Here is a 55873-nt window from a genome sequence, read left to right on the forward strand (position 1 = left end):
GGGCGCCTCCCTTTCCCCCCCCCCCCCCCCCTTTCCCACCCCCACAACCCCCACCCCCCCCCCCCACCCCACCCCCCCCCCCCCCCCCCCCCCCCCCCCCCCCCCCCCGCCGTTCTACGTTCGCCCATCCCGTTGCTGTTGCGGCCCTTCGGGTCACCGCCAGGCGGTGACCTCGATCTCGCGGGTGGTGCCGAGGTCGATGGAGGCTTCCGGGGCGACTGTCTCCATCGGCGAGCCCTCCGCGTAGCCGACGCTGATCTCGGTCGCGTTCACGACCTCGCCTTCGTCGGCGGATTCGACCTTGTTGTGCCACAGCATCCCCGCGCTCACCGATGCACCGGGCGCGAGCGTGATCGCCGTGGGCCCGGGGTCTTGGAGCGTGTCCGAGCCGTGCCGGACGGCGACGTCGACGCCGGGGACCTCGATCACCGGGTACCCGTTGATCTCGATGTCCTCGGTGCCGCAGTTGACGAGCTCGATCCCGCTGGAGCGGATGCCCATCGCCGCACTGCCCTGGGTCACGGTGACGTGGAACCCCTCGGGGCAGGCCGGCTCCTCGGGCAGTTCGGTCGCCGGTTCCACGGGTTCGGCGGGCGGCGCCGCCGGTACGCCGGTGAGCTGCCAGGCGCCGAGGTCGAGCACGTGGTCGGCGTCGAGCTCGACCGGTTCGGGGAGCGCCAGCTCGTACCCGGCGTACACCGGGAGTGCGTTGATGAGGAAGCGGTCCACTTCGAGCACGTCGGTGCCGGTCGCGGGCGTCCACGACAGCGGCGCGATCGCGGCCTGCCCGGGATCGACAGTGACGGACTCGGGCGCGTTGTAGTCGCGCGGCGCGACGACGTTCCCGCCGAAGACGCCGACCTGCGGCATGCTGTCGAGCAGCAGCGGCGCCTCGCCGCAGTTGACCAGGCCGATCGCCATGAACGTGCGGTCGCCGACCTCGCCGGTGGCCGTGAGCGACATCTGGATGCCGTGCTCGTCGCACGCGGTCGAGGTCGCCCCCGCCCCGGCTTCGTCGCCACCGCCGCCGAGTCCGCACCCCGAGGCCGCCAGTGCGAGGACGGCGGCGATGAGCGCGAGCGGTCGGGAGGTGCGTGGCATGCGGTGTCCTTCGGTCGTTCCGGGGTTCCACCCTGCCTAACGCGGAGGCCCTATCGCGGGGTTGCACCGGGGGCGTCTGGATGATGAGCACGGTGAGGTCGTCGGTGCGCTCGTAGCCGCCGTTTTGGAAGTCGGCCTTGAGCTTACGGTGGAGGCGGTCGGGGTCGCGGATGCCGGAGGCGATGTGCGCGTTGATGCGCTCGATCACCGGGAAGGTCTCCCCGGCGGCGTTGCGGCCCTCGATGAACCCGTCGGAGAACACGACCACGAGGTCGCCGGGCATGAGCGTGGCCTCGCGGATCTCGGTGCGCTGGAGCCCGAAGTCGGCCAGGCCGAGCGGCGGCATGGGCCGCGCGGACAGCGGTTGGGCCGATCCGCGCACCAGGAGCGGGGCGGGGTGCCCGCACAGGACGACGCGGATGGTGTCGAACCGGGGCGTGATCTCGACGAGCGCGGCGGTCGCGAAGGACTGCTGCCACTCGTCCCGGCCGCGGTTGTGGATGCGGACGCGCCGTTCCATGCGCGCGGCGAGGGTGTGCAGGTCGGGGTCGTCGAGCGAGCGCTCCCGGAAGGTCCCCAGGAGCGCTTCGGTGAGATGCACCGTGGTCAGGCCGTGGCCTTGGACGTCGCCGACGACCGCGCGGATGCCGAAGTCGGTCTCCTGCACCTCGTAGAAGTCGCCGCCGACGAGCCCGGGGCTGCCCTCGTGGGTCCGGTAGGCGACGGCGACGCGCGCGCCGCCGACGTGCGAGGGCAGCTCGGGCAGGATCGCGGTCTGGACGGCCTCGGCCACGAGGGTCATCTCCAGCAGCCGCACGACCATGCGGTTCCTGACCCAGGAGAGCGCGATGCAGAGCAGGCCGATGATGGCGACGGGCGGCACGTCGGCCCAGGACGACTCGGGGTATTTGAAGATGCCGAGGGCGTCCTGCCCGGCGCTGATGATGGCGACGACGAGGAGCGTCGAGCCCGCGGTGGCGACGGGCCCGTTGACCAGGGCGGTGAAGGCGGGCAGGAGGACGACGGTGAAGTCGGCGTACTCGGCGGCGGTGTCGTCGAGGAACGCGATCGGGAGGGTGACGGCGATGAGGATGAACGGCATGAGCCGCAGGATCAGGACCGATCCGGCCTGTCCGGCGGCGACGCGGTTCCAGGGGCTCTTGGGCAGCACATAGGACCGGAAATAGCTCTGCATCTCGGTGCCGTCGCTGGTCCTCTTCACGGGGAAAGCGTATGCGGGCGACCGGGAATCTGCGTCTTGAACAGCGAAAACGGGCCCTGGAGACGGCGGAGGCGGACGGGGGCCGCTCCCGTCCGCCTCCGCTTCGCCTCAGCCGCGCGCGGCCTTGGCGGCGTCGATGTGCTCGCGCAGGCGCTCTTCCTCCTCGGAGGAGAGGTTCGTCGACAGGAGCTTGCCGTCGTACTTGCCGCCGAGCTCTTCGAGGACCTTGTCCTCGGTGGCGGAGCGGACGAGGAGCACGAGCGCGGCGGTGCCGGGGCTGAGCTCCTTGCCGAGGTCCTTCATGAACGTGTCGTCCACGCCGATGTCGGTCATGGCCCCGCCCGCGGCGCCCGCGGCCGCGCCGACGGCCATGCCGAGGAGCGGCGCGAAGAACAGCAGGCCGATGAGGCCGCCCCAGAGCGCGCCGCCGGTCGCGCTGACGCCGACCAGCGAGGTCGACTGGTGGAGTTTGACCTTGCCGTCGTCGCGCCGCTCGACCACGACCGCGTCGTCGAGCTTGATGAGCTCGCGCTTCTGCATGTCGGCGAGTTTGGCGAGGACCGTCTGCGCGGTGGGGACGTCCGGATAGGCCACGGCGATGAGTTGGCTCATGCGTCTTCCTCTCTGCAGGCCGCCCGTCGGCGGCGTCTCGCCCGATTGTGTCCGCCTTTGTGTCTCTGCGCCGGAAAACGCCCGTGAAACCCTCCTTCGCGCGGGCCCCGGTCCACTGCGTGCCCGCGCGTTCCCGATTATCGGGACCGGCGGTTGACGCTGGCCTCTCCACAATCTATATTTCCCATAGATTTGGTAGAGATCATCGCCCGGACATCACTCGGAAGGCCCGCACGTGCGCACCCTCGTCCTTCTCGGCCTCGTAGGCCTGGCCGCCCAGCTCGTCGACGGCAGCCTCGGCATGGCCTACGGCGTCACGTCGACCACGCTCCTGCTCGCCATCGGCGCCAACCCCGCCGCCGCCTCGGCCACCGTCCACCTCGCCGAGATCGGCACCACCCTCGCCTCCGGCGCCTCGCACTGGCGCTTCGGCAACGTCGACTGGAAGGTCGTCCTCAAGATCGGCATCCCCGGCGCCGTCGGCGCCTTCGCGGGCGCCACCGTCCTGTCGCGGCTCTCCACCGAGGTCGCCGCCCCGGTCATGTCGATCATCCTGCTCTCGCTCGGCCTCTACGTCCTCATCCGCTTCACGTTCCGCGGCCTCGACCGCAAGAACCTCGGCAAGCCCCTGCGCAAGCGGTTCCTGACCCCGCTCGGCCTCGTCGGCGGCTTCCTCGACGCGACCGGCGGCGGCGGCTGGGGCCCGGTCGGCACCCCCGCCCTGCTCGCGAGCGGCCGCATCGAGCCCCGCAAGGTCATCGGCTCCATCGACACCTCCGAGTTCCTGGTGGCGGTGGCCGCCTCGGCCGGCTTCATCGTCGGCATCGGCAGCGCCGGCATCGACTTCGCGTGGGTCGGCGTGCTCCTGCTCGGCGGCCTGATCGCCGCGCCGATCGCGGCCTGGCTGGTCCGCCACATCCCGCCGCGCGTGCTCGGCTCGGCCGTCGGCGGCGTCATCGTCCTGACGAACATCCGCACCCTGCTGCGCAGCGACTGGATCGCCGCCCCGGACGCGGCCAGGTTCGCCGCCTACGCCGTCATCGCGATCGTCTGGATCGCGGCGATCGCCTACTCGGTGCGCCGCCACCTCGCCGAGCGCGACGTCGGCGGGCCCGTCCTGGACAAAGCCAACAACCCCACTGCCGACAACCCCGCCGCAGGCGGCTCCGACGGTGCCGAGGCGCCCGCCCGCGTCGACGCGCCGGCCGCCGAGACCGCCTGACCCGGCCCCGATACCGCCGCTCCGGCCCGCACCGAACACGGTGCGGGCCGGTGTCGTTCCCGCCGCGGGAAGGCAACTGTCCCTATTGGATTTGGATGACGACGCGCAAGTGAACGTCAAGTAGCATGTTGCCTCAACGTGGCCGTGAGCTGGACCGTTGGAGGCGCCGTGACGCAGTTCTACCAAGCTTTGCTCCGGGACGCAGGGCCCCGGCTCGGGCCCCGGCTGCGGCGGTGCTTCGCCGCCTGGGCCGGGGTCGAGGACAGCGGCGGTCCGCTCCTCGAACATGCCAAGGGCCGCACGCGGACCGCGTTCGCCGACAACGAGCTCTGCGGCCGCTACACCCATGACGGCCCGACCGGGGACGGTCGGCTGCGCACCACCGCCACCTGGGCGGCGGGCCGCGGGAGCGCGCCCGGCTGGGTCCGAGTCACCGTCGAAGGCGACCTCGACGAGGCCGAGGTGACCGCGCCCGGGTTCATGCCCGCGTTCCTGGCGACCGGCCGCGCCACCGACGGCGCCGTCCCGGTCGAGGCCGGGCCGCTCCTCATCGGACCGGAGGAGGTCAAAGAGCTCACGGGGTGGCTCGCCCGCGCCGACCGGGGCGTGCCCGTCATCGTCCTCACCGTCGACCGCAGCGACCCGAACCTCGTGGCCGCCTGCGCCGACCACCTCGCCGTCCACCTCGCCGGCGTAGCGGTCGTGGCCCGTCTCTACGACTCGCGCACCCAGGACGACCTGAACTCCTGGCTCGGCGGCGATCTCAGCGTGTTCGGCGGCGGCCTGCGCACCTACCTGCCGGGCGTGCGCCCGGGGGAGGAGACCTACGCGATGCGCCACCAGCCGCGCGGCGGCGGCGCGATACGCGACCAGGGCGTGCGCTCGCTCGAAGTGGTCGTCAAAGGCGTCGTCGAGCTCTCGGTGCACCGCCAGCTGCCGACGGACATACGCCAGACCGAGTCCAGGGTCGCCCGCATACTCTCCGGCACGCTGCCGCCGGGCGAACTGCACGCGGCCCCGCCCAGCCCCGCCGCGATAGCCGTCCCGCGCGGGCCCCGCATACCCAGACCCGCCCCGCCCTCCGAACCCGCAGCGCCCGCAGTCGAACCCCCGGCACCCGAACCGGCACTCCAGACACCCGAACCGGAACCGGAACCCGAACTCGCTGCCCCGCAACCCGAAGGCGACACCGGCGGCCTCGCCGACGACATCGCCGCGAAGCTCGCCGACCGCCTCGACGACAGCGTCCTGGAAGCCCTGGTCGACATGGCCCGCGGCGGCGACTCCGAGACCACCGCGCTCATCAGGACCATGTCGGCCCACCTCGACGCCCTCACCCGCGCCGTCGAGTCCACCGGGCTCCTCGCCTCCCGCGACCCTGGCCAGGAGCTCGAACGCCTCCGCAGGCAGTACGACCAGCTCGAACTCGACTACACCGAACTCCAGGAGCACGAGCGCAAAGCCCAGGACCGCATCCGCTGGCTCGAGAGCCGCCTCGCCGAGCACGCCGACCCCGTCTACGGCCTCCAGGACGAGGCCGACCGGGACGGCTGCTGGGAGGCCGAGAGCCTCATGGACGTCGTCCAGCGCGCCCGCAAGCAGCTGCGCCGCCTCGACCTGCCCGACGCCCTCGACACCGAGGTGTCCAAACTCGACGTCATGTACCCGCGCCAGCGCCGCCGCTGGACCGGCCGCACCTGGGACGCCCTGCGCGCCCTCGACGCGTACGCGGCCGCGCGCGCCGAGGCCCGCTTCACCGGCGGCTTCTACGACTGGTGCGCCCGCCCGCTCCCCGGGGCGCCGATCATCACGCCGACGATGGTGTCGATGAAGGAGTCCGACTCGGTCTCGGGCAACCCGAAGTTCTACCGCGCCAGGGTCTTCCGGGTCCCCGTGGAGATCGACCCGTCGGGCCGCGTCTACATGCCCTCGCACATCAAGCTCCAGCAGGTCGGCTCGCCCGCGCCGCGCATGCACTTCCTCGACGACGCGGGCGGGGCGACCGGGAAGGTCTGGATCGGCTACCTCGGCGACCACCTGCCCAACACGCGGACGAACTGAGGCGCGCCCGCTCGGCCCGGCTCCTCCCGTAGGCTCGGAGGAACCCCCGGGAGGAGCCTCGATGGACTTCATGCGCCGCAACGCGAGATGGATCGCCCTGGCGGCCCTGCTCGCGATCCTGGCACCGTTCGTCGCCCAGATGTTCAACGCCCTGTTCGCGGTCGACACGCTGCTGGTGGTGGTGATCCTGCTGGCCGCCATAGTGATCGGCGTGGCGATCCTCGCCCGCGGGTCGCGCGAGGAGGAGTGAGGGCGCCCGCCCGCGGGGCCCACCGCCGGGCGCGGCTTGACTAGTCTCGGAACCGGGGAGCGCCCTCGACGACACGCTCCCGGACGAGAGGACACCCCATGGCACGCCGCAAGCGCCCCCTGTTCGCCCGCTGGTACCCCGACGCCGCCGCCCGCCTGGAGGCGCGCGGCCTCGCCGAGCAGCGGGCCCGCCTCCTCGCCCCGCTCGAAGGACGCGTCCTCGAACTCGGCTGCGGCTTCGGCGCGAACTTCCCGCACTACCCCGATGCGGTCACCGAACTGGTCGCGGTCGAACCCGAGGAGCACTTCCGGGACCTCGCCCGTGCCCGCGCGGACGAACTGGGGCTCAAAGCCACGGTCATCGAAGGCACCGCCGAAGCGCTCCCGGTCGAGTCCGGCTCGTTCGACGCGGTCGTAGCGACGGCCGTGCTCTGCTCGGTCGACGACCAGGCCGCGGCGCTCGCCGAGATCGCCCGCGTCCTCAAACCCGGCGGGGCACTCGTGGGCTTCGAGCACGTCGGCTCGGCCGGGCGCGCCCGGCACGCGGCCGAGCGGGTCCTCGACGCGGTGCTGTGGACCCACCTCAACGGCGGCTGCCACCTCTCCCGCGACACGCTCGGCGCGATCCGCGCGGCCGGGTTCGACACCGCAGACCTGCGTGAGGAGCGGTTCCCGTTCCTGCCGTTCCCGGTCTCGAAGAGCCCGCACCTCGTCGGCACCGCGCGCAAGCCCGCGTAGGCTCGAGGGCAGGAACACCCGCTCAGGGAGGCCCGCATGGCCCGCCGCCGACGCCGCCTGTTCGCCCGCTGGTACCCCGGATTCGCCGCCGCCCTCGAGACGCGCGGCCTGGGGGAGCGGCGCGGGCGCCTCCTGGCCGGACTCTCCGGACGCGTCCTGGAGGTCGGCTGCGGCCACGGCGTCAACTTCCCCCACTACCCCGATGCGGTCACCGAACTGGTCGCGGTCGAGCCCGAGACGCACCTGCGCGACCTCGCCCGCGCCGCAGCCGCGGGCCGGAACGTCACGGTCCTCGACGGCCAGGCCGAGGCCCTGCCCGTCGAAAGCGGTTCGTTCGACGCGGTCGTCACGACGCTCGTCCTGTGCTCGGTCGAGGACCAGGACCGGGCGCTCGCGGAGATCCACAGGGTGCTCAAGCCGGGCGGTGCACTGGTGTGCCTGGAGCACGTGGCCTCGGCGAACCGCATGATCCATGCGGGAGAGCGCGTGTTCGACGCCGTGTTCTGGTCGCACGCGTTCGGCGGCTGCCGCACCGGCCGCGACACAGGTGCGGCGATGCGCCGCGCGGGGTTCGACACGGCGGGCCTTGCCGGGCGGCGGTACCCGGACCTGCCGTTCCCGCTCTCGGTGAGCCCGCATCTCATCGGCTCCGCCCGCAAGCCTGCGAACTAGTACTTTCGGCCAGGAATACTGACCGAAAGCACTATTTACAGAGTGTCATAAATTCTCATGTTGTGGTATGATGTGTCCTGTTCAGGATTGTTTTAGTGTGACACGAGATGCATTGGGACCTGTGTAACCGGTCCGTGCCCACGTGATGCCCGGCGACCCTGCGGCGCCGCTTGCGCGCGGTCACCTGTTGCGAGTTCGGCGTCCCACTTGCCCATCGGCGGCCGAAGGCCGCGAGGACCGCCGCAGACCGCTCATGATTGACATGATCATGCGAAAGATCATATTCGTGGCATTCGCAGTGTTCGCACTGATGTTTGCCGGTACGTCAACCGCGTGGGCCGGGAGCCCACACTTCGTCAAGGTCTCCTACACGGTCTCGGACAACACCCTGACCGTCGAGGGCAAGGAGGCCGGTCTCGGCAATGAGACGCAGGTGCACATCGAGGTCAATGCGACCGCCGAGTGCATCAACCCGGGTGGACACCACCCGAAGGCCGTGAACAAGGCGAGCTTCACCGCTGAAGGCGACTTCCCCGTCCAGAACGGACGGGCGGACTTCTCGCTGACGCTCACTGCCACGTTCCAGCCGGACTGCTCACCGCCCATGACCGTCAAGTTCACCAGCATCACCGTTGAGGACGACGAACACAACGTCTTCAAGCGACTGTTGTGACGTTTGTCGATCGTGCGACTTCGGCCTTGCGCCGGGGTCGCATAACTCTGCCGCGTAACGCTGCCCGAATCCGGTTGCGGCCCTTGCCGGGTCCGCTTACCCTGCACCGCATGGACCTGCCCCGAAACCTGCTGAACGTGGTCGACGTCGAAGCGACCTGCTGGCAGGGCCAGCCGCCGCCAGGTATGAGCAGCGAGATCATCGAGATCGGCCTCACCGTCGTCGACCTCGACCGGCGCGAACGCCTCGGGAAGCACCGCATCCTGGTGCGCCCCAGGCGGTCCACCGTGAGCGGATTCTGCACCGAGCTCACCGGCCTCACCCAGGCGGAGGTCGACACCGGCGTCGGGTTCGCTGAGGCCTGCCGCCTCCTCACCGCCGAGCACCGGTCCGATTCGCGGCCCTGGGCGAGCTGGGGCGACTACGACCGCAACCAGTTCGACCGCCAGTGCCGGGCCACGGGCACCCGCTACCCGTTCGGTTCGCGCCACACCAACGCCAAGCTCCGCTTCACCGAAGCGCGGGGTCTGCGCCGCAGGCCCGGCATGGCGACGGCGCTCGAGATCGCGGGTCTGCCGCTCGCGGGCCGCCACCACAGCGGCGCCGACGACGCCTGGAACATCGCGGCCCTCGTCCTCGACCTGGCCGGGACCGGGGACTGGCCCGACGCCCGCTTATGCGATGCGGCCGTAGGCCTGCAGCGTCGACAGGGTCGCGCGGGTCAGGAAGCCGCCCCACTCGTGGGCGACGGCGGGCGTCCACATCGTGAAGTTCGGCGCCCAGCCGCCTTCGGGCCCCTGTGCTTCGACGAGGTGGTCGAGGTGGCGGCCGATCTCGTCGTCGCTGAACAGGCTGCGGGCCCACGAGTCCGGAGCCGGCGCGAGGTCGAGCGGGGAGTGCGTGTGCCCGGGTTCGCTGGGGTCGAGGGCGGCGGTGGCGCGGAGCGCGGGGCCGAGCCGCGCGAACTCGCTGCGGGCTCGTTCGCGGTCGGGGACGCGTTCGAGGAAGCGGATCACGCACATCGCGTCGTAGGCGCCGACCTCGTCGAGCCCGGCGATCGCCCGCCAGCAGAACTCGGTGGCCGCCTCGATCCAGGGGTGTTTGACGTTGCGGGCGTGGAGGAGCCCGCAGATCGGCGCGGTCGGGTTCAGTGCCGCCGGGGGCTCGTCGCCCTGCGGCTGCCACCAGGGGCCGCGTTCGTCGTCGCGGACACTCGGCAGGACCCACGGCACGCCGCCGTCCGCAGTGGAGTTCACTTCGAGCCAGGCGCAGGCGGCCAGCACGATCGCCTCGTCGAACGCCCCGACCTCGTCGAGGGCCCACAGCGCGACCTCGGCGCCCTGCGGCTGGCTGCCCGATCCGCGCAGGTCCGGCTCGATCGCGTGGCCGAAGCCGCCGTCGGGGTTCTGGTAGGCGCGCACGGCGTGCACGACCGGTCCGGCGGGGCCGCCGTGGAAGCGGTTGGCGAAGCGGGCCCGGTCGATGAGGCGGGCGTTGCGGTCGAGATACCGCTCCGCGGCGGCGAACGCGTCCTTGCTGAGCGTCTTCATCGGTGCCCCTTTCAACAGTGCCCCTTCTGGCGACGGCGGTGCGCACGACCGTACCGGCCGGGTACGACATTCATCCCAGTGCGCGCTCGAAGGCCGCGTAGACCTCGTCGTTGAACAGGACGAAGCGGATGTCGCCCACGTCCGTCGCGGCTTCTTGCACGGCGGCGACGGCGATTTCGGCGGCCGATGCGGCCGGCCAGCCGTATACCCCGGCCGAGACCGCCGGAAACGCGACCGAGTCGGCGCCGAGCCGGTCGGCGACGGCGAGGGACTCCCGGTAGCAGGAGGCGAGGAGTCCGCTGCGGTCCTCGGTGGGGGAGTAGACGGGGCCGACGGTGTGGATGACCCAGTGCGCGTCGAGCCGCCCGGCGGTGGTGGCGACGGCCTGCCCGGTCGGCAGGCCCTTCCCGTAGTGGGAGCGGCGCAGGTCCTGGCATTCGGCGAGAATCGCGGGCCCGCCCGCGCGGTGGATCGCGCCGTCGACGCCGCCGCCGCCCAGGAGCGAGGAGTTCGCGGCGTTGACGATCGCGTCCACATGCTGCTTCGTGATGTCGCCTTTGAGGATCTGGATGCCCATGCCCTCATGCAAGCACGTCCGGGCGGGAGCGGCGCGGGGCCCGCCGTTTCGGCGCCTGGCGGCGGGAGCGGCAGTAACGTTCGAGCTCAGGGGCTTGTTACGAACTCGTGATGCGCGCATGCCCCCACGACGCGTTGACAATGCAACAAGAAACCATGTATAACCAAATAAATCCAAATGAAACTGGGGTGAAACCACATGTTCGCGGAAGAGCGCCAGCAGCGCATCGCCGAACGCGCGCGCACCGAAGGCCGCGTGGACGTCGCGGCCCTGGCGGCCGACTTCGAGGTCACCACCGAGACCATCCGGCGCGACCTCACCGCCCTGGAGCGCCAGGGCGTCGTCAAGAAAGTCCACGGCGGCGCGATCCCCCTGGAGCGCATGGGCTTCGAACCCACCGTCGCCGCCCGCGACACCGTCCAGACCGCCGCGAAGGAGCGCATCGCCGCCGCCGCCCTCGCCGAGGTCCCCGACGAAGGCGCGATCCTCCTCGACGCGGGCACCACCACCGCCCGCATCGCCCAGGCCCTCCCGGCCCGCGAGCTCACCGTCGTCACCAACGACGTCCTCATCGCCTCCCTCCTCGCCGCCAAACCGCTCCTCACCGTCCTCATCGTCGGCGGCAAAGTGCGCGGCCGCACCATGGCCGCCGTCGACGACTGGGCACTGCGCGCCCTCGCCGAGACCTACGTCGACGTCGCTTTCATGGGCGCCAACGGCATCAGCGTCGAACGCGGACTCACCACCCCCGACACCGGCGAGGCCGCCGTCAAACGCGCCATGATCAATGCCGCCCGCAAGACCGTCGTCGTCGCCGACCACACCAAGGCCGGGAACGACTGCCTCGCCCGCTTCGGGACCCTCGACCAGGTCGACGTCCTCGTCACCGACACCGGCCTCGACGACGGCCTCACCGCCGACTTCGAAGCCGCCGACCTGAAAGTGGTGCGCGCATGATCGTCACCGTCACCGCCAACCCGAGCCTCGACCGGACCATCGCGATCGAGCGCCTGCGCCGCGGCGAGGTCCTGCGCGCCACCGGCGCCCGCGTCGACCCCGGCGGCAAGGGCGTCAACGTCTCCCGTGCGCTCGTCGCCAACGGCCACCGCACCCGCGCCGTCGTCACCACCGGCGGGTACGCCGGGAACGAACTGCTCGACCTCCTCGCCGAAGCCGGCGTCCCGGTCCTCGAAGTGCCCGTCTCCCAAGGCGTCCGCTCCAACCTCACCGTCGCCGAGACGGACGGTACCGTCACCAAGCTCAACGAGGCCGGGCCGACGCTCCGCCCCGAAGAGGTCGAAGAGCTCCTCACCGCCGCCATCACGCTCACCCTCGACCGGCCCGCCTCGTGGATCGCCGGATGCGGGAGCCTCCCGCCCGGCGTCGGCCCCGACTTCTACGCCGTCCTCGTCGCCCGCGCCCGCGCGGCCGGGGCCTCCACGGTCGTCGACTCCTCCGGGCCCGCCTTCGAAGCGTGCCTCGCCGCCCGCCCCGACCTCGTCAAACCCAACCTCGACGAACTCGCCGAAGCCGCCCGCAGCAGCATCGCGACGATCGGCGACGCCGTCCGCGCCGCACAGCGGCTCCGCGAAGCCGGAGCCGGAGCCGTCCTCGCCTCGCTCGGCGCCGACGGCGCGGTCCTCGTCGCCGCCGAAGGCGTCTGGCACGCCCGGGCGCCGCTCGCCGGGCCCGTCGCCAGCACCGTCGGCGCGGGCGACGCCGCCCTCGCGGGCTTCCTCGCCGCGGGCGGGCACGGCCCCGAGGCGCTGGCCGCCGCCGTCGCGTGGGGCACCGCCGCAGTGTCGCTGCCCGGCTCGGTCATGCCCGGCCCGAAGGACATCGACCTCGGCGCCGTCGAGATCACCGCGACCCCGGACGCCGACCGGGTCCTGAGCTAAGGAGAACCAGCAATGTCCGATCTCATCACCGCCGATCTGATCGACCTCGACCTCACCGGGGCCGACCGACACGAGGCCACCGCGAAGCTCGCGGGCCTCCTCGCCGCCGCCGGGCGCGTCACCGACACTGACGGTTTCCTCGCCGACGTGCGCGCCCGCGAAGAGCAGATGCCCACCGGCATCGAAGGCGGCATCGGCATCCCGCACGCCCGCAGCGCGCACGTCACCGCCCCCAGCCTCGCCTTCGGGCGCGCGAACGCGGGTATCGACTTCGGGTCCGAGGACGGGCCCGCCGACCTCGTGTTCCTCATCGCCGCACCGGAAGGCGGCGGCTCGGAGCACATGACCATCCTCGCGTCCCTGGCGCGCAAGCTCATCCACGCCGATTTCAAGACCGCCCTGCGCGAGGCCCCCGACGCCGAAGCAGTGGCAGCCCTCATCAAGCAGAACCTGCCCCGGTTAAAACCAGCCCAGTGAACCAGCCCAGTGAAGAAGGTGCACGAACAATGAAGCTCGTAGCCGTAACCTCCTGCCCCACCGGCATCGCCCACACGTACATGGCCGCCGAAGCCCTCGAACAGGCCGCGATCGCGGCCGGGCACGAGATCCACGTCGAGACCCAGGGCGCCGCGGGCGCCGAGGCGCTCGACCCCGCCGTCATCGCCGCAGCCGACGCGGTCATCTTCGCCGCCGATGTGGACGTGCGCGAGAAGGACCGTTTCGCGGGGAAGCCGATCGTCTCCGCGGGCGTCAAGCGCGGCATCAACCACGCCGCCGAGATGGTCGAAGAGGCCGTCGAGAAAGCGAAGGCCGCGCCTGTCTCCGCGGCGGCAGCGGCGGTGCCCGCCGCCCCGGCCGGACCCAAGCTCGGCCCCGGCGCGAAGCTGCGCCTGTGGCTCATGACCGGCGTGTCCTACATGCTGCCGTTCGTCGCCGCGGGCGGTATCCTCATCGCCCTCGCGTTCCTCATCGGCGGAGCCGAGATCGCCAACGTCGTCAACGGCGGCACCTTCGAAGGCGTCACCTACGAGGCCATCACCGACCCGACCCTGATCCTCAACGAGGCCGGGATCGCGGGCCTCATGTTCTACATCGGCGGGCTCGCGTTCTCGATGCTCGTGCCGATCCTCGCCGGGTTCATCGCCTTCGGCATGGCCGACCGCATGGGCATCGCGCCCGGCGTCGTCGGCGGCATCATCGCCGTCGCTGTCGGCGCCGGCTTCCTCGGCGGCCTCGCCGCGGGCCTCCTCGCGGGCGCGGTCGTCATGGCGCTCAAGCTCATCAAGGCCAACCAAGCATTCCAGGGCATCATGCGGATCGTCGTGATCCCGCTCGTGAGCGTCTTCGCAGTCGGCTTCGTCATGCTCGTCGTCGTCGGCAAGCCCATCGCCGAAGCCCAGGCCTGGCTCACCGACTGGCTCGCCGGGCTCTCCGGCGTCAACGCGATCCTGCTCGGCCTGCTGCTCGGCGCGATGATGGGCTTCGACCTCGGCGGACCCGTCAACAAGGTCGCCTACCTGTTCGGCGTCGGCGCCCTCGCCAGCGGCGACTACACCGTCATGGCCGCCGTGATGGCCGCGGGCATGGTCCCGCCGCTGGGCCTCGCCCTCGCCACCGTGGTGCGCGGCAGGCTGTTCACGCAGGCCGAACGCCAGTCCGGCAAGGCCGCGTGGCTCCTCGGCGCCTCCTTCATCACCGAAGGCGCGATCCCGTTCGCCGCCGCCGACCCGCTGCGCGTCATCCCGTCCACCGTGGTCGGCGGGGCCGTCGCCGGTGCGGTCTCGATGGCCTTCGAGGCCACGCTCCGCGCCCCGCACGGCGGCATCTGGGTGCTCCCGCTCATCGGCAACCCGGCCGGGTTCATCGTCGCGCTCCTCGCCGGTACCGCCGCGACCTGCGTGTGCGCCATCGCCCTCAAGACCGTCTGGCAGTCCAAGGCCGTCGCCGACGACGCCGCCATGCCCGTCATCTGATCGAGGAAGGAACCGAGAATGTACGAACGCCGCGTCACCATCGCCTCCACTGTGGGCCTCCACGCCCGCCCGGCCAAGCTGTTCGCGAAGCTCGCCGCCGAGCAGCCCGCGAAGGTCGCCATCGCCAAGGAAGGGCAGGAGCCGGTCGACGCCCGCTCGCTCCTCATGCTCCTCACCCTGGACGCCAAGGGCGGCGACGAGGTCGTCCTCACCGCCGAAGGCGACGGCGCGGAGGCCTCGCTCGACGCGCTCGCCGCCGAACTCGAGACCAACCGCGACGCACCGTAAGGAACCGCTGTGACCGCTGAGATGACCGGCATCGGCGTCAGCCCGGGCGCCGCGCACGCACCCGTCGCCCGCCTCGCGCCCGTGCCCGCGCCGCCCGCCGACACCGGACCCGAGCCCGACCCGGCCGCCGCGCTCGCCCGGGCCCGGACCGCCCTCGAAGCGGTCGCGGCCGACCTCGATGAACGCGCCGAGGCCGCCACCGGGACCACCGCCGACATCCTCGACGCCCAGTCGATGATGCCCCGCGACCCCGCCCTCGCCGACCAGGTCGAGAAGGCGCTCGCGAACGGCCGGTCCACATTGCATGCGGTCATCGACGCGTACGGGTTCTTCCGGTCGGCGCTCGAAGCCGCCGGGGGCTACCTGGCCGAGCGCGCCGCCGACCTCGACGACCTCCGCGACCGGACGGTGGCGGTCCTGATGGGCGTACCGATGCCCGGCCTGCCCGACCCCGGCCACCCGTTCGTCCTGGTGGCCAAGGACCTCGCGCCCGCCGACACCGCCGCGCTCGACCCGGCCGTCGTGGTCGCGATCGTCACCGAGCAGGGCGGGCCGACCAGCCACACGGCGATCCTCGCGAAGTCCATGGGGATACCGGCGGTCGTCGCCTGCCCGGCCGCCGCCGCGCTCCACGACGGCACCGAGGTTCTGGTCGACGGCGGCACGGGCCTCATCGTGCCCGAACCCGAACCCGCCCTGGTGCAGCGCGTGCTCGACGCCGAGGCGCAGCGCACGGCCGCGCTGGCGGCCAGCCGCGGCCCCGGCCGGACCGCCGACGGGCACGCCGTGCAGCTCCTGGTGAACCTCGGCTCGCAGGCGGACCTCGCGGCGGCCGCCGCGGTCGACAGCGAGGGCGTGGGCCTGTTCCGCACCGAGTTCCTGTTCCTCGACCGCGAGACCGCGCCCACTGTGGATGAGCAGGTCGAGGCGTACGGGCAGGTGTTCGCGGCGTTCTCCGGCCGGAAGGTCGTGGTGCGCACCCTCGACGCGGGGGCCGACAAGCCGCTCGCGTTCGTCGACCACGGCGAGGAGCCGAACCCGGCGCTCGGCGTGCGCGGCATCCGCTTGGCCCGCACCGAGACCGGTGGGTCTCTTCTAGACGATCAGCTCACCGCGATCGCCGCCGCAGCCGCCAGGCACGCGGCCGACGTGTGGGTCATGGCCCCGATGGTCGCGACCCCGGGCGAGGCCGCCGCGTTCGCGCACCGGTGCCGCGCGCACGGGCTTCCCACGGCGGGCACCATGATCGAGGTCCCGGCGGCGGCGCTGCGCGCCTCTCGGGTCCTCGAAGGCTGCGACTTCGCGAGCCTGGGCACCAACGACCTCGGTCAGTACACCCTCGCCGCCGACCGCATGAACGGCACGCTCGCCGAACTGCTCGACCCGTGGCAGCCCGCGCTCCTCGACCTGGTGAGCCTCGCCGCTGAAGCCGGGCGCGAAGCCGAGAAGCCCGTGGGGGTGTGCGGCGAGGCCGCGAGCGACCCGCTGCTGGCGTGCGTCCTCGTCGGGCTCGGCGTCACCAGCCTGTCCATGGCGCCCGGCGCCGTCGCGGCCGTGCGTGCCGAACTGTCCACGCGTACGCTCGCCGACTGCGCGGGCATGGCCGCCGAAGCGCTCCACGCCAACGACGCCGCCGAGGCCCGCCGGGCGGTCGCTGGCTACTGAACGGCAGGTAGCGCGTGACATGTGACGCGCTACTGCCGTACTGCCCGGTTTTCAGCCGCCGACAGCAAATACGTGACATGTGATGTATTACTGCCGATGGGAAGGAACCGAACCGCTCCGAACGGCGCGCCTTCGTAAGGCTCGCCGGTTCGGTTGATTTCGGACCCTTCATCTAACCCATTTACAAAGGCGGCATTCGCGCCGTACCATGCAACCATGAAGTCCACCTCGCGCGACATCCGCCTCCGCAACTGCTTCGCAGTGCTGCGGCACCTGATCGCGGACGCCCCCACCTCCCGCCAGATCCTCGCCCGCGAGACCGACCTCAGCGTCGCCACCGTCTCCAACCTGGTGACCGACCTGATCGAACTCGGCGTCGTCGTCGAAGTGGGCCGCGAGGACTCCGGCGGCGGCAGGCCCCGCGCCCTGCTCGCGCCCAACGCCGGCGGCGGCGTCATGATCGGCGTCGACGTTGCCGAGACCTACGTCTACCTCGAGGTCTACGACCTCACCCTCGCCGTCGTCGACCGCGTCGAAGAGCGCATGGAACCCAGCGAGAACGCCCCCGAACAGGTCATAGGCCACATCGTCTCCGCCATGGACCAGATCCGCGAACGCCTCGGCGACCGCGCCATCCTCGGCCTCGGCGTCAGCCTCCCCGGCCAGGTCGACGTCACCTGGGGCGTCTCCGGCTTCGCCCCCAACTGGAACTGGCACGACGTGCCCTTCCGCCAGCTCCTCGCCGACCGGCTCCAGCTCGACGTCCCCATCTACCTCGACAACCCCCTCAAGACCATAACCGTCGGCGAACTCTGGTTCGGCGAGGGCCGCGGCGTCGACCGCCTCGCCGTCCTCATCCTCGGCACCGGCGTCGGCGCGGGCCTGGCCTTCGGCGGCCAGCTCTACCGCGGCGCCACCAACTCCGCGGGGGAGTGGGGCCACACCACCATCAACCCCGCCGGACCCCAATGCCGCTGCGGCGCAAAAGGTTGCATCGAGGCCTACGTCGGCGCGCCCGCGATCCTCTGGCACTGGGGCCAGCTCGACGGCCGCGCCAACACCGGCTCGCAGACCGAGGCGATGGCCGCCCTCGCCGCCGCTTGGGAAGCGGGCGAGGCGACCGCCGTGCGCACCGTCGAGACCGTCGCCGAATACCTCGCCGCGGGCGTCGCGAACCTCCTCAACCTCTTCAACCCCGACCTCGTGGTCTTCGACGGCTGGGTCACCAGCGCCCTCGGCGACGCCCTCGTCCCCGAGTTCGAGCGCCGCCTCGCCGACCACGCCATGGAGGCGCCCCTCAAGGCCGCCCGCCTCAAGCGCAACGGCCAGGACCGCAACATGGTCGCCCTCGGTGCGGCCGCGCTGGCCCTCGAAGGGCACCTGAACCGCCTGAACACGGTCGGGTCCCGCACCCGCCGCTGACGCGGCCGCCCCGTCCAAGACCTCGCCGAAAGCCCCAGCCGCACCGTCCGGCTCGGGGCTCTTCGCGCTGTGCGCTGCGAAAACTCCAGCATCTCCCGGAGCGATCGCTCCCACCGTTTCGAGCGCAAATCGTTATCCGAGCCCTTACTCCAACCCATTGACAAAGTGAGTGGCGCTCGCAACACTGGGAGGCGAATTGACGGATGTCGAAACTCCGCTGCGGCGTCGATCAGACCCGGGGTCGCACGGGAGCCCTTCCGACCTCTCAACGTAGCGAGGAGCTAGTCATGGTTGCCTTCCAGCGCAACAACCCTTCCCAGCAAACGCTCGCCAAGCTGGCGATGAACCGCCGCCGGATGCTCGCGCTCGGCGGGCTCGCCGCCGGAACCGGCGCGCTCGCCGCCTGCGGCGGCAACACCGGCCGCGGCTCCAGCGAGGGCGTCAACCTCTCGCAGTGGTACCACCAGTACGGCGAGACCGGCACCCAGCAGGCCGCCGAGAAGTACGCCGCCGCGTACAAGGACGCCACCGTCGCCATCAACTGGATTCCCGGCGACTACGACACCGCGCTCTCCTCCGGCCTCCTGGCCGAGAAGGAAGGCGACTACCCCGACGTCTTCGAGGGCCACCTCAACCGGGCCATGGTCGAGAGCGGGCAGGTCGTGCCCCTCGACGACATCCTCGCCGACGTCCTCGACGACTACACGGCGGACGACTTGGCGCGCAACACGATCGACGGCAAGATCTACGGCGTCCGCATGATCGACGACCCGCAGTTCCTCTACTACCGGCCGTCCCTCCTGGAGGCGGAGGGCATCACGCCCCCGGCGACCTTCGAGGAGCTCACGGCCGCCGCCGCCGCGCTCACCACCGGCGACGTCAAGGGCCTGTTCCTCGGCAACGACGACTCGGCGACCAAGCTGTTCCAGCCCATCGTCTTCTCGGCCGGGGAGACCCTGCTGACCGACGCCAACGAGATCGGCTTCACCAAGGAGACCGTCCTCGCCGGGGCCGCCCAGGTCAAGGCGCTCCACGACTCCTCCTCGCTGCTCGTCGGCGCGCCGACCGAGGCGTGGGACCCGTCCTCGATCATCCAGGGCCTCTGCGCCATCCAGTGGTGCGGGCTGTGGGCGCTGCCCCAGATCATCGAGGCCCACGGCGACGACATCGCCGTGATCCCCTTCCCCGCCTTCGGCGGCGGCACCCCCACGGTCTTCAACGGCGGCTGGGACACGTTCGTCAACGCCAAGTCCGCGAACGTCGAGGAGGCGAAGGCGTTCGTCAAGTGGCTGTGGGTCGACCACGAGGAGTTCATCCTCGACTGGAACACCTCCTACGGCTTCCACATCCCGCCGCGCCTGTCGATGCGCGGCAGCGCCGAGAAGCTCACCTCCGGCCCCGCGGCCGAGGCCGTGCGGATCTCCGAGGAGTACGGCTGGGCCGAGAACCCGAACTGGACGCCCAAGATGGAGACCGCGGTCGACGACATGATGAACCACATCGTCCTCGAAGGGGCCGACCCCGACGCCGAGTTCGAGACCGCCGCCGCCACCATCCAGGGCGAGCTCGACTCGATCTTCGGCTAGAAGGGCCAGCATCGTGGCAGTCTCCGCAGCGACCGCCGCGGACGCGAAGGCGGGACCCGGGGAGCGCGCTCCCCGGGTCCGCCGAGGCGGACGCTGGCGGACCTCCCTCACCTTCTGGTGCTTCGTCGCGCCGTTCCTGATCGGGCTCCTGGTCTTCACGATCATCCCGGTCGCCTGGAGCGCCTACCTGTCGTTCTTCGACGCGACGAACACCGTCAGCCCCACGCCCGACGACTTCGTCGGGTTCGGCAACTACGCCGCCATGCTCACCGACCCGGCCTTCCAGGACAGCCTCGTCACCTTCACGGTGTTCGCGGCGTTCATCGTGCCGGTCACGTTCGCGTGCTCGCTCGGCCTGGCGCTCATGCTCAACCGGGTGCGCGTCATGCGCGCGTTCTTCCGCTCGGTGTTCTTCCTGCCCTTCGCCTGCTCCTATGTGGTCGCGGCCCTGGTGTGGAAGATGTCGATCTTCAACGGCGTGCGGTTCGGCCTGGCCAACACCGTCCTCGACCTCTTCGGGGTCGAGGAGGTCGCCTGGCTCTTCCGGCCCGACCCGCCGTGGTTCTGGCTCGTCATCGTCTCGCTGCGGCTGTGGATCCAGGTCGGCTTCTACATGATCCTGTTCATCGCCGCGCTCCAGCAGATTCCGCAGCACCTCTACGAGGCCGCCTATGTGGACGGTGCGAAGCCCGGGCCGCAGACGTTCTGGCACATCACGCTGCCGCAGCTGCGCGCCACGTCCGTCGCCGTCCTCATGCTCATCCTGATCGCCGCCTACCAGGCGTTCGACGAGTTCCTGCTCCTGGTGGGCACGATGCCCTCGGCCCGGCCGCCGCTGGTGTACCTGTACCAGACCTCGCTGGGCATGCAGCAGGAGCTGGGCACCGGCTCGGCGGGCGCGCTCATCCTGGCGCTCCTGATCGCGCTCGTGACCCTCCTGCAGGGCAAGTTCCTCGGCTTCGGCAACTCGGAAGATCGGTGAGCCATGACCATTGAGACCAAGCGCCCCGCGGGCCGCAAGCGGGGCTTCGGCTCCAGGGGCGGGGGCACGGTGAACTTCCTCGCGCTCAGCGTCCTGGCCGTGCTGTTCCTCATCCCGTTCTACCTGATCCTGCGCAACGCCCTGTCGACGGACGCCGAGATCACCGCGCCCGGCTGGATGTGGTTCCCCGTCGCGCCGGCCTGGGAGAACATCGAGAAGCTGTTCTCCGACCCGTCGGTGCCGATGGCCCGCGCGCTGCTGAACTCGGCGCTGGTGGCGACCCTGACGACGCTCGGCACGCTGTTCCTCTGCGCCACAGCCGGGTACGGGCTCGCCCGCATCCCCTACCGCCACGCGAACAAGGTGTTCTACGTCGTCCTGGCGACGCTGATGATCCCCGGCGCGATCACGTTCGTGCCGAGCTTCGTGATGGTCTCCAGCCTCGGCTGGATCTCGGACCTGCGGGGCCTGATCATCCCGACGCTCTTCAACGGGTTCGTGGCGTTCCTGTGCCGCCAGTACTTCCTGAGCTTCCCCCGGGAGCTGGAGGAGGCGGCCCGGGTCGACGGGCTCGGGTACTGGGGTTCGTTCTGGCGCATCGTGATCCCCAACTCCGGGAACTTCCTGGCCGCGATCGCCGTCATCACCTTCGTCGGCTCCTGGAACTCGTTCCTGTGGCCCTTGGTGATCGGGCGGTCGCCGGAGTCGTGGACGGTGCAGGTGGCGCTGTCGACGTTCCTGACGGCGCAGACCGTGAGCCTCTCGCAGCTGTTCCTCGCCGCGCTCGTCGCGATGCTGCCCTTGCTGTTCGTCTTCCTGTTCCTGCAGCGGTTCCTGGTGCAGGGAGTGGCGCAAACCGGACTAAAGGGCTGACGGCAAGGGTCGCCCTCGTTCCTAACACGACAATCGCAACTGCTAATGTGAGCTGCACTTCGGTCAGCGAGCCCAACCGGCTGCGGGTCCCGCCCGCAGCCGTGCGCTTCGACCGCGCCCGTCCCCTTTGTACAAGGAGTCATCCCCAGTGGAAGAACTGAAGATCCGGTCCCCGTTCGGCGTGTGGATCCTCACCCTCGTCAGCTTCGGCATCTACGGCCTGTTCTGGTACGCCAAGACCGCCACCCAGATCAAGGCCGTCAACCCGAACAACCCCGGAAACGTCAGCGGCTCCAGCCTCGTGGTGTGGATGCTGTTCGGCTTCATCACGCTGTACATCGTGCCGATCATCAACTGGTTCAAGCTGTGCGCCTCGATCAAGGCCGAGCAGCAGGCCGCCGGTCTGGCCCCGACCTTCAACACCGGCGTGGCCACCCTGCTGTGCTTCGTCGCCGGCACCAACCTCTGTTACATCCAGGCCCAGCAGAACCTCGTGGTAAACGCCGTCCAGGCGCGCCAGGGCGTCCCCGCCTAAGACGCCCTTCCTGACGTTGCACAACGCGGAGGCGAAGCCCCCGGCCGGAATCGGCCGGGGGCTTCGCGGTACGTGACGCGTGATATGCCACTGTGCCGCCGCAGCGGCACCCGCGCGCCCCGGGACCGGCTAACCTTGCCGCTGTGGATCTGACCGAATACGTGCCCGTCGTCCCCGACTTCCCCGAGCCGGGGGTCGGCTTCCGCGACATCACGCCCCTGCTCGCCGCCCCGGCCGCCTTCCGCGTCTCGGTCGACCGGCTCCTGGAGGCCTGCGCGGCCCACCCGTACGACGCGATCGCCGCGTTCGACGCCCGGGGCTTCCTCTGGGCCGCCCCGCTCGCCGACCGCACCGGCACCCCGCTCATCCCGATCCGCAAGGCCGGGAAGCTCCCGCGCGCCGCCGCCGTCGAGTCCTACCGCGGCGAGTACGCCGAAGTCCGCGTCGAGATGCACGCCGACGCCGTCCGCGCAGGCGACCGCGTCCTCCTCGTCGACGACGTCATCGCCACCGGCGAGTCCATGGCCGCAGGCGTGCGCCTCGTCGAAGGCCTCGGCGGCAGCGTCGCCGCCTGCGCCGCGCTCCTGGAGATCGCCTCCCTCTCCGGCCGCGACCGCCTCGACGGCTACCCGGTGGTCTCCCTCCTCGGCAAGCTCTAAGCCCGCCGACAACGACCAATGGCGCGTGACATGTCACATGTCACGCGCCATCGTCCTATACGGAAGGGCCGCTCAGCCCACGAGCTTCGCCAGGTTCGCCGGATCGGCCAGCGCCGAACCCATGCCGATGACCGACGCCCCGGCCCGCAGGTACCGGTCGATCTCGTCGGGCCCGACCCCGCCGGTCGCCACGAACTTCATCTCCGGGAACGGCCCGTGCATCGCCTTGAACCAGTCCGGGCCGAGCGTCGAGGCCGGGAAGACCTTCACCCACGTGCAGCCCAGGTCCCGCGCGAGACCGACCTCGCTGGCCGTCGCCACACCCGGCAGGTGCGGCAGCCCGGCCGCGTGCGAGGCCTCCAGCACCGCCGGGTTCAGGCCCGGCGCGATCGTGTAGGCCGCGCCCGCCGCGGCCGCCCGCTCCACATGGCCGGCCGAGACCACGGTGCCCGCGCCGACCGCGCGCCCGCCGGGGGCCGCCGCCTTCACCGCCGCGGCCAGCGCCTCCTCCTGGCCGGGCTTCCCGATCGGGACCTCGACCAGGTCGAAACCGGCCTCCCACACCCGCTCGGAGAGCTGCACGGTCTCCTCGGCGGGCAGGCCCCGCCAGATCGCCATGACGCGCTGCCCGGCGAAGAGATGGTCGAAGTACTCGCCTTGATCAAAGGTCACTGGTCCTCCAGGATGGCTCGGACGGTCTCGGCTGGCGGCGGGGGCGCGAGGTCCCCGACGGTCTGGAGGGCCCCGGCCGCGAGCCGGTGGCCCAGCCGCATCGACGCCTCCAGCGAGGCGCCCTGCAAGCGGCCGTAAAGGAACCCGGCGGCGAACGCGTCCCCCGCGCCGACCGGCTCGACCACCTCGACCGGCTCGGCGGGGGAGTACCGGCTCTCGCCGCCCTCGAACGCGGTGACGCCCTTCCCGCCGTCCTTGACGACGAGCACGCCCGCGCCCGGCAGGAGCGCGCGCACGTCCTCGGCGGTGCCCGCGCCCCACAGCGTCTGGGCCTCGTCGAGCCCGACGAACGCGATGTCGGCGGCGTCGGCCAGGCGCCTGAGCGCCGGCCCGGCCTCGCTCACCGGCCACAGCGCGGGCCGGTAGTTCACGTCGAAGCTCACCAGCGCGGGCGCGAGCGCGCGTTCCACGAGGAGTTCGTCGACGAGCGCGGCGCACGAGTCCGACAGGACCGGGGTGATGCCCGAGAGGTGCAGCAGGCGCGGCGCCGCGACGCCGTCGAGGTACCCCGGGCCCATGGCCGAGGCCGCTGAGCCGCGCCGGTAGTAGTGGACGCGGGTGCCTTCGGGCCCGGGGTCCTTGAAGTAGACGCCTGTGGGCCGGTCGGGGTCGGTGCGGACGTGGCGGCAGTCGACGCCCGCTTCGTCGAGGACGTCGCGGACGCGCTGGCCGAGCGGGTCGTCGCCGAGCCTGCCGCACCAGGCGGCGTCGGCGCCGAGCCGGGCGAGGGCGACGGCGACGTTGGATTCGGCTCCGGCGACGCCCATGTGGAGGTCGGCGGCGCCGCGGAGGGGTTCGGCGGCGGCGGGGGCGAGGACGATCATCGATTCGCCCAGGCACAGGACGTCCATGCGGCTCCGTTCGTGTCCGCGCGTGCGGGGTCGGTGAGAGGTGCCTTCAGCCTACCGATTGGAAAACGCATACCTCACCGGGGCGGGCGCCGCCCGCGCCGCGGGTCGCGTCCCGCGTCCGACGCCCTTGCCCGCGTAGACTGTGTGACACAGGCCTCTCACCTTGGAGCCGGACATGACCGACCTGCGTCTGGTGAAGCTCTTCGCGTGGACGATCGGGGTGCTCATCCTGTTGTGGATGCTCGCCGAGTGCCTCGGCGGAGCGGACAGGACCGACCCCGGCTACCAGGACCTCGACCGCGACACCCAGCAGTTCGCCGCCGACTGCGAGAACGCGTGGCAGGCCCTCGACCTGGCCGTCAACGCCGAGCCCGGCAGCGTGGACGGCGTGCTCGACCAGCTCGACGCGATCGGCACCGAGATCGAGGACCCCAACCTCAAGGCCCTCACGGCGGGCTTCGCGCTCCGGGCCCAGGAGCTCGTCGCCGACGCGCCCCCGGACGATCCTGGAGCCCTCGAGGACGCCCAGGCGGCGTTCCGAGAGGACGCCGCGCTCGATCTGGCGATGCGCTGCCCCCTGCGCTGAGCCCGTCCGCAACCTGGACACCGGTATTGACAGTGTTCGAAATTACCGCTAACTTCTACACGTTTCCACCTCCTTCCTGCCGAAGGAGGTCGAGTGGACCTCAATGTGGAGGGACGCGGCACGGCGCGCGAGCGTCCGGCCCGTCGCGGCCTCCGCGCGGACTTTGCTCTGGGGTTGACGGGGCGGGACCGCCCGAAGGCGCCCGGGCCGCGTGATCGCGGCCCAGGGCGGCTCAGATCGGTCCCGCCCCGTTCCCTTACCTCCGGCCGGGCGCGCCGATAGGCCGGTCCGCGTCAGCGCAAGCGTTCGTCTGCATGCGCACACCCCCGATCCGCCGGGTAACCCTCGAGCTGCGGTTTCACCGGTTCCCAGGCGTCGCCCCGGGACCGCGCGTTTGGGTTCGGGGCCGCGCTTGTGGCAAAATGGCACGTCTGCCGTTGACCCGTAGGAGCCTCGTTGCCACCCAGCGAATTGCACGCCACCTTCCTGCCCGACCACGCCTCCCCGGCCGACGGGCGGCTGCTCTTCTTCGGCGGCGAGCACCCGGGGGCCGCGGTGGCCGAGCTCGGGCTCCCGCCCGGGGACCTGGTGGACGCCGAGCTGTACCTCGAAGGCGAGCTCTACGAGGTCGAGGGCGTGGCCATGCCGGTGCGGCCGGTCCTTCCCGCGCTGACGCGGATCGCCTCCCGCCCGGACATCACCGAGTCGGTCGCGATCTGGGCGCGCATCGCGAACGCGGTCGACGACGACAAGTTCGACGACCTCGACCGCATCGCCGGGGAACTGCCTGCCGAAGGCCACGCCGTGCCGCACTCCGAAGGGCACGTGTGGACCGCGAAGGCCCTCGTCGGCGCGTTCGTCGAGTCCTTCACCGAGCTGCTGCGCTCCGACTCCGGGCTCAACCTGCGGCTCATCACCGCCCAGCACTCCGACCCCGGCGAGGTCCGCGTCAACGCCGACCTGCGCAAATACCAGTCCCACGGCATCGCCTGGCTCGAGGCCGCGGCCGAAGGCGGCGCGGGCGTCATCCTCGCCGACGACATGGGCCTGGGCAAGACCCTCCAGTCGATCGGGCTGCTGGTGCGCCGCGCCGGGAACGCCCCGCACCTCGTGGTCTGCCCGACCTCGCTGGTCGGCAACTGGCAGCGGGAGATCGCCCGCTTCGCGTCCCAGCTGAGCGTCCACCTCCACCACGGCCCGGCCCGCACGAAGGACCGCGCGCCGCTCACCGAGGCCGACGTCGTCGTCACCTCGTACTCGATCGCGTTGCGCGACATCAAGCTGCTGCGCCAGATCGCGTTCGACACCATCGTCATCGACGAGGCCCAGGCCATCAAGAACCACCGCTCCCGCACGGCCGGGGCCGTCCGCGACCTCACCGGCCGCGTCCGGGTCGCCCTCACCGGCACGCCCGTCGAGAACCACCTCTCCGAGCTGTGGTCGATCTCCGAGTTCGTCAACCCCGGCCTCCTCGGCGGCCAGACCGACTTCAAACGCCGCTTCGCCGACCCCATCGAGATCGGCCGCGACCCCGTCTCGGCCGCCACCCTGCGCGCCCGCATCGACCCGGTCGTGCTGCGCCGCATGAAAGAGGACGTCGCCGCCGACCTGCCGCCGAAGATCGAGGCGGTCGTCGCCTGCACCATGACCGACGAGCAGGCCGGGCTGTACAAGGAGGCCATCCGCGAGGCCTTCGACGAGGGCCTCGGGGACGGCATCACCCGCCGCGGCCGCGTCCTCAAGCTCCTGACCCGCCTCAAGCAGATCTGCAACCACCCCGCCCAGTACGTCGGGGTCGGCGACGGCGGGCTCGCCGAACGCTCCGGGAAGCTCGACCGGGTCACCGAGATGCTCGCCGAAGTCGTCGACGAAGGCGACAAGACCCTCATCTTCACCCAGTACCGGCAGATGGGGGAGCTCCTGTCCCGCCACCTCCACGCCGAACTCGGCGTCGCCGCGCCGTTCCTGCACGGCGGCCTCGACCAGCCCGCCCGCGACCGGCTCGTCGACGAGTTCCAGACCGGCGAGGGCCCCGCGATCCTCCTGGTGTCCCTCCGCGCGGGCGGCACCGGCCTCAACCTCACCGGCGCCTCCCACGTCGTCCACTACGACCGCTGGTGGAACCCGGCCGTCGAGGACCAGGCCACCGACCGGGCGCACCGCATCGGCCAGACCCGCACCGTGCACGTCCACAAGCTCGTCACCGCCGGGTCCCTCGAAGAACGCGTCGACGAGCTCCTGCAGCGCAAACGCGCCATCGCCGACGCCGTCGTCGGCAACGGCGAGGACTGGCTTGGCGACCTCGACGACTCCCAGCTGCGCAAGCTCATCGAACTCGACGACGCCGGAGGCCACCTGTGAGCGACCCGTACGGACGGACCTGGTGGGGCCGCAAATGGTGGCGCGCCCTCGAGACCATCGGCCTGAACTACCCCGACCAGCGCATCGTCAAGGGCCGCGCCCTCGCCGGGCACGGCGCCGTCACCGGCATGTCGATCGACCCGGGCGTCGTCTCGGGCCGCGTCGCCGACACCACCGGCACCTTCGACACCGAGATCCGCATCCCCGTCTACAACGCGTCCGCCTGGGCCGCCGGGATGACCGCGCTGTCCCTCTCGCCCTCGTGCGTGGCCGGACTGCTCGCCGGGCGGCTGCCCAAGCGGATCGACGACGTGCTCGCCGAGACCGGGATGCGCCTGCTGCCCAAGAAGTTCGTCACCGAGGACCACAACCGCATCACCGCCAGCTGCCCGTGCGCCGACGCCCGCGAGGTGTGCGCCCACATCATGGCGCTCGCCCTCGTCAGCGCCGCCAAGATGGACGACGACCCGTGGCTCGTCCTCCTCCTGCGCGGCGGCCCCACCCGCGACCTCGCCGGACGCCTGCGCGCGGCCCGGCTCGCCAGCATGGACGCCGCCCAGCCCGTCTAGGCCCGGAAACGCCGAAGCCGGTCCGCGAACGCGGACCGGCTTTCGACGTGGAGTCGCGGGGAGCGTCAGCTGCCAGCCAGCTTGAACCGCTCGGCGATCCAACTGTCGAGCTGAGGCAGGTCGGTACAGGACTCGATCACATCGCGCCGTTCAGCACTCACCGGGCCCTCGGCCTCGAGCATCATGAGGAGCGTCGCCCGGGCGTGCTTGAGCGCGCCCTTGTCGAGAAGCGTCTCGGTGTACTCGGAGTGGTACAGACGGGATTCGGTCTTCATGAGTGCCTCCAGCAATGTCGCGGGCTCCTTGGCCAGGGTCGTCAGCAGATACTTCGCATAATCGGCGGCTCTACCTGGCTCGATGGTACCGAGCCATTGGTCGAGTGTCGAGATGAACAGCGGGTTCGGGATGTCCTTGGGCTGCTTCCGCAGGACCGCGCACGCTACCGCCGCCGCGGCGCTCGGCGGCCTGTCGTCCGAGCCGAGCTCGGGGAAATCGGAGGGACCTGCCGTCAGGACCGCAGCGGTGCTGCCGGGGCCGATCTCGATACCGCGGCGGAACCGCCTCGCCAGCGAGTTGTTGCGGCACACCATGAGCAGCACGACCGGGAGGCGGTGATCCTCGAACGCGCGGGCCATATACCCCGGGAGACGGAAGTACTTGTCCTCGCTCCATTCGTTCTGCACCTCGCAGATGACGATCGCCTCGGACCCGTCGGCGAACTTGAGCTGGACGACCCCGTCGGCCCGGCGCTCAGTCGGCCCGGCGGAGCCGACCGCGCCCGAACGCGTCTCCGCGCTCACGCACCGGGCACCCTGCGGTCCTCCTGCGAGACCCAGCATCCAGGGCACCGAAGCAGGCTCGTCCTGGATCAGCTTCACGAGGATCTCGTGGAACTCTCCTGGCATTGATTCCTCTTTCCAGATCGGGGAAGTCACCCGAAAGAACGAGGAACGAACCGGACGGACACGGCACTGTCGGATAGCTGACAGTAAGCGCGGGAAGGGAACCGCGGAGCCAGCCGCAACCAGGCAGGAGTCAGGCCAAAGTCACCTGCATGCCGGAACCGTTGGGCGACACCGAGACCGCGAGCATGTCGGAAATACGCGGCAGCCCCTCCGCCTCCTCGCCCTTGTAGTCGCCCACCACCACAGCGGCCGCGCCCGCGGCCCTCGCCGACGCCAGACCCGCAGGCGCGTCCTCGAACACCACCGCGTCCACCGCGTCGAACCCGAGCGCCTTGGCCGCCAGCATGTACGGCTGCGGATGCGGCTTCCCCTTCGTCACATCGTCCGCCGCCACCAGGATCTTCGGCAGCGGAATCCCCACGGCCGCAAGCCGACGCACCGTCAGCGCCCGCGTCGCCGACGTCACCACCGCCCACCGGTCCCGGTCCAGGCCGCCCAGCAGCGCCGCCGCCCCCGGAATCTCGCTGATCCCGTCCGTCCGGTCGATCTCCTCCGCCTCGATCCGGTCGGTCTCCGCGACCACGTCCACACCGTGCGGCGCGAACTCCGCGACCACCTCGATCGTCGGACGTCCGTGCGCCACCGCCAGAATCGCCGAAGCCTCCAGGCCGTGCCGCTCCGCGAACCGCCCCCACGCCCGCTCCACCGACGCCGTCGAATCGACCAGCGTCCCGTCCATGTCGAACAGCAGCACCGAAGCCGTCAGCACCGAATCGCCCATGCGTACCCTCCTCGAGTCAATGGACCGTCACGCTACCAACGGAACATGACGGCCACGCTAACTCTCACGAAGGATTCGAACATCGCGCCGTGAGCCCGCCACCGCCCCGGATAACGGTTGCGCGAAACCGGTCCCTCACCTAGCGTCGACACCGTGCCCGAATTGATCCTCCCCACTGCGCGCCTCGGCCCCTCGTACGCCGAGGGCGTCCGCGAGTTCATCGCCGAAGGCCGCGGCGGGCCCTCAGACCGCTCCCTCCTCGGCGACCTCCTCCGCGAGACCGGCCACCCCGACGGCACCGACCAGTGGACCGAACGCGCCCTCGACTTCGAGCGCCGCCTCGCCACCGACCCGCCCGCCTGGTTCGTCCCCTCCACCACCTACTGGTGGGCCGAAGGCGACACCTACCTCGGCCGCATCAACCTCCGCCACCGCCTCAACCAGAACCTCAGCGAGATCGGCGGCCACATCGGCTACGACGTCCGGCCCACCGCCCGCAGGCGCGGCCACGCCACCGCCATGCTCGCCGCCGTCCTGCCCTACGCTGCCGCACTCGGCGTCGACAAGGCCCTCGTCACCTGCGACGCCGAGAACACCGGCTCCCGCAAGGCCATCGAAGCCAACGGCGGGGTACTCGAAGACCAGCGCGACGGGAAACTCCGGTACTGGGTGCCCACCGCGACATAGCAACGCAAGCTGACACAGGCTGGGGGACAAGGTGGGACTCAAACGCGTCGACTACGACCGCACACAGCACGCCGGATACGCCAAGGGCCGCAGGCTCCTCCCGTCGAGCCGCCGCACCTGGCTCCGGGCCTTCCGCGAACACGCCGGGAACCGCCGCATCGGCACGGTCCTCGACGTCGGCTCCGGGACCGGACGGTTCACGCCCGCGCTGGCCGACGAGTTCGGGGCCGATGTGATCGGCGTCGAGCCCTCGGCACGGATGCGGGAGGTCGCGCATGTCGAGTCCTCGCACCCGCTCGTCTCGTACGTGCCGGGCCACGCGGCGGACCTGCCGCTCGACGACGCGAGCGCCGACCTGGCGCTGATGTTCCTCGTCTGGCACCACGTTCCCGACCGGCCCGCTGCGGCACGGGAGCTGGCGCGGGTCCTCACGCCCGGGTCGCGGCTGCTCATGGCGACCACGCTCTCGGACCGGCTCAAGGACCTGCTGCTCTACCGGTACTTCCCGCGCACGCGCGACATCGACGCCGAGGTGTTCCCCTCTTCCGAGGAGACTGTCGAGGTGTTCGCCGGGGCCGGGTTCGCGTATGCCGGGCTCACCGAGGTCCACCACCGCTCCGCCGACAGCCTCGCCGAGTACGCGGGCCGGCAGCGGATGCGGGCCCTGTCGGTGTACGAGCACCTCACCGACGAGGAGTACCGGGACGGACTCGCTGCGCTTGAAGGCGACGCCGGCGCCGAGACCACGCCGCGCCCGGTGGAGTCCGAATGCGACCTCCTGGCCTTCACCCGCCGCTGAACGGCCGCAAGCGGTCTACGGCACAGGTAACGCGTGACATGTGACATGGCACAGTCGTCTCGACTGATACGGCCCTTCGGCTAATGCCGCATGACATGTGACATGCCACTGGCCGGATCGAGACCGGACCGGTCGGCCTTGCCTCAGTTCCCGTCGGGGCTCACGAGACCGGTGTTGTAGGCAAAGATGACCGCCTGCACCCGGTCGCGGGCGCCGATCTTCGCGAGGATGCGGCCCACGTGCGTCTTCACCGTGGACTCGGCCAGGTGGAACCGCTCGGCGATCTCGGTGTTGTTCCAACCCCGCCCGATCGCCGTCAGCACCTCCTTCTCCCGCTCCGTCAGCACCTCGAGCCGTTCGGCCGTCGCAGGGGCGCCGCCTTCGCCGTCGACGGGGAACTGGTCGGCGAACCGGTCGAGCAGCCGCCGCGTCAGCTTCGGCGCGACCACCGCGTCCCCGGCGGCCACCACGCGGATACCAGCGAGCAGCTCCTCCGGCTGCGCGTCCTTCACCAGGAACCCGCTCGCGCCCGCCCGCAGCGCCGCATACGCGTACTCGTCGAGGTCGAAGGTGGTCAGCACCAGCACCCGGCTGCGCCCGCCCGCCGCGATGATCCGCCGCGTCGCCTCGATCCCGTCGACGCCAGGCATGCGCACGTCCATGAGCACCACGTCAGGCCCCAGCTCGGTCGCCCGCCGCACCGCATCGGCCCCGTTGTCGGCCTCCCCGAGCACCACGAGATCCGACTGGCTCTCCACCAGCATCCGAAACCCCATGCGCTGCAAGGGATGATCGTCCACGATCAGCAACGTGGTCACCGGCGCTCCTCTCCGTCCCGGGGCAGCCACAAGGCGACCCGCCAGCCGCCGAGCGCTTCGGGTCCGGCGACCATCGTGCCGCCGAACGCCGCCGCCCGCTCCGACAAGCCTGCCAGACCACGGGCGGTACCGGCCTCGTCCACCCGGTTACCCGAGTTCTGCACGGTCACGAACAGCCCCGAATCCCGGTACTCCAGAGCGACCCTGGCGCGCTTGACACCCCGGGCGTGCTTGAACACGTTCGTCAGCGACTCCTGCACGGTCCGGTACACCGCCAGCTGCTGGTTCTCCGACAACGCCAGCGGCTCGCCAGTCACGGTCACCGTCACCGGCAGGCCCGCCTCCCGGACCCGCTCGATGAGCGCGTCCAGTTCGGCCAAACCGGGCTGCGGCGCCAACTCCAGGTCATCGCCCTCCTCGGCCTTCAGCACTGACAGCACCCGCCGCAGCTCGCCCAGCGCCTCCCTGCTCGTCCGCCCGATCGCCTCCAGGGCCTCCTTCGCCTTCTCCGGCGCGGCCGTCGCCGCGTACGCGCCGCCGTCGGCGAGCGCGTTGATCACCGCCAGGTTGTGCCCGATGATGTCGTGCATCTCCCGGGCGATCCGGTTGCGCTCCTCCGTCACCGCCTGCTGCGCCGCCTGGTCGCGCTCCGAATGCTGGAACTCCCGGCGCGTGCGCATCAGCATGCCGATCGCCACGATGAACCCGAAGTACATCGCCGTCGGCGCGAAGAACCCCAGGAAGCCCAGGACCGACAGGTCCTCGTTGACCAGCCAGTCGATCAGCGACGGCACCAGCGAGACCAGCCCCGCCCACCACAGCAGTTTGAGCGGGCGCCGCACTACCAGGTTGTAGAGCACGAACGTGAACGCCAGCCCCGCGGCCGCGTTCACGAACCCCGCGTTCTCGTCGCCCGTGTACCCCAGCGGGATCGTGACCGCCAGCGGCACGCACTGGCTCAGCAGCACCGCGAACGGGTACCGGCGCCGCCAGATCGTCGGCACCAAGAACATCGCCACCAGGACGAGCTGCAGCAGCGGACGCTCCGGCTCGAACTCGCCGATAGCGGCGGCCAGCGTCCCCGCGCAAGCGGGGAGTACGAACAGGAAGATAGGGAACAGATTCCACAGCAGCGGATGCCGGGAGTCGAACTCCAGCATCCGCTGCCACATCCCGCGTTTGCGGGGAACATTCACGGCTTCTGCCACGAACACATGCTCACACGTCGCGGCGCTTGAGCAGCACGCCCGCCAGCCCGTACGTGACGACGAGCCAGATGCCCATCCACAGCCAGGACTCGCCGACCGAGAGGTTCGCCCCCGCCGGGTCGACCATCAGGATCGTGTTGGGCACGTTGCCCGGCGCGTACGGCGTCACGTCGCTCACCCAGTTCCACGGCAGCAGCGTGGCCAGCTGCGGCAGGATCATGATCACGCCGATGTAGAACCCGATCGAACCGGCCGAGTTGCGCAGGATCGAACCGATGCCCAGCGCCAGCAGCGCCAGGTACACGATCATCGCCGCATACCCCAGGAGCGCCCGCAGCACGCCCTCGTCGCCGAGCGACACCCCGCCCAGGCCCGTGCCCGAGAAGAGCGCCTGCGTCAGGAAGAACGTCACGAACACCATGGCGCCGAACAGGACCGCGACCACGGCACCGTAGACGGCGGCCTTCGACCACAGCACCGAGAGGCGCTTCGGCGCGGCCGACATCGTCGAGCGGATCGACCCCGTCGAGTACTCGCCGGTCACCGTGAGGATGCCCAGCACCGCCACGAACACCGACGCGAGCGAGATGCCCGCCATCGAGAAGTCAACGGCCGCACCGGCACCGCCGACGGCCTGGTCCTCAGGCACGCTCGACGCGATCAGCGCGCCCAGTCCGGCGCTGAACACGACCGCGCACAGCAGCACGATCCAGGTCGAGCGCAGCGACCACAGCTTCGTCCACTCCGAACGGAGCAGGCCCGCCGCGGAGAGCTTGTACTGCGCCGGCGGCGTGTAGGCCGCTGGGCGGTCGGTCATCACAGCGGCGGTCATCGGTTCGCCCCTTCACTGGTCTGGCGGTACTCGACCGCGTCGGCGGTCAACTGCATGAACGCGTCCTCAAGGGACCCGCGGTCGGTGCGCAGCTCGTGCAGCACCAGGCCGTGCGCGGCCGCGGTCTGGCCGACGACGGCGGCCTCGGTCCCGGTCACTTCCAGGACCCCGCGCTCCGGGCTCGCCACGGTGATCCCGGGCCCGGCCAGGTGCTCGGCCAGCCGCGCCGCGTCGGGCGAGACCACCCGCACGCGCGACTGCCCGTTACCGGACACGAACGCGTCCACAGTGGTGTCGGCCAGGAGCCTGCCCTGCCCGATCACGACCAGGTGCTCGGCGGTCTGCGCCAGCTCGCTCATCAGGTGCGAGGACAGGAACACCGTCCGGCCCTCGGCCGCGAGGCCCTTGAGCAGCAGGCGGATCCACTTCACGCCGTCCGGGTCGAGGCCGTTGACCGGCTCGTCCAGGATCAGCACGGCCGGGTCCCCGAGGAGCGCCACGGCGATCCCCAGGCGCTGGCCCATGCCGAGGCTGAAGCCGCCGACGCGCTTGCCCGCGACCTCGTGGAGGCCGACGAGGTCGATGACCTCGGTGACGCGGCGCTTCGGGATGCCGTGGGTGCGGGCCAGGGCCAGGAGGTGCTTGTAGGCGCTGCGTCCGGCGTGGACGGACTTGGCTTCCAGGAGCGCGCCGACCTCGGTGAGCGGCGAGCGGAACTCGGAGTAGTGCTTCCCGTTGACCCGGGCGAGGCCGCTCGTCGGGGCGTCCAGGCCCACGATGGCGCGCATCGTGGTGGACTTCCCGGCGCCGTTGGGGCCGAGGAAGCCGGTGACGACGCCGGGTTTGACGGCGAACGTCAGATCGTCCACGGCGGTCTTCTTGCCGTAGCGCTTCGTCAAGTGCTCGATCTCGATCATGCCCAGAACGCTACGGCTCGCGAAGGGGCGCTTCATCGGTTTCAAGAGCGAACTTCAGGGACGTGAGTGGTACCCGAGTACTACGACTTTCGAGCCGGCGCCGGGGGTGCACCGCCGGGAATTTGGCGGATAACACGTCACGTGTCATATATTACCGATACGGAGAACCCCCGGAAATACCCTGACACACGGGTACGACAGTGATGTGCGGCAGAGCGCGGGCCTGGCCGATCGGGGGCGGTTCGCTATTTCGCTTCCGAGTAGCTGTCCACGGCCTTGGGCCGCAGCGGGATGCGCACGGGCATGTCGCCGAAGAGGGTCTTCGTGGCGGCGTCGGCGGCCTGTTCGATGACGGTGCCGACGGCCTCGGCGTGCTCGGCCGGGCAGTGGACCACGACCTCGTCGTGGAGGAAGAACACGAGCTCGCCGAGGTCGCGCTCGTGGAGTTCGCGCCGCAGCAGCGCGAGGAGGACCAGGGCCCACTCGGCGGCGGTGCCCTGCACGATGAAGTTCCGCGTGAAGCGCCCGCGGCCGGTCGCGGCCCGCGTGCCGTCCTCGGAGTTGAGGGTCTGCCACCAGCGTTCGCCCGGGGCCGGGACGGTCCTGCCGAGCCAGGTGCGGACCAGCCCGCCCTTCTCGCCGATGCGCGCCGCCGACTCGACCCGGTCGAACGCCGCCGGGAACCGGTCGCGCATGAGTTGGACGAGCTGCGCCGCATCGCCCGCGGTCCCGCCGTACATTGCGGAGATCAGCGCGATCTTGGCCTTCGACCGCTCGCCGCCCAGGCGCGGCGCCAACTCGGTGTACAGGTCGTCGGCGGCCGTCGCCGCGATCATCGCCTGGTCGCCGCTGATGGCCGCGAGGAGCCGCGGCTCGAGCTGCGCGGCATCGGCGGCGACGAGCTTCCAGCCCGGCTCGGCCCGGATCGCCTCCCGCACGGCGTGGGGGAGCTGCAGCGCGCCGCCGCCGTCAGTGCCCCAACGGCCGGTATCGGCCCCGCCCACCATGTACACGGGCCGGAACCGGCCCCGGTCGGCCAGCGCCGGATCGGCCGCGGCACCGGGCGCTCCCGGCGGCGAGACCCAGGTGTCGGCCCAGTTCCAGCCGAACGCCGTCCACACGCGGGCGTGCTCGCGGTAGACCTTGAGCGCCTCGACCGCCGGATGGTCGACCGACGACAGCTCCCATGAGTGCGTGTTCTTCACGTCGAGGCCGGCCGCGTGGAAGGCCGCCAGGACCTGCTTCGTCGAATCGGGGTTGAGCTGGTGCCCGAACGCGTCGACCACCTTGTCCGCCAGCGCCTGGAGTTTCCTGGGGCGCATGCCCTTCGTGGGGCGCGGCCCGAGCAGGTCGCGCAGGAGCCGGTCGTGCACGCCGCGGTCGAAGGGGACGCCGGCGCGGCCCATCTCGGCGGCCACGAGCGCCCCGGCGGACTCGGCCGCGAGCAGCGTGCCGAGGCCTGGAATGCCCGCCGCGGCGGTGCGGCGGCGCTGGTCGAGCCAGGTCGCCTGGAGCCGGATGAGGATCGCGGGGCCGTCGACCGGTTCGGGTTCGCGCTCGAAGAGCGTCCCCGCATCGGGGTCGGACTCGGTGGCGACGGCGGGCGGCTCGTGCCCTTCGACGCGGGAGAGGATGCGCTCGGCGAGCCGGAGGTCGCGGCACCGGTCGAGGCGGGCCCCGGCCGCCAGCAGCGGCGGGTAGTCGTGGGCGGTGTCGGCCAGGACCCACCGGGGCGCTTCCGGGCGGTCGGCCGCGAATCCGGCCCGGCCGGGCTCGTCTCGGATGGGGCCGGAGCGATCCGGTCCGGCCGCGCCGGACGGTGCCCGTTCGAACGCTGCCGGTTCGGGAGCGTCCGCGGAGGCTTCCGGGGCGGTGCCGCGCCACCCATCGGCCTCGATCGCGTTGACCGCCGCGGCCAGGTCGCGGTGGTAGGTGACGGCACCGCCAGGAAGGGGCATCGTCCACCCCTCCCCGCCGCGACCGTGCACGAGTGCGACCTCCATGCTCCAAGTGGACCATGCGCCACCGACATTCCGCCGCGATCCGTTTCGGCCGGGCCTGCCCGTCCCCGAGTCGGGTTCCGCTATGCGGACTCGCGGACCACCAGTTCCGTGGGGAGGATCGTCAGCGGCTCGACGTCACGGCCCTCCAAGAGCCGCAGCATGGTCCGGGCCATAGTGCGGCCGATCTCCGCGATGGGCTGCCGCACGGTCGTCAGCGGCGGATCGCAGTACGTCGCCAGCGCGATGTCGTCGAAGCCGACGACAGCCACGTCCCCGGGCACGCTCCGGCCCGCCTCCCGCAGCGCCTGCAGCGCGCCGTGCGCCATGAGGTCTGAGGCCACGAACACCGCGTCCAGGTCCGGCTCGTCCGCCAGGAGCTGCCGCATCGCGGCGTGCCCGGACTCGGCCGTGAAATCGCCGACCGCGACGATCGCGCGCCGGTCCGCGGCCGCGAGCGCCTGCCGGTACCCGTCCAGGCGCGCCCGCCCCGCCACCATGTCCTGCGGGCCCGCCACGGTCGCGATCCTCCTGCGGCCCTTGGCGAGCAGGAACTCCACCGCGGCCTTCACCCCGCCGACATGGTCGACGTCGATGCACGGCGCGGCCAGGTGCGGCAGCCCGTTGCACACCACCGGCACGCCGCGCCGCAGCATCAGCTCGGGCAGCAGGTCCGCGTCGTGCAGTGAAGCGAACATGACGCCGTCGACGTGCCCGCCCACCGCGTACCGCTCGGCCCGCGACCGCGCCTCCGCCGAACCGGTCGTCAGCAGCACCAGGAGCTTCCCTGCCGCGTCGAGCTCGGCGGCCACGCCGCGGATGACGCTCGGGAAGAACTGGTCGTCCGAGAAGACCCGGTTCGGCGACTCCGGCAGGATCAGCGCCACCGAATCGGTCCGGTGGGTCACCAGCGACCGGGCGGCGGCATGCGGCACGTACCCGAGCTCGGACGCCGCCGCCTCGACGGCAAGCCGCAGGTCCTCGGCGACCGTGGTCTGCCCGTTGACGACCCGCGAGACCGTCGCGCGCGACACGCCCGCCCGCTCGGCGACCTCCTCCAACGTCGGCCGACCCGTGCGGGGGGCCCGCACCGGCCCGCCGCCGGGCACCGTTTCCGCTCGCCGCATGCCTTCCGCCTCCGTACGTCTCAGCCTTTGACCGCGCCCTGCATGATCCCGCTGATCATGTACCTGCCCAAGAGCGCGAACACCGCCAGCAGAGGAAGCGTAGCCAGCATCGTCCCGGTCAGCACCAACGACTGGTCGGTGACGTACCCGCCGCTGAGCGTCGACAGCGCGACCTGCACGGTCTGCCGCTCCGGGCTGGAGAGCACGATCAGCGGCCAGAAGTAGTCGTTCCAGGAGGTCAGGAACGTGAGCACGCCGAGGACCACGGCCGCCGGACGCGCGGCGGGCATGACGATCTGCCAGAAGATCCGGAACGTCGAGGCGCCGTCCATCCTGGCCGATTCGATGAGCGACCCCGGCAGCGCGCCGCGCAGGTACTGGGTCATGAAGAACACCCCGAACGCGCTCACCAGGCCCGGCGCGATGACCGCCCACAGCGTGTCCGTCCACTCCAGCTCGATCATGAGCATGAACAGCGGGATCACGCCCAGCTGCACCGGGACCATCATCGTCGCGACCACCGCGAGGAGCAGCACCTTGGCGCCCTTGAACTCCAGCTTCGCGAACGCGAACCCGGCGAGCGTCGAGAAGAACACCACCGACGCGGTCACCGTGCCGCTCACGACCACCGAGTTCCACAGTGCCGTACCGAACGGCACCGTCGCGAAGACCCGCTCCACGTTCTCGACGAGGTTCGCGCCGGGCAGGACCGGCGGCGGGACCTGCGCGAGCGCCGAGTTGTCGCGGGAGGCGACGACGAAGCTGTAGTACAGGGGGAAGCCGGAGAAGAACAGCACCGCGGTGAGCGTGAGGTACACGAGCCGGCCGGGCTGCTCGCGCAGCGCCCGCAGCCGGGCCCGGGCCCGATGGGCCGGCCGGCCCGGCAAGGCACTGCGGCCGGCCCATCGGGAGTCGGCGGCGCCCCGGGCGGGCGCTGGCGGGGAGGCGAGGTCGGGGCGGGTCATGAGTCGCTCCTGATGCGGCGGATGAACAGGTAGTTGAGGAGGGCGACGAGGACGATGACGAGGAACATCGTCCACGCGACGGCGGAGGCATAGCCGAACTCGAAGCCGCGGTTGAAGCCGTGCTCGTACAGGTAGAGCGTGAGGGTCTGGAACTGGCGGGAGGCGCCGCCGGTGACGCCGTTGGGCCCGCCGCCGCCGAACAGCTGCGGTTCGGCGAAGATCTGCAGCCCGTAGATGGTCGAGACGATCACGGTGAACACGATGGTGGGACGGATCATCGGGACGGTGACGTGGAACAGCTGCTGCATGCGCGAGGCCCCGTCGAGGTGGGCGGCCTCGTAGACCTCGCGCGGGACGGCCTGCATCGCGGCGAGGTAGATCAGGGCGTTGTAGCCGGTCCACTTCCACGCCACCATGACCGCGATGGCGATATGTGACGTGGCACTGCCGGACTGCCAGTCGACGCGTCCGGCCCCGAGCGATTCGAGGACCCAGTTGACCAGGCCGAAGTCGCGGCCGAACAGCTGGCTGAAGATGACGGCGACGGCCACCACGGAGGCGACGTTCGGCAGGAGCATGCCCATGCGCCAGAACGTCTGCCCGCGCAGCCGCAGGGTCAGAAGGTGCGCGAGGAGGAGCGCGGCCAGCAGTTGCGGGACCGTGGCGAGCAGCAGGATCGAGAGCGTGTTGCCCAGGGCGTTCCAGAAGTACGGGTCGCTCAAGAGCGCCTGGTAGTTGCCCAGGCCGAGGAAGGCGTGCTCGTCCGAGAGCAGGCTCCACTCGTGTGCGGACACCCACGCGGTGTAGGCGAGCGGGAAGAGCCCGAACACGGCGAACAGCGCGAAGAACGGGGCGATGTACAGGTAGGGCGAGGCCTTGAGGTCGAGGCGGTAGCGCAGCTGCTGGAAGCGGCGGCCCCCGGTGGGGGAGGACCGCCCGGTCGGGGCGGCGGTGCGCTTGGCGGCGATGGTCATCAGGTCGCTTTCAGGTCTGGGGAGCGGGACCGGCGGGTACGGGAGGCGTGCCCGGCCGGTCCCGCTCCCTGGGGGCTAGAACGATTCGAGGTCGCCGAGGACCTGGCTCCAGGCCTCTTCGGGTGTCTGGCTGCCGTCCTCGATGCGGCCGAGGCCCTGGCCGATCGTCGCGAGCACGTCGCCCTGGAGCGGCCCCTGGTACTGCGGCTGGACCGCTTGGGCTGCGGCGGTGAAGATCTGGCCGACCGGGGCGTCGTTGAAGTACGTCTTCGTCATGCCCGTCAGCGCGGCGTCCTCGTACAGCTCCGGTGTGGACGGGAAGTTCCCGGTCGACTCGAACACCTTGAGCTGCTGCTCGGGCGCGGTGAGCCACTCGATGAACGCGTACGCCTCCTCGGGGTGGTCGCCCTGGGCGGGCAGCACGAGGTGCGAGCCGCCCATGTTCCCGGCGCCGCCGGGCACGGTCGCGATGTCCCAGAGCCCGGCCGAGTCGGGCGCGTTCGTCTCGATGTAGGAGGTCATCCACGCGGGGCAGATGATGGTCGCGAAGGTGCCCTCGTTGAACCCGGCGTTCCACTCGGGAGTCCAGGCCTGGAGCCGGTTGGACATGCCGGCCTCGATGGCCTCGACCGTGAGGTCCCAGGCCGCGCCGATGGCGGGGTTGGACTCGACGACGAGGTTGTCCTCGCGGTCGTAGACGCCCTCGTCGGCCTGTTCGACCATGGCGCGGAACATGTTCCCCGAGGACTCGAAGAAGTAGTCGCCACCAGTGGCCTCCGAGTACTGGCGGCCCACGGCCACATAGTCCTCCCAGGACCCGGCCCACAGCGCCGAGACCTCGTCGCGCTCGACCGGGAGCCCGGCCGCTTCGAACAGGTCGCGGCGGTAGCACATGGCCATGCCGCCGACGTCGGTGCCGAGGCCGATCAGGGACTCGCCGTCCTTGGCGAGGGCCTGCTGCCACTTCCAGTCCAGCCATTGGCCTTCGAGGTCGGCGGCGCCGAGGTCGAGGAGGTTGTGGAAGCGGTCGGGCTGGGCGGTGTACTGGGAGATGTAGCCGACCTCGACCGCTTCGATGTCGGCGGTGCCGGAGCCGGTGGCGAGGTGGGTGGTCAGGTTGGTGTGGTGGTCGGCGAACTCGGCGATGCGCTCCTCGAACTCGATCTCGGGGTGCAGTTTCGTGTACTCCTCGTAGAGGGGCCCGAAGCCGAAGTCGCCGAACAGGCCGACGCTGAGGGTGATCTTGCCGCCGTCGTCCCCGCCGCCGGAGCATGCGGCGGTCAGCGCGAGCGCCGCGGCGGCGGCCGCCGCCATGGCGGCGCGGATCGGTCTGGTGTTCATCGGTGGTTCTCCACTGTGTTCTCTGGGTGGTGAGGGATGATCTGCCGCCCCGCAACGGCTGCGGGGAACGGGTGGCCTGGCCGCCGCCGTCGCGGCCGGGCCGGTCTCGCACCGGGCTGAGAGCGCAATCGAGAGAGCGCTCTCTGGCCCGGACCGCGGGCCCCGGAGCGAAGCTGCTCGCCTCGGGGCCCTGCCCACTCGCGCCGCACAGCGCCTGTCGGCACTGATGCGTCACGTGTGACATGTGATGTGCCACTGCCCCGAACGGGTGACAGAAGGGCGTGGCGGTAAGGACTGGTAGTCGGCGCGGCCGCGCGGAAGGAGGGCACGGCCGCGCCGCCGGGATCAGTGTCTGAAGCGGAACTCCTGCACGGACACGAAGTCCTGCGACTGGCCCGACGTGAACGTGAGGAACACGTCGTGGGTGCCGGTCACCGAGGCGACGTTCCCCGGCACGTCCTGCCACGAGGTCCAGCCGCCGGTGTTCGCGATCGCGAACGACCCGATCGGGCTCGCCGTCGCCGAGTCGATCCGGACCTCCACGAGGCCGCTCACCCCGCCCCCGGCCCCCGAGGCGACCCGGGCGACGAAGTCCAGCGGGCTCGTCGACCCGAAGGCCACGTCGTCGTACCGGACCCAGTCGCCGTTGCCGAGCGGGCCGATCGACGAACCGCCCGCAGTAGCACCGGAAGTCGCATTGAACGACGACGCCGCGATCGTCGCGTACGCGTCACGCGTCCCGCCCGGGTCGCCCGTGGTCGGCGGATCGGTCGGCTCCCCGGTGCCGCCGCCCCCGGCGGTGAACACCCGCACGTAGTCGACGAGCATCGAATGCCCCGGCACCGTCGCCGCCGTCGGCGTCGCCTGCCCCGACACCCCGTCGGGGAACGCCCCGCCGATCGCCAGGTTCAGCAGCAGGAAGTACCCGGCGTGGTCGGTCATCTGCGCCCACGTGTCCGCAGGCAGGCTGCCTTCGTCGATCGTGTGGAACAGCGTCCCGTCGACGTACCAGCGCAGCTGGCCCGCCGCCCCCGACTCGTCCCACTCCATCCCGTACGTGTGGAAGCCGTTGTGGCACGACCCGCCGCAGTAGGTCTGCCCGGCGAGCCCGTTGAACTCGTTGCACGGCCCGCCCGGCGCCACGCCGCAGTGGAGCGTCCCGAACGTCCAGTCCAGACCGTTCACGTTCTCCATGAAGTCGATCTCGCCGATGCCCGGCCAGTTCCAGTGGTTGCCGCGGAACGGCGCCCCCATGGACCAGAACGCCGGCCAGTAGCCGAGCGCCGCATCGCCGTGGACCTGCGGCAGCTGCAGCCGCCCCTCGACCTTGAGCGTCCCGCCCGACGGCGGCTTGAAGTCGGCCCGGACGGTCTCGATCCGCGCCGAGGTCCACTGCCCGGCCGAGTCGCGCAGCGCGCTGATCTTCAGGTTCCCGCTGCCGTCCATGGAGACGTTCGCCGGGTTGTTCGTGTGGGCGGCGATCTCGCCGGTGCCCCAGTTCGCGGGCCCGCCGGGGTAGCCGTGCCCGAGGTCGTAGATCCAGTTCGAGGTCGAGGGCTGCGATCCGGCCGCGCCGTTGAACTCGTCGGACCAGACGAGGTCCCAGGTCTGCGCGGCCTCGGGGCCTTCCTGGGCGCTGGCGTTCGCGATGGTGAGGCCCGCTGCCGCGAGCACTGCCGCGCCCGCGGTGAGGGCGGCGGCGACGCGGGCGAGCCCGCGCCGGGTGAGTCGGGGTGGATGCTGTCGTTCGGAGGTCTGCACTCGTGCCATGACGGCTCCTTTGCCGAGGGTTCGAGAGATCGCTCTCTCGGATCTGATCTGGGTTCAGATCGATCATGAGAGAGCGCTCTCTCATTCGGTTCAGGTCTCATTCCTACCGAACGGATCGGTACATGTCAATGGGTCGTGGCCGAACCGTTATCGGCCGAACCGGGTATCGCCGCAGGTAAGCCCTTGCAGCCCATGGTTAACGGTCACCTCGGCCGGTGCCGTCGCTTCAGCGCGCGCCCTCGTCGCCCTCGGCCTGCGGCGGCTGCTGCTGGGCCTCCCGCGACCGCCGCTGCAGATCGCCCAGCCGCGCCTGGCGCTCCTGCCGCAGCCGCTCCAGGCGCCGCTGCCGGTCCCGCCGCTCCTCGGGCGACTCCGTGCCGCCGAGCATCCGCTTCTCGATCCACTCCACGTGCTCGGCGTGCGCCGCCGCGTTGATCGCCCGCACGTCCTGGTACGCGCCCCGCAGCGACTCCATCCGCTGCAGCGCGTCGTGGCACTGCGCCAGCAGGATCTCGATGTCGGCGTTCTCGGCCGCGTCGGCGTCCTCGCGGCGCGCCTCCAGCCACGCGATGCCCTCCCGCAGCTTCTCGCGGGCCTTGAGGTTGTGCATCGCCAGGTCCTCGACGATCTTGTCGGTCAGCTCGAGGAAACTCAGGTGAGGATCGGGGCGGTCGTCGGTGCCCATGGGGGCCGTCCTTCCACGAGGAGGTGCCTCTACCACCTCTACCATACGGGCGCGGCTACGATCATCCTTCACCGCGCGACCGATTCACCCCGATTAGCCGAGGCCCAGTGGAAACCATCGAGACCGTCGTCGACACCCTCACCCAGACCCAGGACGCCCCGCCCGTGTGGGTCATGCTCGCCTGCCTGGCCGCCGCGGCCGCCGCCGTCCTCTACGCGCCCGTGTGGCGCTGGGCCCGCGGCCTGGTCACGATCGCGCACGAAGGCGGGCACGCGCTCATGGCCGTCCTCATGCGCCGCCGCCTCACCGGCATCCGCCTCCACGCCGACACTTCGGGACTGACGTTCTCCCGCGGCAGGCCCACCGGGTTCGGCGCGGCCATGACCCTCTTCGCCGGGTACACCGCGCCCGCCGCCCTCGGGCTCGGCGCCGCCGCGCTCACCGGCGCCGGGCGCATCGTCCTGCTCCTGTGGATCACGCTGGGACTCCTGGCGGTCATGCTCGTGTTCATCCGCAACTGGTACGGCGCCCTGGCGCTGATCGTCGTCGGCGCGGGCGTGTTCGCCGCGACCTGGTACGGCAACGCGATCGTGCAGACCGTCGCGGCCTACGCGGGCGTGTGGCTGCTGCTGCTCGGGTCGGTGAAGCCGGTCCTGGAACTGGGCTCGCGGCGCCGCCGCAAGCGCGGCTCGGGCCAGTCGGACGCCGACCAGCTCGCCGGGATCACCGCCATGCCCGCCGGAGGCTGGATCTTCCTGTTCGCCCTCGCCACGATCGCCGCCGCCCTCTGGGGCACGTACATGCTGCTGCCCATTGACGAGTGGCTCCCCGAGTGGCTCCCCGCCGCCTAGCGGCTGGGGCCCTGTTCAGCGCAGGTGCCGCTTGGTCCTCGCGGTCGGCGCCACCGAGTACGGGTCCTCCGGCCACGGGTGTTTGGGGTAGCGGCCGCGCATCTCCTTGCGCACGTCCTGGTAGGGGCCTTCCCAGAACGACCTGAGGTCCGCCGTCACCGCGAGCGGCCGCCCGGCGGGGCTGAGCAGGTGGAGCAGGACCGGCACGCCCGCGATCCGCGGCGTGTCGACCGCGCCGAACATCTCCTGGAGCTTGACGGCCAGCACCGGCGCCTCGCCCGAGTAGTCGACGCGGGCCTCGCGGCCGGTGGGCACCGCGAGCGCTTCGGGCGCGGTCTCGTCGATGCCGGCCTGCCACGGCAGCAGGTTCCGCAGGGCCTGCCCGACCGGGATGCGCTCCACATCGGACCGGCGTGCGGCCCTGGACCACCACGGCTCCAGCCAGTCGGTGCTCCCGGTGAGCGCCGCGTCGGAGACGTCGGCCCACGGTTCGCCGACCGCCTTGCGGCAGAACGCCATGCGCTCACGCAGCCGTTTGGACTCCTCCGACCAGCGCAGCAGCCCGAGCCCTTCACGCCGCAGGCCCTCGGCGAGAGCGGCCGCGACGAGCCCGGGGTCGGCCTGCCGCAGCGGCTGCGACGACACCTCGATCGCGCCGAGCGAGCGGACGCGCCGCGCGGCCACGTCCCGGCGTTCGGTGTCCCACTCGACGCGTTCGCCGACGCTGTCGCCCACCAGCTCGCAGGCGAGCTCGCCGTCGATCGGGACGGCCGCGCGGATGAGCGCGGCGGCCCGCCCGGGGGAGCGGTCGGCGTCGGCGATGGCCAGCCACGGACTCCCGGCGAGCGGCGAGCCTTCGGCGGCGACCGCGCCGGTCCCCGCGACCGTTCGCCACTGGCCTGCCGCGGTCGGCCCGCCGGGACGGGTCGCTTCCGCTGCTTTGCCGGGAGCCGCGCCGCCCTGGCGTCGTGCGACGCGCTCGGGGAAGGCCAGGGCGATGACGGTGGCGGCGGCCTCGTCGTCGCTGACGGCGAAACCGCCCTGGCGGACGCGTGACGGATCGCCGTTCGCGCCGATGCCGGGCCGACCGGACTGCCCTGCGGCCGATCCGGTCCCGTCGGTTCCCGGCGCGCCTGCGACTGCATCGAGCGCTCGTTTGAGGCGTTTGACCTCGGCTTCCCACTGGCGGTCGCGGCTGGTGCGCAGTTGCCGCCATTGCGCGAGGAGGTCGTCGCCCTTCGCGCGGCGGTCGAGGTTGAGGAGGGCGGCCACTTCGGCGGCCTTCTCGGTGCCGACGCGGGCGGCGCCGTCGATGAGCGCGCGGGCGAGGCGCGGGTGGACGCCCATCCGCGCGAGGGCCCGGCCCCGCTCGGTGGCCATGCCGTCGGAGTCGATGGCGCCCAGGGAGACCAGCGTTGATTCGGCGGCTTCGACGGCTCCGGCGGGCGGCGGGCCCGGGAGGGCCAGGTCGGCGACGGTGGTGCCCCAGCAGGCGGCTTGGAGGCGGAACGCGGTGAGGTCGGAGGAGGCGATGTCCGGGGCGGGCTGGGCGGCGCGGCGGGCGTGCTCGGGTTCGCTCCAGCAGCGCCAGACCGCGCCGGGGCCTTCGCGTCCGGCGCGGCCCGCGCGCTGGTCCGCTGCGGCCCGGGAGGCGTAGGTGGTGGTCAGGCCGGGCAGGCCCCGGGCGTGGTCGATGAAGGGGCGGCGGGCGAGGCCCGCGTCGACCACGATCCGAACGCCGGGCACGGTGAGGCTCGACTCGGCGATGTCGGTGGCGAGGACGATCCTGCGGCGCGCCCCGATACGTATGGCACGGTCCTGTTCAGCCGACGAAACCGAACCGTGCAATTGATATATATCGACTCCGAGGTTTTGAGTTGGCAAGTGCGACAAGCGCTCAGCGACGCGACGAATCTCGGCGGCGCCGGGGAGGAAGACGAGCAGGTCGCCGTCGCCGGCGTCGAGGGCCCGTTCGACGGTGTGGGCGACGTGTGCCAGGAACCGCTGGTCGACGCGCAGGCCGTCGGGGGCGTTGACGCGTTCGCGCGGCGGGGCCCAGTGCATCGTGACGGGGTAGCGCATCGGTTCGGAGCTGACGGCGGGCGCGGGGGACCCGCCGGTGCCGAGCAGGCCGGTCCAGAGGCCGATGTCGGCGGTGGCGGAGGCGGCGACGAGGCCGAGCTCAGGGCGCAGCACCTGGCGGGTCTCGGCGAGGAACGCGCACGCGGTGTCGGTTTCGAGGTGGCGCTCATGGCATTCGTCGAGCACCACGAGGTCGACGCCCGGGAGCTCGGGGTCGGCGATGAGCCGGTTGAGAAGCACCCCGGTGGTCACGACCTCGACCCGGGTGGCGGCGGACCGGCGGGTCTCGCCCCGGATCTGGTACCCGACCCGTTCGCCGACCTTCTCGCCGAGGATCGCGGCCATCCGCGTTGCGGCGGCCCGGGTGGCGAGCCGTCGCGGCTCGGCTACGAGGACGCGCCGCTGTGGCATATCACGTGTCACACGTGACGCGGCATTCCAGCTTTCGGGATCGCCATTGGAGCCGCTAGGGGTACTGCCACCGGTGGAGCTGCTGAATCCGCTGTCGACAGAGATGAGGCCCGCGAGGGCGAGCGGCGCGAGCGTGGTCTTGCCGGTGCCGGGCGGCGCGGCGAGCACCGCGGTCCCGGTGCGCGCCACGGCCTCCAGGAGGGCGGGCAGGGCTTCGCGGATCGGCAGCTCGGGCAGCGCGGGCGGTTGCGGCATGCCGACCATTCTCGCCGAGACCCGTCGGGTGCGGCGAGCGGACGGAGTGAGCGCATGCACGCCGAGCCGCGCTGCCCAATGCGAACGGCGGTTCCCGGCAAATCGGACATTCGTGGGCCCCCGTTGTCAAGGGTGCCAGGCGGGTACGACAAAAGCGCTGAGGGCGGCGACCGTATCGCGGTCGCCGCCCTCATTCGCGTTGCGGCTCAGCCGGAGACGTTGCCGGCGGGGCAGATCGCGTCATTGGCCACGTACTCGAGGGTGATCGCCGTGTCGTAGCCGACCTCGGTGCCGCCGTTAGGGGTCTGGTACAGCACTTCACACGTGCTGTGCTCGTCGGATTCCGGCGAGGTCTCGGTCGCGGTGACGTCCGTGAACCCCTGCGCGGCGAGCTCGTCGAGGGCGTCGTTGACGTCCCAGCCGGAGAAGTCCTCGAGCTCGGTGAGCTGCGGACCTTCCTCGGCGGTCTGCTCGTCGGAGTTGTCCTCGTCGTTGTTGCCGTTGCCGTTGTCGTTCTCCGAGTTGTCCTCGTCTTCCTCGCCGCCGGAGTCGTCGCTGGTCTCCTCGGCGGCCTCGGTGTCCTCCTCGGTCGCCTCGGCCTGCGAGGTGGTTCCGGTGTTCTCGCCCGCGGTCGTGTCGTTCTCGTCGGCGGACTTGTCCCACGGCTTCAGCATGAACAGGACGACCAGCAGCACCGCGATGCCCGCCACGGTCACCAGGATCGGGCCGGTCGGGTTGCGCCGGGGCTCCTCGGCCTCGCGCGGGGGCGGCAGCGGGCGATCCGGCGCGCCGCCGGCCCGGTACTGGCCGGTCGCGGGCGAGCCGTACTCGTCGTGCTGCACCGGCTGCACCGAAGTGTGGGCGGCGGCGACGCCGGCGGCCATCGCGGGTGCCGCGCCCGGCGTCATGACCTGGGTGGACTGGAACGACTGCGGGGAGGACCCGTACGGATTCGGCGAGGGGGCGAGGATCGCCGTCGTGCCGCCGCCCATGCCGCCGGACTTGCAGACCTGGGCGAACTCGGCCGCCGAAGCGAAACGCTGCCGGGGGTCTTTCGCCAAGCAGCGCATGATGATCTGGGCGACCGGCTGCGGGACGTCGGGAGGGAGCGGCCCGGGCTGGCCGGTGAGGTGCCCGGCGATCGCGGCGGTCGGCTCGTTGCCCGCGAACGGGGGGCGCCCGGCGAGGCATTCGTAGCCGACGATGCCCAGCGAGTACAGGTCGGTGGCGCCGGTCAGCTGTGAGCCCTGGAGCTGCTCGGGCGAGGCGTAGGCGAGGGTGCCCATGACAGTGCCGGTCTCGGTCAGCCCGGCGCCGCCCTTGGCGGCGGCGATGCCGAAGTCGACGATCTTGACGCTGCCGTCGGTGCCGACGAGCAGGTTCCCGGGCTTGATGTCGCGGTGGATGATGTGGGCCTGGTGGGCGACGTCGAGGGCTTCGGCGGCCGAGGCCATGATCCGCAGGGTCTCGTTGGGGGACAGGCGGCCCCGCTCGCGCAGCACGGTGTCGAGCGCCTGGCCGCGCACCAGCTCCATGATGAGGTAGGAGACGAGTCCTTCGGGCGCGTGCTCTTCACCGTAGTCGTAGAGGCTGACGATCCCCGGCGACTGGAGCTGGGCTACGGCCTGCGCCTCCTGGTGGAAGCGGGCCCGGAACCGGTCGTTGCCGGAGAGTCCTGAATGGAGGAGTTTGACGGCGACCACGCGGTTGAGCCGGGTGTCGGTGCCGCGCCACACCGCGCCCATGCCGCCCGCGGCCAGGCGCTGCTCTAGGCGGTAACGGCCAGCGATCAGGTTCCCGGGTTCCACCCTCGGCCTCGCTTCTGATTAGGGGAGCAGGGGACGAGGGTGAGCTTAGTCGGGAGGCGCGAGCCCGACCGAGGGCGCCCGGGCGCAGCCGGGCCCGATCGGCACGGCCAGAATGTGTGACATGTGATATGGCACTGCCTTGAGCGGAAGGGGCCCAAGGCGATCGGCCCGCCGCGATTACTCGGCGCCGTCGACCGGTTCCAGGGTCAGGCTGATCGAGTTGATGCAGAAGCGGGCGTCGTCCGGGTTGTCCCAGCCCTCGCCGTAGAACACGTGGCCCAGGTGCGAGTCGCAGTTGGCGCACCGCACCTCCGTGCGTCGCATGCCGAGGCTGTCGTCCTCGAGGAGCCGCACGCGGTCCCCGGCCATGGGCGTCCAGAACGAGGGCCAGCCGCACCGGGAGTCGAACTTCGTGTCGGAGGCGAACAGCTCGGAGCCGCACGCGCGGCACCGGTAGACGCCCCGGCGCTTCTCGTCGACGTACTCGCCCGTCCACGGCGCTTCGGTGCCGCCTTGGCGCAGCACCTTGTACTCGTCGCGGCTGAGCTGCTCGCGCCACTGCGCGTCGGTCTTGCGGTCCTCGGCCATACCCCCAAGTGTAGGAGCCGGAGCGGGCGCCGTCTCCTCCGCGCCGAGCCCGGACCCGGGAACGGGGCCCGCGCGGCGGGCTTGCCGGTCGGCGGCGACGCCGCCTCCACTGAACCCTCCCGGTTCGGCGCGCCGAACCGCCCGGGAGCCCGAGCCCGCGTCGTCCCCCTGCCGGGCCGCTAGGATCGGGCCCATGCGGTACCTCCTTGGCGACTACACCACTGAAGGCGGCCCGGGCCTCGTCGTGGCCGGACCCGACGGTCTCGGCGCGGCGGCGGCCGTGGTCAACCCCTCGTGGGTCCACGTCGGCCCCGAAGCGGTCTACACCCTCACCGAGACCGAGCCGGGCTTCGCCGCGGCCTGGCGCCTCGGCGAGGACTTCACGCTCGACCGGGTCGGCCAGGGCCAGTCCACCGGCGGCAACAACCCCTGCCACGCCACTGTGGACCCGAGCGGGCGCTGGCTGCTGGTCGCCAACTACGGCAACGGCGACGGGGGCGGCGCCTCGGTCGCGGTCCTGCCGATCGGCGAGGACGGCACGCTCGGCGAGGCCGCCGACGTCTTCAAGCTCTCCGGGTCGGGCCCGGACGCGGAACGCCAGGCCGGACCGCACGCGCACCAAGTGGTATGTCACATGGGACGCGTCCTGGCCGTGGATCTGGGCTCGGACCGCGTCCACGCGTTCGACCTCGGCGAGGACGGCAGGCTCAGCCCCGCCGCGACCACCCAGCTCGAACCGGGCTTCGGCCCGCGCCACCTCGCGTTCCTCGGGGACCGCGCGGTCATCGTGGGGGAGCTGGCGAACGCGGTCGCGGTCGGCACGTTCGACGAGCGCTCGGCCGTCTTCTCCTTCCAGCGGCCGGTGCCGCTGCCGGGCGGCGGGGTCGCCGACTTCGCGGCCCTGCCCGACATCGGCCTTGAGGATGACGCGCCGCAGCCGCTTCCGGCGGCCGTGGTCCCCGACCCCGAGCGCGGACTCGTGTACGTCACGGTGCGCGGCACCGACCAGGTCGCCGTCGTCGACCCGGCCGACGGGTCGCTCGTGCGCTCGGTCCCGGTCGGGGGCGCCTGGCCGCGCGACGCCGTGCTCACCGCGAACGGGACGCTCCTGGTCGCATGCCAGCACTCCGGCGCGGTCGTCCGGGTCGACCCGGCGGGCGGGCCCGAGCCGGTGACCGAGTGGACCGTCCCGGGCGTCACCTGCGTGGCCCCGCTCACGTAAAACCTTCGCTGCAGGAAAATTTGCGCCTGCTGCAAAATTTCTTCATTTGCATCTTGTAAACATGAGTAACCCCAACTAGGGTTGCTCACATGGCCGACCAGTCCGGACTCCGCGAACGCAAGAAGGCCGCCACCAAGGCGGCCCTCTGCGAGGCCACCCTGCGCCTCGCCGTGGAGAAGGGCGGTCTCGACGCCGTGACGGCCGACGAGATCGCGGCCGAGGCCGGGGTGTCCACCCGCACCTTCCACAACTACTTCCCGAACAAGGAAGCGGCCTTCCTCCACGACTTCCACGAGACCACGGCCGAACTGCTCGACCAGCTCCGCCATCGCGCGCAGCGGCAGCCCATCTGGGACGCCCTGCGCGACAGCGCCATCAGCATGCACATCGAGGAGCGGTTCGACCTCACCCAGATGCAGTGCCGCGAGGAGCTCGTCCGCAACTCGCCCGAGCTCATCAAGAACCAGGCCGGGCAGTTCATGGGGCTGTTCGCCGAAGCGCTCGGGATCGTCGCCGAGGCGACCGGCACCTCCCCGGACGACCTCTACCCCAGGCTCGTGCTCGGCAGCGCCCTCGTCGCCATGAAGACCTCCAACGAGGACTGGCTGGCGAACCCGCGCGGACGCCACCTCAAAGACGTCATCACCGCCGCCTTCGACCAGCTCGAGGTCGGCATCTCCAGACCCATAACCACAACCCATAGCTGAAACACACCAGGAAACCCGCCGCCGAAGCCGTCGGCGAACACCACCCGAGCCGACCGGCCCCGCCGCCGCACACCCGCCGTTCCCCGAACGGCTGTGCGGCGGGGCCGGAAGGCGAACCCTGTAAGGAGCACCCAGCGTGGCCACCTTCCTCTACCGCCTCGGCAGAGGGTCCTTCAGACTGCGATGGCTCGTCCTCGTCGTCTGGGTCCTCATCGTCGGCGGCGTCGGCGCCGCGGCGGCGACCATGCAGCAGGAGACGAACCCCGAGTTCGTCCTCCCCGGCACCGAGTCCCAGGAGGCGTTCGACCTCCTCGAAGAACGCTTCCCCGAGGCGAGCGCCGACGGCGGCAGCGCCCAGATCGTGTTCGAGTCCCAGGACGGCGAACCGCTCACCGCGGAGTCGAACAAGGCCGTCATCGACGAGCTCGCGGCCACTATGGAGGATTCGCCGCAGGTCGCGTCGGTCACCAGCCCGTTCGCTACCGACGAAGCCGGCAACCCGATCGGCATGATCTCCGCTGACGGCCAGGACATCGCCGTCATGCAGGTGACCTACGCCGAGCCGTCCATGGAGCTCGACGAGGGCACCATCGACTACCTCGAAGACGCCGTGGCCGACACCGAGGCCGCCGGCGTGCGCGTCGAAGTCGGCGGCGACGTCCTCCAGGCCATGCCCGAGACCGGCACGACCGAGCTGATCGGCATCGCCGTCGCCCTCGTCGTCCTCGTGATCACCTTCGGCGCCCTCCTCGCGGCGGGCCTGCCGATCATCACCGCCGTCCTCGGCGTCATGCTCACCACCGCGGGCATCCTCGCCGCGACCTCGTTCATGAACGTCAGCGAGTCCACCGGCACGCTCGCGTCCATGATCGGGCTCGCCGTCGGCATCGACTACGCGCTGTTCATCCTCTCGCGCTACCGGTCCGAACTCGCCAAGGACGGCCGCGTCGAAGACAAGGCCGCCCGCGCCGAGGCCATGGGCCGCGCCGTCGGCACCGCCGGTTCCGCCGTGTTCTTCGCCGGCCTCACCGTCGTGATCGCGCTGCTGGGCCTGTCGGTCGTGAACATCCCGTTCCTGACCGAGATGGCCGTGGCCGCCGCCGTCACCGTCGTCATCGCCGTGCTCATCGCCGTCACCCTGCTCCCGGCCTTCGCCGGGTTCGCCGGGAAGCGGATCTTCACCAAGCGGCAGCGCCGCCGCATCGCCGACGGCCGCCACGACGCGAAGCCCAACGGCGGCAAGCGCTGGGCCGGGTTCGTCACCCGCCACCCGATCGTGGTGGCCCTCGTCGGCATCGTCGGCCTCGGCGCGCTGGCCTACCCGGCGCTCGACCTCGAACTGGGCCTGCCCGACGCCGGGTCCTCCGGTGAGGAGACCACCCAGCGCCAGGCGTACGACCTCATCAGCGAGGGCTTCGGCGAAGGCTTCAACGGCCAGCTCATCATCGTGGGCGACCTCGAAGACGGCGTCGACGCGATGACCGCCGCGCAGAACATCACCGACGAGCTCAACGGCATCGACGGCATCGCCGTCGTCGGCCAGGCGTTCCCGAACGCCGACATGGACACCGTCATGGTCACCCTCATCCCGGAGACCGGACCGTCCGACCACGCCACCAACGAGCTCGTGCACGAGATCCGCGACGTCCTCGCCGACGACGCCGACGCGGACTGGGCCGTCACCGGTGCCACCGCGCTGAACATCGACATCTCCGACAACCTCAACAGCGCGCTGCTGCCGTACATGCTCATCGTCGTCGGCCTCGCGGCACTCATCCTGCTGCTGGTGTTCCGCTCGATCCTCGTGCCGATCATGGCCACGCTCGGGTTCATGCTCAGCGTGTTCGCCGCCCTCGGCGCGCTCGTCGCGGTCTTCCAGTGGGGCTGGATGGCGGAGCTGTTCAACGTCGACCAGCCCGGCCCGATCATGTCGATGATGCCGATCCTGATGATCGGCCTCGTGTTCGGCCTCGCGATGGACTACCAGATCTTCCTGGTCACGCGTGTCCGCGAGGCCTATGTGCACGGCGCGGACCCGAAGCAGGCCATCGTGGAGGGCTACGGGCACTCCTCGCGGGTCGTGGTCGCCGCCGCGCTCATCATGATCAGCGTCTTCGCGGCGTTCATCTTCAGCGGCGAGGCGATGATCGCGGCCATGGGCTTCGGCCTCGCGTCCGCCGTCATCTTCGACGCGTTCATCGTCCGCATGGCGATCATCCCCGCGATCATGGCCCTCATCGGCCGCGGCTCGTGGTGGATTCCCAAGTGGCTCGATCGCATCCTGCCGAACGTCGACGTCGAAGGCGACAAGCTCCAGGAGCACCTCGCCAAGGACGCCCCGCACGAAGACGAGCGCGAGCTCGTCGGAGCGTCCAAGTAGCCGATGCCTGAAGGGGACCGGGCCCGCCCCCGGCCCGGTCCCCTCCGGCAATCGGCGAACGGGGGACCCATGACGGTCTTCTTCTGGGCGATGCTCATCCTCATCGGCATGGTGGTCGCGGACTTCTTCGTCCCCATGCTCCCCAGCGCGACGCTCGTGACCGCCGCCGCCGGGCTCGTCTTCGGCAACCCGATCCTCATCGGGGTGCTGCTCGTCGGCGCCGCGGTGGCGTCCTGGCTCGGCGAGTTCCTCGGCTACCGGCTGTTCCGCTCACTGCGGGCGGGACTCGCCCGCCGCAGCCCGCGCGCCGTGCGCGGCCTCGTGACCGGGGCGGTTGTAAAAGGCGCAGTCGCGAAACTCGAGACGCTCCTGCGCGCGACCATCGCCGACCACCCGTACCGGACGACGATGGTGGCGCGGTTCCTCCCTGCCGGGCGCACCGCGCTGGCGTGGGCGGCGGCCGGAACCGCCAAGCCCCCGTACGCGCGGATGGCCGCCCTCGGCGGGGTCCTGTGGGCCGTGTACTCGGTCGGCCTCGGACTGGTGATCGCCTGGATCGCCGGGCCGGGGCTGCAGTCGCTCGTCGGCTCGGTCGTCACCATGGCGGCCGTGGGCCTCTTCCTCGGCTGGCTCGCCCGCCGCTGGCAGCGGACCCACCCGGACCTGCCGGACGCCGCGGCCCTCGCGATCGCGGCCGAACCCGACGCGGTCCTGCAGGCCTCCGCACCCGCCGGTGAACCGGACGACGCCGCAGGAGCGACGGCTCGAGCTGCCTGACCAGAGCTGCCTGAAAGGGTCAGTGGCATATCACATGTGACACATCGGGGCCCGTCCGCTGCGAACGGGCCCCGAGTACTCCCGCCAGGCACCCCCGTTTCGAGAAGACCCCTTGCCCCGCCGCAGCCGCGTTGATAGCGTCTGCCAGCGTGACTTCACCGCAGCGCATCTTCGGACCGCTTGACCACAGCTACACCGGGTGGGCCTCGGCCGCGCTCGCGATCGGGAGGCCCGCCACCGAGCTGGCGGCCGCCGGTCCCGACGCCACCCCGGTCACCATGTCGAACCACACCCACACCGAGGACTGGTTCGAACTGCTCACCCGTCCCCTGTGGGGCCTGGCCGCCGCCAAGGACGCCGTCCCCGCCGACCTGTGGGCCACCCTCGCTGAAACCCTCGCGCGCGCCGTCGACCCCGCAGACCCCTGGTACGTCGGGGACGTCGCGAACGGCGGGCAGCGCATCGTCGAGGCCGCCGCCGTCGGCTGGGCCTTCAACCTCGCCCCCGAGAAACTCTGGGACCCCCTGGACGCCAAAGCGAAGGACAAGGTCGCGGCCTGGCTCACCGCCGCCTACAACGGCCCCGTCGCCGACATGAACTGGCACTACTTCCCGGTCTTCGCCGGACACGGCCTCAAACGCCTCGGCATCGCCCACGACCCGGCCGTCGCGAACGGCCACCTCGAGCGCATGGGCGACTTCGCGCTCGGCGACTCGGTCTTCGAGGACGGCCCCGGCGGCCGCGTCGACTACTACAACCCGTTCGCGTTCCACACCTATGCACTGCTGCACTACAAGCTCGCCGGGGACGACCGGTACGTCGCGAACGCGTCCGCGTTCGCCCGCAAGTTCCGCTCATGGTTTAGTGCCGACGGCGCCGCCGTCCCCTACGGCCGCAGCCTCGGCTACCGGTTCGCGCAGGGCTGCCTGTGGGGCGCGCTGGCCGCCGCCGACGTGGAGGCGGTGCCGTGGGCCGAGGCCGCCGGGTTCAGCCGCCGCCACTTGGAATGGTGGTGGGACAAGCCGATCCTCGACCCCGAGGGGCGCCTCACCGTGGGGTACACGTACCCGAACAACGCGGTCGCCGAGCAGTACCTGACCTCGGGTTCGCCGTGGTGGGCGACGAAGATCTTCGCGGGCCTCCTGGCGGGCCCCGACCACCCCTTCTGGACGGTCGAGGCGGCCGTGCCGGGCCCGGTCGTGGAGCCGCACAAGGCCGCCCGGGCCGTGCATGTCCGCGACCGCAGCGGGCACGTGACGCGCCTGAACGGCCAGGCGTGGGTGCCGTGGGCGCGCACGGGCGAGGCGGCGTACGGCAAGCTCGCGT

General features: G+C 71.3%; 53 protein-coding genes and 2 pseudogenes (1 of these 55 cut by a window edge). 31 read left to right on the forward strand and 24 right to left on the reverse strand.

The genetic code is table 11. From position 1 onward, the window contains the following. Positions 1 to 153 precede the first annotated feature (153 nt). Together ACZ60M_RS11750 and ACZ60M_RS11755 are read right to left on the reverse strand one after the other, a co-directional pair. A complete protein-coding gene (locus tag ACZ60M_RS11750) occupies positions 154 to 1101 on the reverse strand; it encodes a DUF4232 domain-containing protein (RefSeq protein ID WP_465417233.1) in 948 nt (315 codons plus the stop codon). A gap of 85 nt (positions 1102 to 1186) precedes the next feature. Continuing rightward, positions 1187 to 1924: pseudogene (locus ACZ60M_RS11755) on the reverse strand (PP2C family protein-serine/threonine phosphatase); the annotation flags it as partial. Between ACZ60M_RS11755 and ACZ60M_RS11760 the strand changes: the two are divergent. Further along, entirely contained in the window at positions 1923 to 2276 is a 354-nt protein-coding gene (locus tag ACZ60M_RS11760) for a hypothetical protein (RefSeq protein ID WP_465417235.1), read from the forward strand. The pseudogene ACZ60M_RS11755 and the gene ACZ60M_RS11760 overlap by 2 nt on opposite strands. Before the next feature lie 155 nt (positions 2277 to 2431). On the opposite strand, the gene ACZ60M_RS11765 is transcribed toward ACZ60M_RS11760, so the two are convergent. Beyond that, entirely contained in the window at positions 2432 to 2935 is a 504-nt protein-coding gene (locus ACZ60M_RS11765) for a DUF1269 domain-containing protein (protein ID WP_465417237.1), read from the reverse strand. A gap of 235 nt (positions 2936 to 3170) precedes the next feature. On the opposite strand from ACZ60M_RS11765, the gene ACZ60M_RS11770 reads away from it, so the two are divergent. The 7 genes and pseudogenes from ACZ60M_RS11770 to ACZ60M_RS11800 form a co-directional block, all read left to right on the forward strand. Next, a complete protein-coding gene (locus ACZ60M_RS11770) occupies positions 3171 to 4157 on the forward strand; it encodes a sulfite exporter TauE/SafE family protein (protein ID WP_465417239.1) in 987 nt (328 codons plus the stop codon). A 168-nt stretch (positions 4158 to 4325) separates the two neighbouring features. Next, positions 4326 to 6218, forward strand: a complete 1893-nt coding sequence (locus ACZ60M_RS11775; protein ID WP_465417240.1) for a hypothetical protein — start codon at positions 4326 to 4328, stop codon at positions 6216 to 6218. Between the two features lie 61 nt (positions 6219 to 6279). Beyond that, positions 6280 to 6468, forward strand: coding sequence for a hypothetical protein (locus ACZ60M_RS11780; RefSeq protein ID WP_465417242.1), 189 nt, complete (start codon positions 6280 to 6282; stop codon positions 6466 to 6468). Between the two features lie 98 nt (positions 6469 to 6566). Further along, positions 6567 to 7205 carry a class I SAM-dependent methyltransferase gene (locus ACZ60M_RS11785; protein ID WP_465417244.1) on the forward strand — a complete coding sequence of 213 codons (639 nt, stop codon included), beginning with the start codon at positions 6567 to 6569 and terminating at the stop codon, positions 7203 to 7205. Positions 7206 to 7241: 36 nt separating this feature from the next. After that, positions 7242 to 7877 (forward strand): class I SAM-dependent methyltransferase, encoded by a 636-nt coding sequence (locus ACZ60M_RS11790; protein WP_465417246.1) that lies wholly within the window; start codon positions 7242 to 7244, stop codon positions 7875 to 7877. 286 nt (positions 7878 to 8163) lie between these two features. Continuing rightward, positions 8164 to 8550 (forward strand): hypothetical protein, encoded by a 387-nt coding sequence (locus tag ACZ60M_RS11795; RefSeq protein WP_465417247.1) that lies wholly within the window; start codon positions 8164 to 8166, stop codon positions 8548 to 8550. 110 nt (positions 8551 to 8660) lie between these two features. Then, a pseudogene (locus ACZ60M_RS11800) lies at positions 8661 to 9215 on the forward strand (3'-5' exonuclease); the annotation flags it as partial. Positions 9216 to 9224: 9 nt separating this feature from the next. Here the strand turns inward: ACZ60M_RS11800 and ACZ60M_RS11805 are convergent. Next, on the reverse strand, positions 9225 to 10100 hold the full coding sequence (locus ACZ60M_RS11805) for a hypothetical protein (RefSeq protein ID WP_465417249.1): 876 nt from the start codon (positions 10098 to 10100) through the stop codon (positions 9225 to 9227). Between the two features lie 70 nt (positions 10101 to 10170). Further along, positions 10171 to 10677 carry an O-acetyl-ADP-ribose deacetylase gene (locus ACZ60M_RS11810; protein WP_465417251.1) on the reverse strand — a complete coding sequence of 169 codons (507 nt, stop codon included), beginning with the start codon at positions 10675 to 10677 and terminating at the stop codon, positions 10171 to 10173. A 198-nt stretch (positions 10678 to 10875) separates the two neighbouring features. Here ACZ60M_RS11810 and ACZ60M_RS11815 point away from each other — a divergent pair, with 198 nt between their 5' ends. The 6 genes from ACZ60M_RS11815 to ptsP are packed head-to-tail and all read left to right on the forward strand — an operon-like array spanning position 10876 to position 16501. Then, positions 10876 to 11634 (forward strand): DeoR/GlpR family DNA-binding transcription regulator, encoded by a 759-nt coding sequence (locus ACZ60M_RS11815; RefSeq protein WP_465417252.1) that lies wholly within the window; start codon positions 10876 to 10878, stop codon positions 11632 to 11634. Further along, positions 11631 to 12575: a 1-phosphofructokinase gene (gene pfkB / locus ACZ60M_RS11820; protein WP_465417254.1), complete on the forward strand. Its 945-nt coding sequence runs from the start codon at positions 11631 to 11633 to the stop codon at positions 12573 to 12575. The genes ACZ60M_RS11815 and pfkB overlap by 4 nt, the downstream gene beginning before the upstream one ends. A gap of 12 nt (positions 12576 to 12587) precedes the next feature. Then, positions 12588 to 13052 carry a PTS sugar transporter subunit IIA gene (locus tag ACZ60M_RS11825; protein ID WP_465417256.1) on the forward strand — a complete coding sequence of 155 codons (465 nt, stop codon included), beginning with the start codon at positions 12588 to 12590 and terminating at the stop codon, positions 13050 to 13052. Positions 13053 to 13081: 29 nt separating this feature from the next. After that, positions 13082 to 14548, forward strand: coding sequence for a PTS fructose transporter subunit IIC (locus ACZ60M_RS11830; RefSeq protein WP_465417258.1), 1467 nt, complete (start codon positions 13082 to 13084; stop codon positions 14546 to 14548). A gap of 18 nt (positions 14549 to 14566) precedes the next feature. Further along, positions 14567 to 14836 (forward strand): HPr family phosphocarrier protein, encoded by a 270-nt coding sequence (locus ACZ60M_RS11835; RefSeq protein WP_465417260.1) that lies wholly within the window; start codon positions 14567 to 14569, stop codon positions 14834 to 14836. A gap of 9 nt (positions 14837 to 14845) precedes the next feature. Further along, positions 14846 to 16501 carry a phosphoenolpyruvate--protein phosphotransferase gene (gene ptsP, locus ACZ60M_RS11840; RefSeq protein ID WP_465417262.1) on the forward strand — a complete coding sequence of 552 codons (1656 nt, stop codon included), beginning with the start codon at positions 14846 to 14848 and terminating at the stop codon, positions 16499 to 16501. Between the two features lie 29 nt (positions 16502 to 16530). Here the strand turns inward: ptsP and ACZ60M_RS11845 are convergent, their stop codons facing one another. Further along, on the reverse strand, positions 16531 to 16719 hold the full coding sequence (locus ACZ60M_RS11845; RefSeq protein ID WP_465417264.1) for a hypothetical protein: 189 nt from the start codon (positions 16717 to 16719) through the stop codon (positions 16531 to 16533). Between ACZ60M_RS11845 and ACZ60M_RS11850 the strand changes: the two genes are divergently transcribed. The 6 genes from ACZ60M_RS11850 to ACZ60M_RS11875 all read left to right on the forward strand — a co-directional run bounded on the left by ACZ60M_RS11850 (position 16718) and on the right by ACZ60M_RS11875 (position 22558). Beyond that, positions 16718 to 17923 carry an ROK family transcriptional regulator gene (locus ACZ60M_RS11850; protein WP_465417266.1) on the forward strand — a complete coding sequence of 402 codons (1206 nt, stop codon included), beginning with the start codon at positions 16718 to 16720 and terminating at the stop codon, positions 17921 to 17923. The genes ACZ60M_RS11845 and ACZ60M_RS11850 overlap by 2 nt on opposite strands. 287 nt (positions 17924 to 18210) lie before the next feature. Next, the gene (locus ACZ60M_RS11855) at positions 18211 to 19509 is read left to right on the forward strand and encodes an ABC transporter substrate-binding protein (protein WP_465417268.1); all 1299 of its coding nucleotides are present in this window, start codon (positions 18211 to 18213) and stop codon (positions 19507 to 19509) included. Positions 19510 to 19522: 13 nt separating this feature from the next. Continuing rightward, positions 19523 to 20491 (forward strand): carbohydrate ABC transporter permease, encoded by a 969-nt coding sequence (locus tag ACZ60M_RS11860; protein ID WP_465417270.1) that lies wholly within the window; start codon positions 19523 to 19525, stop codon positions 20489 to 20491. Positions 20492 to 20494: 3 nt separating this feature from the next. Continuing rightward, positions 20495 to 21364 (forward strand): carbohydrate ABC transporter permease, encoded by an 870-nt coding sequence (locus tag ACZ60M_RS11865; RefSeq protein ID WP_465417272.1) that lies wholly within the window; start codon positions 20495 to 20497, stop codon positions 21362 to 21364. A gap of 148 nt (positions 21365 to 21512) precedes the next feature. Beyond that, entirely contained in the window at positions 21513 to 21899 is a 387-nt protein-coding gene (locus ACZ60M_RS11870) for a DUF4234 domain-containing protein (protein ID WP_465417274.1), read from the forward strand. 143 nt (positions 21900 to 22042) lie between these two features. After that, positions 22043 to 22558, forward strand: coding sequence for an adenine phosphoribosyltransferase (locus tag ACZ60M_RS11875; protein WP_465417275.1), 516 nt, complete (start codon positions 22043 to 22045; stop codon positions 22556 to 22558). A 72-nt stretch (positions 22559 to 22630) separates the two neighbouring features. Here ACZ60M_RS11875 and ACZ60M_RS11880 read toward each other — a convergent pair whose 3' ends face one another. Both ACZ60M_RS11880 and ACZ60M_RS11885 read right to left on the reverse strand, forming a co-directional pair. Next, entirely contained in the window at positions 22631 to 23230 is a 600-nt protein-coding gene (locus tag ACZ60M_RS11880; RefSeq protein ID WP_465417277.1) for a bifunctional 4-hydroxy-2-oxoglutarate aldolase/2-dehydro-3-deoxy-phosphogluconate aldolase, read from the reverse strand. Beyond that, positions 23227 to 24141, reverse strand: coding sequence for a sugar kinase (locus ACZ60M_RS11885; protein WP_465417278.1), 915 nt, complete (start codon positions 24139 to 24141; stop codon positions 23227 to 23229). The genes ACZ60M_RS11880 and ACZ60M_RS11885 overlap by 4 nt, the downstream gene beginning before the upstream one ends. A 175-nt stretch (positions 24142 to 24316) precedes the next feature. Here ACZ60M_RS11885 and ACZ60M_RS11890 point away from each other — a divergent pair, with 175 nt between their 5' ends. The 3 genes from ACZ60M_RS11890 to ACZ60M_RS11900 all read left to right on the forward strand — a co-directional run bounded on the left by ACZ60M_RS11890 (position 24317) and on the right by ACZ60M_RS11900 (position 27657). After that, on the forward strand, positions 24317 to 24727 hold the full coding sequence (locus tag ACZ60M_RS11890; protein WP_465417279.1) for a hypothetical protein: 411 nt from the start codon (positions 24317 to 24319) through the stop codon (positions 24725 to 24727). A gap of 456 nt (positions 24728 to 25183) precedes the next feature. Continuing rightward, positions 25184 to 27088 (forward strand): DEAD/DEAH box helicase, encoded by a 1905-nt coding sequence (locus ACZ60M_RS11895; RefSeq protein ID WP_465417281.1) that lies wholly within the window; start codon positions 25184 to 25186, stop codon positions 27086 to 27088. Further along, a complete protein-coding gene (locus ACZ60M_RS11900; protein WP_465417283.1) occupies positions 27085 to 27657 on the forward strand; it encodes an SWIM zinc finger family protein in 573 nt (190 codons plus the stop codon). The genes ACZ60M_RS11895 and ACZ60M_RS11900 overlap by 4 nt, the downstream gene beginning before the upstream one ends. 65 nt (positions 27658 to 27722) lie before the next feature. Here ACZ60M_RS11900 and ACZ60M_RS11905 read toward each other — a convergent pair whose 3' ends face one another. Both ACZ60M_RS11905 and ACZ60M_RS11910 read right to left on the reverse strand, forming a co-directional pair. Beyond that, positions 27723 to 28562, reverse strand: a complete 840-nt coding sequence (locus ACZ60M_RS11905) for a hypothetical protein (protein ID WP_465417285.1) — start codon at positions 28560 to 28562, stop codon at positions 27723 to 27725. Between the two features lie 130 nt (positions 28563 to 28692). Beyond that, entirely contained in the window at positions 28693 to 29343 is a 651-nt protein-coding gene (locus ACZ60M_RS11910) for an HAD-IA family hydrolase (protein WP_465417287.1), read from the reverse strand. Positions 29344 to 29496: 153 nt separating this feature from the next. On the opposite strand from ACZ60M_RS11910, the gene ACZ60M_RS11915 reads away from it, so the two are divergent. Both ACZ60M_RS11915 and ACZ60M_RS11920 read left to right on the forward strand, forming a co-directional pair. Continuing rightward, positions 29497 to 30030 (forward strand): GNAT family N-acetyltransferase, encoded by a 534-nt coding sequence (locus tag ACZ60M_RS11915; RefSeq protein ID WP_465417289.1) that lies wholly within the window; start codon positions 29497 to 29499, stop codon positions 30028 to 30030. Positions 30031 to 30061: 31 nt separating this feature from the next. Then, the gene (locus tag ACZ60M_RS11920; RefSeq protein WP_465417290.1) at positions 30062 to 30829 is read left to right on the forward strand and encodes a class I SAM-dependent methyltransferase; all 768 of its coding nucleotides are present in this window, start codon (positions 30062 to 30064) and stop codon (positions 30827 to 30829) included. 143 nt (positions 30830 to 30972) lie between these two features. Here ACZ60M_RS11920 and ACZ60M_RS11925 read toward each other — a convergent pair whose 3' ends face one another. The 11 genes from ACZ60M_RS11925 to ACZ60M_RS11975 form a co-directional block, all read right to left on the reverse strand. Further along, on the reverse strand, positions 30973 to 31647 hold the full coding sequence (locus ACZ60M_RS11925) for a response regulator (RefSeq protein WP_465417292.1): 675 nt from the start codon (positions 31645 to 31647) through the stop codon (positions 30973 to 30975). Beyond that, positions 31644 to 32855: a sensor histidine kinase gene (locus ACZ60M_RS11930; protein WP_465417294.1), complete on the reverse strand. Its 1212-nt coding sequence runs from the start codon at positions 32853 to 32855 to the stop codon at positions 31644 to 31646. The genes ACZ60M_RS11925 and ACZ60M_RS11930 overlap by 4 nt, the downstream gene beginning before the upstream one ends. 10 nt (positions 32856 to 32865) lie before the next feature. Further along, entirely contained in the window at positions 32866 to 33687 is an 822-nt protein-coding gene (locus ACZ60M_RS11935) for an ABC transporter permease (protein WP_465417296.1), read from the reverse strand. Next, positions 33684 to 34604: an ABC transporter ATP-binding protein gene (locus ACZ60M_RS11940; protein ID WP_465417298.1), complete on the reverse strand. Its 921-nt coding sequence runs from the start codon at positions 34602 to 34604 to the stop codon at positions 33684 to 33686. Before ACZ60M_RS11940 ends, ACZ60M_RS11935 begins: the two co-directional genes overlap by 4 nt. Before the next feature lie 245 nt (positions 34605 to 34849). Then, positions 34850 to 36607: a bifunctional 3'-5' exonuclease/DNA polymerase gene (locus ACZ60M_RS11945; RefSeq protein WP_465417299.1), complete on the reverse strand. Its 1758-nt coding sequence runs from the start codon at positions 36605 to 36607 to the stop codon at positions 34850 to 34852. A gap of 80 nt (positions 36608 to 36687) precedes the next feature. Further along, a complete protein-coding gene (locus tag ACZ60M_RS11950) occupies positions 36688 to 37731 on the reverse strand; it encodes a LacI family DNA-binding transcriptional regulator (protein ID WP_465417301.1) in 1044 nt (347 codons plus the stop codon). Between the two features lie 20 nt (positions 37732 to 37751). After that, positions 37752 to 38696: a carbohydrate ABC transporter permease gene (locus ACZ60M_RS11955; protein ID WP_465417303.1), complete on the reverse strand. Its 945-nt coding sequence runs from the start codon at positions 38694 to 38696 to the stop codon at positions 37752 to 37754. Continuing rightward, positions 38693 to 39670: a carbohydrate ABC transporter permease gene (locus ACZ60M_RS11960; RefSeq protein ID WP_465417305.1), complete on the reverse strand. Its 978-nt coding sequence runs from the start codon at positions 39668 to 39670 to the stop codon at positions 38693 to 38695. The genes ACZ60M_RS11955 and ACZ60M_RS11960 overlap by 4 nt, the downstream gene beginning before the upstream one ends. 75 nt (positions 39671 to 39745) lie before the next feature. After that, positions 39746 to 41011 carry an ABC transporter substrate-binding protein gene (locus ACZ60M_RS11965; RefSeq protein ID WP_465417307.1) on the reverse strand — a complete coding sequence of 422 codons (1266 nt, stop codon included), beginning with the start codon at positions 41009 to 41011 and terminating at the stop codon, positions 39746 to 39748. 345 nt (positions 41012 to 41356) lie between these two features. After that, positions 41357 to 42781 (reverse strand): glycoside hydrolase family 16 protein, encoded by a 1425-nt coding sequence (locus ACZ60M_RS11970; protein ID WP_465417309.1) that lies wholly within the window; start codon positions 42779 to 42781, stop codon positions 41357 to 41359. A gap of 226 nt (positions 42782 to 43007) precedes the next feature. Further along, positions 43008 to 43466, reverse strand: coding sequence for a hypothetical protein (locus ACZ60M_RS11975; RefSeq protein WP_465417311.1), 459 nt, complete (start codon positions 43464 to 43466; stop codon positions 43008 to 43010). 107 nt (positions 43467 to 43573) lie between these two features. Here ACZ60M_RS11975 and ACZ60M_RS11980 point away from each other — a divergent pair, with 107 nt between their 5' ends. Beyond that, positions 43574 to 44317 carry a M50 family metallopeptidase gene (locus ACZ60M_RS11980; RefSeq protein WP_465417313.1) on the forward strand — a complete coding sequence of 248 codons (744 nt, stop codon included), beginning with the start codon at positions 43574 to 43576 and terminating at the stop codon, positions 44315 to 44317. A gap of 15 nt (positions 44318 to 44332) precedes the next feature. Here ACZ60M_RS11980 and hrpB read toward each other — a convergent pair whose 3' ends face one another. The 3 genes from hrpB to msrB all read right to left on the reverse strand — a co-directional run bounded on the left by hrpB (position 44333) and on the right by msrB (position 49461). Further along, positions 44333 to 47065, reverse strand: coding sequence for an ATP-dependent helicase HrpB (gene hrpB / locus ACZ60M_RS11985; RefSeq protein ID WP_465417315.1), 2733 nt, complete (start codon positions 47063 to 47065; stop codon positions 44333 to 44335). A 206-nt stretch (positions 47066 to 47271) separates the two neighbouring features. Further along, positions 47272 to 48873: a serine/threonine protein kinase gene (locus tag ACZ60M_RS11990; RefSeq protein ID WP_465417316.1), complete on the reverse strand. Its 1602-nt coding sequence runs from the start codon at positions 48871 to 48873 to the stop codon at positions 47272 to 47274. Positions 48874 to 49050: 177 nt separating this feature from the next. Continuing rightward, positions 49051 to 49461, reverse strand: a complete 411-nt coding sequence (msrB, locus tag ACZ60M_RS11995; protein WP_465417318.1) for a peptide-methionine (R)-S-oxide reductase MsrB — start codon at positions 49459 to 49461, stop codon at positions 49051 to 49053. Positions 49462 to 49654: 193 nt separating this feature from the next. Between msrB and ACZ60M_RS12000 the strand changes: the two genes are divergently transcribed. From ACZ60M_RS12000 to ACZ60M_RS12020, 5 genes are all read left to right on the forward strand, one after another. Then, positions 49655 to 50683 carry a lactonase family protein gene (locus ACZ60M_RS12000; RefSeq protein WP_465417320.1) on the forward strand — a complete coding sequence of 343 codons (1029 nt, stop codon included), beginning with the start codon at positions 49655 to 49657 and terminating at the stop codon, positions 50681 to 50683. Between the two features lie 89 nt (positions 50684 to 50772). Further along, entirely contained in the window at positions 50773 to 51390 is a 618-nt protein-coding gene (locus ACZ60M_RS12005) for an acyl-CoA-like ligand-binding transcription factor (protein WP_465417321.1), read from the forward strand. A 136-nt stretch (positions 51391 to 51526) separates the two neighbouring features. Further along, on the forward strand, positions 51527 to 53770 hold the full coding sequence (locus ACZ60M_RS12010; RefSeq protein WP_465417323.1) for an MMPL family transporter: 2244 nt from the start codon (positions 51527 to 51529) through the stop codon (positions 53768 to 53770). Between the two features lie 69 nt (positions 53771 to 53839). Next, positions 53840 to 54547, forward strand: coding sequence for a DedA family protein (locus ACZ60M_RS12015; RefSeq protein WP_465417325.1), 708 nt, complete (start codon positions 53840 to 53842; stop codon positions 54545 to 54547). Positions 54548 to 54696: 149 nt separating this feature from the next. Then, positions 54697 to 55873 carry the 5' portion of a DUF2264 domain-containing protein gene (locus tag ACZ60M_RS12020; protein ID WP_465417327.1) on the forward strand. The gene runs 518 nt beyond the window's last position, so the window shows 1177 of its 1695 coding nt (coding positions 1-1177); the start codon lies at positions 54697 to 54699; its stop codon lies off the right edge, out of view.

The organism is Glycomyces sp. NPDC050141 (genome assembly GCF_055586545.1).

What these genes read in the sequence shown, in the direction of transcription:
- ACZ60M_RS11750 (WP_465417233.1), bottom strand. Translation starts at nt 1,101, where the DNA reads ATGCCACGCACCTCCCGACCGCTCGCGCTCATCGCCGCCGTCCTCGCA.
- ACZ60M_RS11760 (WP_465417235.1), top strand. Translation starts at nt 1,923, where the DNA reads ATGCGGTTCCTGACCCAGGAGAGCGCGATGCAGAGCAGGCCGATGATG.
- ACZ60M_RS11765 (WP_465417237.1), bottom strand. Translation starts at nt 2,935, where the DNA reads ATGAGCCAACTCATCGCCGTGGCCTATCCGGACGTCCCCACCGCGCAG.
- ACZ60M_RS11780 (WP_465417242.1), top strand. Translation starts at nt 6,280, where the DNA reads ATGGACTTCATGCGCCGCAACGCGAGATGGATCGCCCTGGCGGCCCTG.
- ACZ60M_RS11785 (WP_465417244.1), top strand. Translation starts at nt 6,567, where the DNA reads ATGGCACGCCGCAAGCGCCCCCTGTTCGCCCGCTGGTACCCCGACGCC.
- ACZ60M_RS11790 (WP_465417246.1), top strand. Translation starts at nt 7,242, where the DNA reads ATGGCCCGCCGCCGACGCCGCCTGTTCGCCCGCTGGTACCCCGGATTC.
- ACZ60M_RS11805 (WP_465417249.1), bottom strand. Translation starts at nt 10,100, where the DNA reads ATGAAGACGCTCAGCAAGGACGCGTTCGCCGCCGCGGAGCGGTATCTC.
- ACZ60M_RS11810 (WP_465417251.1), bottom strand. Translation starts at nt 10,677, where the DNA reads ATGGGCATCCAGATCCTCAAAGGCGACATCACGAAGCAGCATGTGGAC.
- ACZ60M_RS11815 (WP_465417252.1), top strand. Translation starts at nt 10,876, where the DNA reads ATGTTCGCGGAAGAGCGCCAGCAGCGCATCGCCGAACGCGCGCGCACC.
- pfkB (WP_465417254.1), top strand. Translation starts at nt 11,631, where the DNA reads ATGATCGTCACCGTCACCGCCAACCCGAGCCTCGACCGGACCATCGCG.
- ACZ60M_RS11825 (WP_465417256.1), top strand. Translation starts at nt 12,588, where the DNA reads ATGTCCGATCTCATCACCGCCGATCTGATCGACCTCGACCTCACCGGG.
- ACZ60M_RS11830 (WP_465417258.1), top strand. Translation starts at nt 13,082, where the DNA reads ATGAAGCTCGTAGCCGTAACCTCCTGCCCCACCGGCATCGCCCACACG.
- ACZ60M_RS11835 (WP_465417260.1), top strand. Translation starts at nt 14,567, where the DNA reads ATGTACGAACGCCGCGTCACCATCGCCTCCACTGTGGGCCTCCACGCC.
- ACZ60M_RS11850 (WP_465417266.1), top strand. Translation starts at nt 16,718, where the DNA reads ATGAAGTCCACCTCGCGCGACATCCGCCTCCGCAACTGCTTCGCAGTG.
- ACZ60M_RS11845 (WP_465417264.1), bottom strand. Translation starts at nt 16,719, where the DNA reads ATGGTTGCATGGTACGGCGCGAATGCCGCCTTTGTAAATGGGTTAGAT.
- ACZ60M_RS11855 (WP_465417268.1), top strand. Translation starts at nt 18,211, where the DNA reads ATGGTTGCCTTCCAGCGCAACAACCCTTCCCAGCAAACGCTCGCCAAG.
- ACZ60M_RS11865 (WP_465417272.1), top strand. Translation starts at nt 20,495, where the DNA reads ATGACCATTGAGACCAAGCGCCCCGCGGGCCGCAAGCGGGGCTTCGGC.
- ACZ60M_RS11885 (WP_465417278.1), bottom strand. Translation starts at nt 24,141, where the DNA reads ATGGACGTCCTGTGCCTGGGCGAATCGATGATCGTCCTCGCCCCCGCC.
- ACZ60M_RS11890 (WP_465417279.1), top strand. Translation starts at nt 24,317, where the DNA reads ATGACCGACCTGCGTCTGGTGAAGCTCTTCGCGTGGACGATCGGGGTG.
- ACZ60M_RS11905 (WP_465417285.1), bottom strand. Translation starts at nt 28,562, where the DNA reads ATGCCAGGAGAGTTCCACGAGATCCTCGTGAAGCTGATCCAGGACGAG.
- ACZ60M_RS11910 (WP_465417287.1), bottom strand. Translation starts at nt 29,343, where the DNA reads ATGGGCGATTCGGTGCTGACGGCTTCGGTGCTGCTGTTCGACATGGAC.
- ACZ60M_RS11935 (WP_465417296.1), bottom strand. Translation starts at nt 33,687, where the DNA reads ATGACCGCCGCTGTGATGACCGACCGCCCAGCGGCCTACACGCCGCCG.
- ACZ60M_RS11940 (WP_465417298.1), bottom strand. Translation starts at nt 34,604, where the DNA reads ATGATCGAGATCGAGCACTTGACGAAGCGCTACGGCAAGAAGACCGCC.
- ACZ60M_RS11945 (WP_465417299.1), bottom strand. Translation starts at nt 36,607, where the DNA reads ATGGAGGTCGCACTCGTGCACGGTCGCGGCGGGGAGGGGTGGACGATG.
- ACZ60M_RS11950 (WP_465417301.1), bottom strand. Translation starts at nt 37,731, where the DNA reads ATGCGGCGAGCGGAAACGGTGCCCGGCGGCGGGCCGGTGCGGGCCCCC.
- ACZ60M_RS11955 (WP_465417303.1), bottom strand. Translation starts at nt 38,696, where the DNA reads ATGACCCGCCCCGACCTCGCCTCCCCGCCAGCGCCCGCCCGGGGCGCC.
- ACZ60M_RS11960 (WP_465417305.1), bottom strand. Translation starts at nt 39,670, where the DNA reads ATGACCATCGCCGCCAAGCGCACCGCCGCCCCGACCGGGCGGTCCTCC.
- ACZ60M_RS11965 (WP_465417307.1), bottom strand. Translation starts at nt 41,011, where the DNA reads ATGAACACCAGACCGATCCGCGCCGCCATGGCGGCGGCCGCCGCCGCG.
- ACZ60M_RS11970 (WP_465417309.1), bottom strand. Translation starts at nt 42,781, where the DNA reads ATGGCACGAGTGCAGACCTCCGAACGACAGCATCCACCCCGACTCACC.
- ACZ60M_RS11975 (WP_465417311.1), bottom strand. Translation starts at nt 43,466, where the DNA reads ATGGGCACCGACGACCGCCCCGATCCTCACCTGAGTTTCCTCGAGCTG.
- hrpB (WP_465417315.1), bottom strand. Translation starts at nt 47,065, where the DNA reads ATGCCGCAACCGCCCGCGCTGCCCGAGCTGCCGATCCGCGAAGCCCTG.
- msrB (WP_465417318.1), bottom strand. Translation starts at nt 49,461, where the DNA reads ATGGCCGAGGACCGCAAGACCGACGCGCAGTGGCGCGAGCAGCTCAGC.
- ACZ60M_RS12000 (WP_465417320.1), top strand. Translation starts at nt 49,655, where the DNA reads ATGCGGTACCTCCTTGGCGACTACACCACTGAAGGCGGCCCGGGCCTC.
- ACZ60M_RS12005 (WP_465417321.1), top strand. Translation starts at nt 50,773, where the DNA reads ATGGCCGACCAGTCCGGACTCCGCGAACGCAAGAAGGCCGCCACCAAG.
- ACZ60M_RS12015 (WP_465417325.1), top strand. Translation starts at nt 53,840, where the DNA reads ATGACGGTCTTCTTCTGGGCGATGCTCATCCTCATCGGCATGGTGGTC.